A 57,671-nucleotide genomic window follows, 5' to 3' on the forward strand; every position below is an offset into this window, starting at 1 on the left:
GAAAATGACAGTGTTACCGTGATTGGCTGGGGAAACCAACAAAGTAACCCAGCGGAAGATTCTATTTACCCGAATGAACTATTTGAAGTATCCCTGCCCGTTGTTAACCAGGCAACCTGTAAAGCGAGTGGCGGGTCATACAGCTCAATCGATGAGTCCACACTTTGTGCGGGCTATGAAGACGGTGGTAAAGACTCTTGCCAAGGAGACAGTGGTGGTCCTTTAGTATTCGACAATAACGGCATTGTTACTCAAGTGGGTGTAGTCAGCTGGGGTGAAGGCTGTGCCCAGCCTAACAAGTATGGAGTTTATGCCAACGTCGCTCACTTAAAGAGCTGGATTGATAACCAAACCAACGGTCATAGCTATCGTCAAAACATTTACTCAGGCTATATGGGTGCCGGCAAAACAATCACTCAGGTTTTGTCGGTTGAAAATAGCGGAGCTCCAGACTTTACGGTAACAGGCGTTACTCTACCTGACTCTGGTGCTCTAAACGTCGTATCGAATGAATGTGAAAATATCGGCACACTGACGACCAACCAAAGCTGTAACATTACCGTTGAGTTCACATCGGCACTAGGAGCTAACGGTGAGACTTTGATTGTCAACACCGACAGCACAACTCATCCTGCACTAAAAACGACATTCCACTCTTATGGTTTAGCCGGTGCGAGTGACGAGCTAAAAGCAACCGTGTCAACTGGTGACTCTGCGTATAGCAACGCGAACCCTTGGGTCGTATTCGATGCTTCAAACAGCGTATTGAAGTCAGGCCAAACGCCTCTTGGCCAAAGCTCTATTATGATGTTAGACAACTTACCAGCAGGTAAATTGTCGGTAGAGTCTCGTATGGCGATATTTAATCAAGACAGTCGCTTTAAGGTTTATGTCAATAACGAACGTATTGCTAATCTGTCTAGTAATGATACTCGCTGGTATGCCGATAATATTAACCTAACAGAAAGCACGAACAGTGTTATGTTCGCATTTGAACGAAGCGAGGATAACTTCTCTAATCTTGATTCGGTATACCTTAGAAACATTAAACATGTCCCTACAGTAGCGCCTGACAACTCCGGTTCCACTGATTCGACAGGAACAGATGAAGCGACCACAACAACCGTAACGAGTAGTTCGTCAAGTTCTTCCGGTGGTAGTGTACCAGCGTGGTTAGTTATGTTCCTTTTACCTTTAGCTGTTATGAGAAGAAAGTAATTAGTATGAATAGAACTAAGCTGCTATGTCTAGCAATGCTAACGGCCACAAGTGTCGGCTGCATGAGCAACAGCATAGACATTGAAACGACCAATGTTGAAGGAACAGTAGAGCCACTGCTGTCTCATAAGAAATGGGATCATTTGCTTATGTTTGTTGCCAAATCCACTGGATGTAGCAAAAGCGACAGTTTTCAACTGCAGATAGACAGTGTAGCAGCAAATAAAGTCTCTGTGAGCATTGTACGTACGCAACCAGACTACTGCAGACGCGCCCCCGCGTTTGAAGAGTTTCAACTAACATTGCCTCAAGAACTGAATAGCGCTGAGATTGTGATAAACAACCCTCAAGCGACGCCACTTTAAGCAATAGTTAACTTCTCTGCTCTAATCAAAAGCCATACGACAGTATGGCTTTTCTTCACATTTTTGTGTCCCAAAAGCCATTCCACAACACACACTGTTCCAGCTCATATTCGTTTACTCTTTGAATTTTAAGAGAACTTGTACCGCACACTCATGATTTTTGAGCGTGAGCCCACACATTTTATAAATCTCATTTGTCCATTCAGTCAATTGGTTAGTAAACCGCTTTCAATTTGGTAGTCATCATGATAAAAGTACAGCGTGTTGTTTTGATGAAGCGTAGTGATTGTGAAGAAATTCTTAATAACTGGACTACTCGCATGTAGCTCTTTGGTTTGGTTGCCCCAAGTTAGTGCCAAGAGCGACTCCGTAATGACGTTAAACTACGGTGTTATCTCCTCCAAACCAAAGAAACGTATTAAAGATAGCTACCCTCTGTTTTCTCATGTCGCAAAACAATTAGCTCACCACGGCTTTGAAGACGCCGCGATAAAAGTTTACCCAACCATTGATGAGCTCGTTTATGCACTGCGTTCAGGAGAAGTTGATCTCATAAGTTCAACCATTTACCCAGCGTTGGTTGCCAAGCAACGAGCCCAAGCAGAGCCTATTCTTGTTCGCTGGAAGAAAGGTGAAGAAAGCTATAGCTCCATCTTTGTCGCTAACAAAACTCACCAATACAAAGACCTTTCTGAACTCCAGGGTAAAATCATTGGCTTTGAAGATCGCGGTTCAACGAGCGGTTATTTCCTTCCAATGATGAAACTCCTTGGCCAAGGGTTAAAAGTGCAACAAATAACGTCACTACAATCACAGCCAGATCCAGACAAAGTTGGCTATTTTTTCTTTGATGATATGCTTCGCGAAACCAACGAAGTCAATATGAGTATGTGGGCAGCAAAAGGTATGGTTGATGCTATTGCATTTAGCTCGTCAAATTGGTCAAACCCTAAAGACACCCCCGCCGCACTCAAACAACAATTACATACTTTTGCTGAAACTAGCGAGTACCCCCGCTCCATCATGAGTGTATCAGCAAAGCTCGACCCTGCAGTTGCTTCAGAACTGAAAGAGATTTTGCTCGAACTGGACCAATCTGAGCTTGGTAAAAGCGTTTTACAAAACTACCAAGAGACTAAACGTTTCTCACAGATTGATAGTGAAGCGGAAAAATTATTATATGAAGCAGAGCAACTACTTACTAAATTTGAAGCACATTAATAACCAATGAAAAATTTTGGATTCAAAGGCCACTTAATTCTCGCGACAGCTTGCGTCGTGACATTAGTCTGCGCGCTTAACTTTATTTTGTACAATGTGGCTTATGACCGTCAGTCCAATCAAATATTCGACAAAATATCCGAAAGCGTTGAGCAGTCCCTGCAAAAAAAAGTAGAAGAACAAGCCGTTTCTTTGGCAAAGATTCTTAGCCAGCAGACCTTTGATCAGCTCTATCATTACAATGTTTCTGAAGCCCTTTACATACTTCAAACAAACCTTAGCCAACCAAACGTTGAAGTTATCCAGCTTGTCGATAAAGAAGGCATGATTTTTCACGATGGTACCCCAGATATTTCGAACTTTGGGTTGCCTCATAAATATCCTCAATTGATTGCTGAAGTATTGGCAACTCAAAAGATCGTTAAACGACACGCCGGAGAGCGCTTATTGATAGCCTCGCCCATTTCAGAAGCAGACAATCATATTGGTGTCGTCTATTTAGAGTTGAATAAAAATAGCCTAATTAAAGAGCTTAATAAGAGCGCCAAAGAGCTAGATACCTTAGGACGACAAGATCGGGAACGAATGAGTGGCTGGCAATTGTTCTTCTCTGCCGTTGGACTTATATGCGGTGTATTAATGGCCTATAGCGTCTCAAGCTCCTTCGCTAATCCGATTACACGTATTATCCAGCAGTTAAAACAAACCCGAGAGGGCCGCTTCGAACCCATCGAAAAATCAGGTCCTTATAAAGAACTGGATCGTCTGGTTGACGCATTTAACGAGATGCAGCGCTCTGTAACCGCACATACCGATCATATTCAGCATCTTGCCTTTCATGACCAACTTACCGGGTTACCGAACCGCCTTCGATTCATCCAGCTGCTTAATGAAAGCATTAGCCGCCAACAAGATGAGCTCGTTGCCGTACTTTTCATTGACCTCGATGACTTCAAGTTCGTGAATGATAACTACGGGCATCATGTCGGGGACGAGGTTATTTTGCGTGTTTGCACTCGTCTTATTGAGTTTATAGATAAAAATTTATCTGAACCATTTCGTGAACGCTGCATGTTATCCCGAGTAGGCGGTGACGAATTCATGTTGATGGTGCCCTATACTCGAGAGACAAGAATTACCACCATTGCGAATATTGTCCTCGACACCGTCACTGAACCGATAGAGCATAAACATTACAAACTAGCCTGTAGCGCAAGTATTGGGATTGCGTGCTATCCAGATTTTGGCGACTCCGCGGAAAGCCTATGTCGTCACGCAGAACTAGCAATGTTCGAACAAAAACGTAAAGGAAAAAACGCTTACAGTATTTACACTCATGAGATGGATAAAGCCATTGAAGAGCGCTCATATATTGAACGTGAGTTACGAAAAGCGATCGACGATCTTTCGCAATTTGAGCTGTGGTACCAACCCAAATTTGATATCAGAAACAAACGAATTGTTGGCGCAGAAGCATTAGTGCGTTGGAACCACCCTACACAGGGGTTTATTGGACCAGACAAGTTTATCCCCGTAGCAGAGTCTACCGATCTAATCCTTACTCTTGGCGAGCATTTGATTCAACTAGCAGCAAAGCAAGTCGCTTGCTGGCGAAGTCAATATGGTGAGGACTTCTACATCGCACTCAATCTTTCGCCTCGCCAGCTACATAGACAAGATCTGGTAAAACTGTTTAAACAGGCATTAAATCAGTACAATTTGCCAGCTTCAGCATTTCATGTGGAAGTAACCGAGACACTTTTACTCTCAGACAGCGAACAGATTAAGCATGTCCTAGCAGGGTTGAGAAATCTTGGCCTTAAAATTTGGTTAGATGACTTCGGTACTGGGTATTCATCGCTTAGTTACCTTCAAGAATATCAATTTGATGGCGTAAAAATTGATCGGTCCTTTATCTTCTGCTTATCCCCTGAAAACAGTAATACCTCTCTGATTGAAGCGATCCTCTCGATCGCAAGCAGCATGAAAATGATGAGTGTGGCGGAAGGGATTGAAACAGAACATCAATTCGGGTTGTTACGGCAACTTGGCTGTGAGTATGGCCAAGGTTATCTAGTCAGCCGACCTTTGCCTGCGCGCGAATTTGGTCAACAACTACAAACTCCGCTTGAAGTGGCGGAGCAATAAGTTACTTTGAGGTTTACGGCCAACTTATGTATTATGCCCCGCACTCCAAGATCATAGGTCAATATCATGAACCGTAAGAAGAAGATCAATAGCATCTTAAAAGCAAAGCTGAAAAAGAAAAATGCAAAGCTTCATAAAAGCAATAAGCCTCGCTACGTATCAAAAGCTGAACGAGCGAAGCTAGAAGTAGAAGAGCAACAAAACGGTGCTATTGAAGTAACAGAAACGGAAGAATCAGGCTCTTCTGAGCAATAAGTTCTCTTCAATCGGAATATATTTATCGCACACGTCAATCAAGGCTTGTGCGGTAAGCCCTGGAACTGAATATACGTCAACTTTGACACCGAATCGTTGTTGGACGCGCTCCACTAACACTTCGAAATCACCATCACCCGACAACAATATCACTCTATCGACTTTGCTCGCGGCCTCATAGACGTCCAAAGCAATACCTACATCCCAATCTCCTTTAGTGCTGCCATCGGCGCGTTGAATATAGGGCTTTAGTTTTACTTCAAAGCCAACACCACGAAGAATATGGTGGAATTGACGCTGTTTGGGATCATTAGAGGCAATAGCGTAAGCATTCGCTTCAACAACGTCCTTCCCTTCTGTTGCTATGTACCAGAACTCGTTGTAATCAAAATTTGCTCGGTATTTGTCTCGAGTTGTGTAATAGATATTTTGAACATCAACAAAAATAGCGACTGTTTCCATGATCGACTCAGTTTATAAACAAAGTGTAATACTCTATCAGAACACCCCTATAAACACAGTATTATTGCCCCATAATAGCGTCACTGATAAAGATAACGTGGTGATTGCAGGGATGGCCGCTGAAAACGTATCAAATCTTAAATGAAAGAAAATCGCGCCGATTGAGGTGAGCGCAATCAGTGCTGCTCCAAATGCTGTTGCAATGGGTATTGAAAGAACCAAAGCCACCGCCAGCGAAACCACCGCAGACAATTCAACGACACCAACTAAGAACATAGCTTGGCGATTTAAGCCATAGCTTTTAAAAAATTCCAATTGAGTATCAAACACAGCTTTATGCCAACCGACCAATTTAATTGAGCTCGCAAGTGCAAAAAACACAATCAGCAGTAATGTAATTATGAACATAAATCACCTCATTTCTTATCTATCATTTCTTTAAGGTGATTATATTCATTCCAACAATGTCTGATAAATGCTAGATTTTGACTAGTTACTATTCCCAATAGGAATGCTAAATTGGACAAATTGGATTGCATTCGCTTATTCAGTCACGCTGCTAGGCTAGGAAGTTTCACACTTGTGGCTAATGAAATGAACATCACCCAAAGCGCCGTAAGTAAGAAGATATCTTGGTTAGAAAATGATTTAGGCTTTCGTTTGTTTGACCGTAATCCTCGCCAAATCGTGCTCACGCATCAAGGAAAGGAATACCTAGCCAATACCGCCAAACTTCTCGAAGAACTTGAGCTTGTTGAATCGCGCATAAAAGGAGAACTGACCACGATTTCTGGACGCATCGCTATTTCAGCTCCCTCAGCGTTTGCGACTCAACGGCTGGCAGCACCTATCCATCAGTTTATGACTCTGCACCCCAAAGTGACTTTTAATGTGTCTGTTAACGATAAGATGATCAATCTGCTGGAAGACAACACTGACATTGCAATCAGAGCCAGCGTTTTAAAAGATTCTGGATTGCGAGCCAAAAAGCTGCTTGATCACCAAGTGTGTTACTTTGCAGCAAACACTTATTTAGATTCGCATCCTGCCCCAAACAACGCCCAGGATTTAGTTCAACATCAATGCGTGACTTACTCTCTGATATCTCCTTCTAACATTTGGAAAATTGACGGAGAGAAAGTGAAAGTCCAGGAAACGTTTACCAGTGATAACCCAGAGATGATTGTCGACATGGCTAAACGAGGCTGTGGCATAGCGGCCATGCCGAGATGGATGGTCGAAGAAGAATTTAACCAAGGAAATTTGGTCGAGATCCTCTCACACCTAGAGAAACCAAGCTTGACCATGTACGCTGTGTACAAAAATGATGAACACCTTCCCTTTAGGATTCGAGCCTTCATCGACTTTCTCGCCGATTACTTCCAATAAACAAAAGGCCTCGAATGTTCGAGGCCTTTTGATGTTTAGGTTAGTTAAACCAATTCAGCTTGTCGTGTAGCGAGGTGACACTGCCGACAACAATAAGCGCTGGGCTCACTGCCTCTTTCGCCATATTTGGCAGATCTTTTAGTGGGCCCGTAAATACACGTTGCTCTCGACGAGTACCATTTTCAATGATGGCACATGAAATCTCAGCGTCTAAACCTGTTTCGAGTAACTTCTCGGTAATGTATCCACTTTGCTTTAGCCCCATGTAAAACACGAGTGTGTTATTAGACTGAGCTAAAGAGTGCCATTCGATTTCACGGCCATCTTTCTGCACATGACCTGTAATAAACTGAACGCTTTGCGCGTGATCGCGATGCGTTAAAGGAATCCCCGCATAAGCCGTTGCACCCGCAGCAGCAGTTATGCCTGGGACAACTTCAAAGCTAATGCCATGTTGCGCTAACTCTTCAAGCTCTTCACCGCCTCGCCCAAATATAAACGAATCTCCACCTTTTAAACGTACGACTCGCTTACCTTCTTGTGCTTTGTCTACCAACAGTTGGTTAATCTGATCTTGTGGGACACAATGAAAGTCCAACTTCTTACCCACATAAATCATTTCAGCATTGCTATCTGCCAAAGCTAGGATTTCAGGTGATACTAAACGATCATAGACAACCACTTCCGCTTGCTGGATAACACGGTACCCTTTTACAGTAAGTAGATCTGGATCACCCGGTCCGGCACCAACCAAAGAAACAAAACCGCTATTAAGTTGAGATATGTGTGAAGTGGTCATCGCAATGCCTACCCATAGAAATTTGATTATAAAGAGTAGCACTCGAAGTTAACTGAACACTGAGTCGCTACTGTTTATAGTCAAACACTTACATTATTGGTTTAGAGAAAATCAAAGCCCCATGCGTATACATGGGGCTGTATTTCTTATTTCGCTAGCGAAGGTTCTGCAGTCACTTCTTCCTCATCTGAGATAGAAGGTGCAGTTTTCGCGTGAGTTAGGTAAAGCGGGATACAAGTCATAATCAAACCACCAACAATGTTACCTAGGATTGTTGGGATTAGGTTGAAGTTCAACCAAGTCGCAATGCCAAAGTCAGCGCCAAGAATCATGCCTAGCGGGAATAGGAACATGTTTACTACTGTGTGCTCGAACACAAGTGCAAAGAAGATGAAGATTGGGAACCACATCATTGCAACACGACCAGCGACAGTGCGGGCTGTCATGTTACCAATCACACCTAGACAAACCATTAGGTTACAGAAGATACCGCGCACAAAACAGGTGATCCATCCGTCCATACCCATGTTTTCAAAACCTAGGCTACGTGCAGTAGAAACCGCGATGAACTTCTTCGCAACTGCGTTAAGTTCTAGAGAAAAGTTACCTGTTAGTGAGATTGCTACTAGGTAAGCAACAATCAAAGAACCGATAAGGTTGCCCAGACCAACAAGCCCCCAACAACGGAAAATGCGGTTCCAAGTAATACCAGGACGACCTTCAAATTTAGCCAGCGGCGCTAGACCAAATACCCCTGTTACCAAGTCATAGCCCATCACAGATAGAATAACGAAGCCAACTGGGAAGACTAACGCACCAACAACACCGACACCTGTTTGTACGATGGTTGTAATTGCAACAACCACTGCAAGCGATAAGATGATACCAGCCATAGTGCCGCGAAGAAGCAGGTCACGAGCGCTCGTTTTCGTCTTTGCTTCGCCAACATTGATCATAGTTTGCACGAATTCAGCAGGTTTAAAATCTGTAGACATGAATGTGTCCTTATTCAAAATTGAAAGTAAAAAGTTAAAATCGAATAGTGAAAGACTCGCTGTTTCTCTGTTCCCCAACTGAGAAGCAGCGAACCTTTAAGCTATTAAATCTCCATAGCCTTCATATTTGTTGCCGCAGCGTTGTTGCCTGCGCCTCTTCACCCTAATCACATAAAACACCTATGCTCATAGGGATGAATCGGCTTGTCGCCTAGCTGCAGCAACAACTATTTTGGCTATAAAACTACATTTTAAACGGGTATTTAAGCCGCTACCTCCACTTTGCCCTTTGCAACACGTGCTTTGTAAGACTTCACGCTCATGCGCTCATCTTCCATACATGCTCCTGTTGCTAGGTTAAAGCGTTGCTTCTTAAGTGGGCTTGCTACCCATAATTGCTCATCGTGCTCCACAATCAGGCCACGTGACAGTACATTTGACTGAAAAAATGGGTCCATATTGTTGATTGCAAAGACTTCTTCAGTTGCTCGTGGGCGAAAGATAGCCACTTGCTCACCCTCAAATAGTGCGACTACGCCAGTGCCTGGGATGATGTCTTCGATGTTGCAAACTTTTGTAAATGCCATGATTTCTTCTCCCCTTAAACCACTTCTACGTGAAGGATGTCGCCTTTCGCTTCAGGATGTTTTTCAGTGAATGTTGCCGGGCGATGTTGCTCACGGCCATCTGTCACGAACATAACGTTGTCGTCACGCTCATCAGAGTTCACGAAGTGTGCAAAACGCTTAAGCTGAGTTTCATCGTTAATTGTGTCAGTCCACTCACAGCGATACTCTTCAACCAATTTCGCTACGTCTGTTTCAAGTTGGTCATTAATGCCTAACTTGTCTTCAATGATCACTTCACGTAGGTAATCAATACCGCCTTCTAGGTTTTCAAACCATACTGATGTGCGCTGTAGTGGCGCAGCCGTACGGATGTAGAACATCATGAAACGGTCGATGTATTTGATCAGTGTTTCTTGGTCTAGGTCGCCAGCCAGTAATGTTGCATGGCGAGGCTTCATACCACCGTTACCACACACGTACATGTTCCAACCCGCGTCTGTTGCGATGATGCCCAAGTCTTTACCTTGCGCTTCTGCACACTCACGAGTACAACCAGACACACCAAACTTCATCTTATGAGGAGTACGAATGCCTTTGTAACGGTTCTCGATCATCACGCCTAGGCCAACTGAATCTTGAACGCCGTAACGACACCAAGTAGAGCCGACACACGTCTTAGCCATGCGCAGTGCTTTCGCATAAGCCTGACCTGTCTCGTAACCCGCTTCGATTAGCTTCTTCCAGATTGCAGGAAGGTCATCTTTCTGTGCACCAAATAGGCCGATACGCTGTGCACCTGTGATCTTGGTGTACAGGTTGTATTCGGCGGCTACATCTGCAAGTGCTGCAAGTGCTTGTGGCGTTACTTCACCACCAGCCATACGTGGAATAACAGAGTACGTACCATCTTTTTGCATGTTACCTAGGAAGTTATCGTTGGTATCGTGCAGTTTAACCAGAGATGGCTTAAGGATGTGGTCACCCCAGCATGACGCAAGGATAGAACCAGCTAGTGGTTTACACACTTCACAGCCGTAACCTTTACCATGTTTCTCTAGCAATTCTTCAAATGATTTGATTTCGCCGATGCGTACTAGATGGAAAAGCTCTTGGCGAGAGTAAGCAAAGTGCTCACAAACGTCTGCTTTTACTTCAACGCCGGCTTTTTCAAGTTCAGCGTTTAGCACTGATGTAACAAGAGGAATACAACCGCCACAACCCGTACCAGCACCCGTTACTGCTTTGATATCACCAATCGTGTGGTGACCTTGTGCAACGGCTTCCGCGATTTTGCCTTTTGTAACATCAAAACAAGAACAGATAACCGCAGATTCTGGAAGTGCATCAGCGCCTAGGGTTGGTTTTTCTGCACCTGCGTGAGCTGGCAGAATCAATGCGTCTGGATGTTCTGGTAGGTCAATTTCATTTAGCATTAACTGTAGAAGATCGCCATAATCAGACGTATCACCGACCATTACTGCGCCAAGAAGCTTCTTGTTGTCTTCAGATACGATGAGACGCTTGTAAACTTCTTGCTCTTCGTTCTGGTAAACGTAGCTCTTACAACCAGGAGTACGGCCGTTAGCGTCACCGATAGAACCAACTTTTACACCAAGTAGTTTAAGCTTCGCTGACATATCAGCACCTTCGAACTTGCTGTCGTTACCCACAATGTGGTCAACCGCTACCGTTGCCATCTTGTAACCAGGAGCAACTAACCCGTAGAAGGTTTCATTCCAAGACGCACATTCACCGATTGCGTAGATGTTCTCATCAGAAGTCTGACAAAAATCATTGATTGCGATGCCGCCACGTGGTGCTACATCCAACTGCATGTCGCGAGCAAGCTTGTCTTGTGGACGAATACCTGCAGAGAACACAATGAAGTCTGTCTCTAGTTCAGTACCGTCTGCAAAACGCATAACGTTACGTGATTCTTTACCCTCAGGAGCGATTTCGAGTGTGTTTTTGCTCGTGTGAACCTTAACACCCATACTCTCAATCTTTTGGCGAAGTTGATTACCGCCCGCTTGGTCTAGCTGTTCTGCCATAAGCTTTGGTGCAAACTCAATAACATGAGTTTCTACGCCAAGTGCTTTCAATGCACCCGCCGCTTCAAGGCCAAGTAGACCGCCACCGATAACCACACCGATTTTGCTCTTCTTCGCACACGCTTCGATCGCTTTAAGATCTTCGATAGTACGGTAAACAAAACAGTCTTTACTTTCACGGCCCTTGATAGGTGGAACAAACGGGAATGAGCCAGTTGCCATAATCAGCTTGTCGTATTGAATTTCACGGCCAGTGCTTGAATGAACGATACGTTTCTCGCGGTTTACGTTAATGGCACGTTCACCAATTAACATATTCACACCATGCTTTTCGTAGAAACCTTCTTTAACTAGAGATAACTCGTCCGCTGTGTGGTGAGAAAAGTAAGAAGAAAGGTGGACACGGTCATAAGCGACACGTGGTTCTTCACAGAAAACAGTGATCTCATATTGAGATGCATCTGCCTTCTCGACTAAGTCTTCAATGTAACGGTGTCCTACCATACCGTTACCGATAACGACCAGCTTCAACTTGCTCATAATACTTCCTAAGGGTTAGGTTCTTATCTGAGCGCATTGTTAATTATGAAAGAAAATTAATACATGATGTAAATCAATTACAGAAATAAACTACCCTAAAGGGGTAGGAACACAAAATAACCACTTATATTTTGTAATTACTTTTCATTTTAGAGCAGTCAATTCCATTTCGTGAAATATCTCGAATTCTATAACGATATCTTTGACAATGCGCGCTTTGCTAATTTCACATTTGCAATTAGCATCCCATTAATAACAATAAATTATCAAACTAATAATTATCGATAATTTTTATTTGGATTCTGCCGCCCCTATACTTCTCTCCATCGAAACAAAACACACAACGAATTAATCAGTTTTTGGAGCGTATTATGAAAATGAATCACGTCGGTATCATGGTTGGCAACATGGACAAAGCGGTCGAGTTCTACACGAAAGCACTCGGTCTTCGTATTGTCATGAACAACACTAAAGTTATTGAAGAACGTGAAACTGCTATCGGCCGTATGTGTATCGCTGTATTTGGCGAAGGTTTTAAAGGCTTCAATATTGCGCACCTTGTGACTTCAGACGGTATTGGTGTAGAGCTGTTCGAAATGAAAGAGCGTCAAGAACGCCACGAAGTAGACTTCTCTCGCCTAGGCATCTTCCACTTCTGTCTGCAAGTATCGAAAGAGCAATTTGACACTGCGATTAAACGCGTTGAAGAGTTTGGCGGTAAGGTTCGCATGGATATTCACCGTTACCACCCAGAAGACGAACTAAAACAAGCACAAATGGTTTACCTAGAAGACCCGTTTGGTAACTTGTTCGAGTTCTACTCACACTCTTATGAAGAAACTTACGCGTCAGATTACGAATAAAGATTTTAACTAATACACACTTTCCACCAACTAAGAGGCTGCATGGTTAAAGTGACTCAAACTCCCTGCTTTAAGCATTCTTGGCAGGGAGCATCTCGTTGTAGATAGTGAGTAAAAGTGCATAGCTATTCACACTACTCACTTTCAAACCGCGTTGCTCACAAAAGCATCGATTATCATTCAAATTATGTGATCTCGATTCCGTGCTATTCTTGATTCCGCGCCTCAAATGCATACTATGGTCTGATATTCGTACTTTGGCATATAATGCAGGTAAAGGGGCATGGAGCTAGATATTTTTCATCCTTCTCGACATCTTCGTCGAGCTGTCCTTTTTTGGCTCAGTTTGCTGCTTTCATGCATGTCTGCAATTTTCAGTGTTATCAATTTGTTAGGAGGAGCGGCTCCAATAGAAACTTGGCCTCTCGCTACTTTTAGCCTTATTTCACTGTTTGTCTGCCATAACACTTATCGGCATTCTGCAGGGGCTTCCCTAACCATTAGTTATGTCTTTGCTCTCATTTCACTGGTTACTTATGCGACTTTCGTCTACCCACTTTCGTATGGGTTGTTCACCTGGGCGTGCCTGTTTCCCGTTCTGTTTTATCTTATTTTGGGTCGACGTAAAGGAACGTTAGCCACTGGAACAGGTTTCTTAACCGTTTTAATCACGGTTTCCTACAAAATCATTGAATGCAGCTTTGTTGATAGTGCACACCTAGCCATTAACTTCGCACTTACCTTCTCTTGTATCTGGCTAACCTCGCATATACTTGAGGTAAAACGTAAAACGTCAGAAGCCTCTTTGGGCCAGCTAGCCTCTCGTGACTCTTTAACGGGGGTTTATAATCGACATGCATTGGTGCATAACTTTAACCGATACCATAATGAAAGCACTAAAGTACCTTTGTCTTTGCTCATTTTAGACCTCGACTTCTTTAAGCAAGTCAATGATAGGTATGGTCATGATGTAGGTGATAAAGTTCTGGTCGAAACAGCGGCTCTACTCGATGCATTGTGCGATGAACATTTAGTCTACCGAATCGGTGGTGAAGAGTTTTGTATCGCTTTACACAACTCCGACCTGAAATATGCAACATACAAAGCAGAATTGATACGTCAAGCCATCGAACAGTATGGGTTTAGCGGTGCAGAAAATCCAATTCAACTCACCGCTAGTATTGGTGTTTATCAATGTCATCATTTCGACAGTTTGGAATCTGTTCTTAAAGCAGCAGATAAAGAATTATACAAGGCAAAACAAAACGGACGTAATCAAGTTATGGTGAGCGAGGAGCCCGTATTTTCCCCTGGCAATTAAGCCTTGCTCAGTGGCAGAGACACAAAAATAAACTTTCAGAATGATACTCCGTAATTTTTATGCTAGCTTCACCTATATGTGCTCTGCAATAAAGATATGAATGGACCCTTTAGCTTTTAATATCAATTCGACCTATGGTGTTGTCATCCACCGTAACTTTAAGCCTCTCTATGTGGACGATAAATACGCCCACATTTTTGGCTATGAATCAGGTCAGCAAATTATGGAGCTCGATTCCCTATTTGAAATAATCGACCCTAATTCACATCAATCGGCGCAACAAGTCTACGATGGCATTATGTCAGGAGCAATGCAGCCAGGCGTTCGTTCGTACGTTAACAAAGACTCTACTAAACGCACTTTTACTGTACTCACGGTTGAGCATGTCGTTGAATTTGAAGGAGAGCCGGCACTTCAAATCACTGTTATTGATATGTCCACACTAGATAAAGCAAACCAGCGCGTTAGAGACAATGAGCGCCAATACCGAGAATTGATTGCCAATTCCTATCAAGGGATCATTGTTCATCGAAACTTCAAACCATTAATGGTGAACAAAGCTTTCGTATCAATGACAAAAGCCGACTCAATACAAATTGTCCTTTCTCAGTCTGACTTTTTCCAATTGATACCTGAAACTCGACGTCTTCAGGCTCAAGAAAAATATCGCAAACTGATTTCAGGCGAGCTCAAAGGCTTTAGTTCCGAGGTTGAGAACGAATGTTACGATGGGGTGAGTCGCGTTTTTCAACTGTATGAAAACTGTATTCAATGGGATGGAGAACCAGCGGTCCAATCTGTCATGGTCGACATCACTGAAAAATACCATTTACAGCAAAAACTTGCTTTCCAAGCCAAACACGATGACCTAACCGGCGCTCTAAAACGCAATGCGATTTACCATTACCTTGATCAGTTAGCAAAGCCTTTAAAATCGCTGTCAGTACTCATGATTGATATTGACGACTTCAAAACGATAAACGACCAGCATGGTCATTTAGTCGGTGACCAAGTGATCTTACACGTGGCATCACTATGCCAGAATATATTTGGTGATACTGGTGCGATAGGCCGCTGGGGAGGAGAGGAATTTATTGTATTACTACCAAATACCCCACTTAAAGACAGCATTGACCTAGCAGAGAACCTTATCCTTTCGATGGCAAGTTATGACTTTCAAACTGAGGGGGCTACTTTTCATGTCACACTAAGTGCTGGTTTATCTCATCAAACCCAAATGGACTTTCGTAAACAAGTTAAAGAAGCTGATACATATCTCTACAAAGCAAAAGCGCAAGGGAAAAACCAGGTTATCTATGCTGACAAAGGCAATTTATTTGGCTCGCTCATTTAAGGTTGGTCTTCTTCGAAAACAACATTGTAGTTCTCGGTATATGTACAATGAGGCTGTCTACTACAAGTAAAGAATCGACGGCCTTTATGCTCACCTTGGCTAGCGATTTTTATCACCATTGGGCTACCACAGCGTTTACAAAAACGAACTTCTTTTTCTGGTTCAATCAGGTCGATATGGGCTGCCAATAAGCGTCTTAACCTTCCTACTTGATAACTGTGCTTAATGCTCGCACCAATCAGTGGGATAGAAGCTGATTTACAGACATGCATCAATAGCTTCTGTCGCTCAATTTTTCCTTTGTCGAGCTCTTTTCCATTATCAAGCTCGACCACAACTCTAGGCTGAAGAGTACGTGGATCACACACAACAAAATCAAAGTAGCTCTTCGAAATACGGTTATTCGCAATAAACCATTGTTTTTTGTTGGTCGCCATTGGGGTTATAGCGCTACTCATCGAAACTTTGGCAAGCACAACACCATGCTGTCCTACAGCGGTAATTAGGGCATTGTAGAAGGCTGATTCCTGCATGTTTAGCAGAGGGCCCTTCTTTTTATACGCACTATCCTTAAGTTCATCTTGTTTTAAATAGCGTTGTTGAACCACGACAAAGAATACCACTAGTATGGCTACAACAATAAAAACACTTTCCATTCGAAACTCGCTACTCTAAACAAGGACTCATTACTTTATTATTATATTTTATACGGTTACAGCAACGACCTGCTAGTTATTTTGCGATATCGACGCAGGCATATTTAAACGAATCAAAACCCGCTCTGCCGGATTAACAAGATCAAACGTTGAGCTCCAGTGCTTTTCGACCAACTCATCAATCAAGCCCGAGTTTCTCGCTGCAACTAATGCCTGTTCGATTATCGGTTGGTAGTGTTTGTATTTAGAAGACAAGTAAAAGTAGAAATCTCGGTCATATTGAATCATCAATTGCTGCTCAATTGCCAAATTTGGATTCATCTCGGCTTCTGCAACGATCTCATTGAGACCTCTCGGGAAGTAGTTGACGGCACCATCGGGTGACAGGCGTTGATACAATGAACGCCACTCACCGTCTGCTAAATACACTGGCAAATTGTTGGCTTCCCATACATCAACATCGAACCAATTAATGCCTAAACCCGCGACTAACCCTGAATGTCGAAGGTCATTTAAGTTACCAATTTTATCAAACTGAGGTTGTAGCGAAGGAGGAATGAGCAATATTCGCTTGCCAATTAGGCCGTTGGTTAATGCTACCGGCACTGAAACAAAGCGTCTGTTCCTATCTTCCGTGGGCAACAACCAAGTTAAGGTTAGCGCTCCCGACTCTACCATTTTGACGACACGTTTTTGGGGTATGTGCTCACTTGGTGAGGAAATCGCTACGCTGTAACCTTGCGCTGATAATGCTTCATAGAGCAACTCATGAAAAAACACATGCCCACCATCAACTTGAGACGGTAAACTTAAAGTGATCTTTTCGCTTGCTAGTGTTTGACCCGTAAATAGTATTGCTACTAATACCCAAAGCCTCATATACCCCCCTTCTAAAAATACTTTTCTAATATCGTTTCATAGACCGACTTTTGACTATCACGTTGTTGTTTTACCGAGTCTAACCCTACTTGAAGCTGATTAATTAATTCATCGTCTACCGCTTGATTAAATGCATAGTAAAGCTCGCCCTCTCTGAGAACATAAACGACCTCAAGTTCATCACTCTCAAGCTGCTCTTTTTTCAACCACCAACGCGCAACGTTTTCCTCATAAGCCCAAACGTCTATGCGATCCTTAGCGAACTGTTTCGCCAATGTTTGAGGGACAGAGCTTTCAATCATAGAGTCTCTAGGAACGCCAAGCGTCAAAAGTAACTGCTCTCCAACATCATCTCGGATAACTCCAATACGATACTTAGCAATTTGCATCGGGTGAGTAATCTCAATATCACGACTTCGCTTGGCTAAAATAACAATGCGTGTTGTACTAATCGGACCCGCCCATTTAAATAATTCTTCGCGTGACTCTGTACGAGTGGTAGAAAACAACACGGTATCGGGCCGAATTAGAGTCGAACGATAGGCCCTTGGCCAAGGCTGTAAAGATATGTTTGAGACTGAAAGTTCACTACCCGAAACTTTTGACGCCTCAATGAGTAAATCGACGGCCAAACCAGTGACAGTGTCACCCTCTTTGTAATTATAAGGTGGGTAATCTTCAGTTAAGTACTGAAGTTGATTGAGTTGAGTGGCCTGCGAAGTTCCAAATAAAAGCCAACTCAGGCTCAATATCAGTATAATATTTCGCATAGGCTACCTCTAAAATGATGGGCCTTCTTTTACTTTAGAGGTGGTTCTGCGCTACGTCTAGAATTGAGGGGAGCAATTAGTGATTCATAGTTTAACCATGGATCGTTTATAACAACGTTCCGGTCTTCCTACTGAACCATAATTTAGGTCTGCTTCAAGCTCACCAGTACTGATCAAATATTCAAGATATCTACGTGCCGTTGTCCTACTCGCCCCTATTTTTTCACCGGCTTCATCAGCAGTTAAGCTTATCGGATCCACAAAAAGAGCTTTTATTTTGTCGAGTGTTACGCCATCAATACCTTTAGGCAGCCGATTTACTGTTGGCTCAGATAAAGCGGGCGATTGAAGCATCTTATCGACAATTGTCTGATCTAAATCGCTCGCATGATTAAGCTGATGTTTTTGCTCTAGATATTTGCTTAATGCAGATTCTAAACGAGGAAACATCACAGGCTTAAGCAAATAATCAACAACCCCACCGCGCATCGCTTGCTGGAGGGTTTCAACATCACGAGCAGCTGTAATTAGGATGACATCACAGCTCAGATTTTCTCGTCGTAACTCGTTAAGAACATCTAAACCAGAGCCGTCGGGTAAGTGAACATCAAGAAGGATAAGGTCAGGTTTCAATATTTCTAATTGAATATTGGCTTCCATTTTACTGGTAGAAATGCCAATAACTTCATAGTTTCCCATCTGCTCTAGATATTTTTGATGTAACTGCGCGATAGCAATATCATCTTCAATGATCATGACTTTTGTTTTCATGGTCATACTAAATCTTCCTTGGGTAAATAGACGGTCATCCTAGCTCCATTCTCCTTATTGTTTACCATTTCTAATTCACCTTGATAGCGTATGGCTAGTTCATTGACTAAGTATAAGCCTACGCCTCTTGTATGTTGGTCTTTCGTTGACACGCCGCGCTTAACTAACGCTTCAATACTCATTTCTTGTGGTAAACCACATCCTTGATCTATCACTTCTAAGATTACTTCATTTCCATAGTCACTAATTGATACCTCGATACGGCGACGAGATTGCGCAAAACTTGCATCAATAGACATCGCTTCTCGCGTAGCGTCGAAAGCATTGTCAACCAAGTTACCAAGTATCGTAACCACATCTTCGGCATTAATACGAGCCGGAAGAGGACTCAGCCTGGAGCCCTCTTCGACCACAAGCTCCAATCCCAATTCACGCGCACGCTCAGTTTTACCGAGCAACATTCCAGCAACCAAGGGCTCTTTGACTGTTTCACGCAAAAATTCTATAAGCGCTTGATAATGAGCGGTTTCTTGACCAATTAAGTTCTGTACTGCATCGAGCTCACCCATCTGAACCATGCCACTAATGGTATTTAATTTATTTCTGTGTTCATGAGTCTGTGAACGAAGTAAGTCAGCGTACTCTTTGGTTTTCGCTAACTGCTCAGTTAATTCTGTTAAATCGTCTTTTAGGCGAAAGCTCGATACAGCACCGACAACTTTACCATCCACAATAATTGGACTTCGGTTGGCAATTAGCCGCTTTTTATTGAGGTACAAGTTGATGTCGTTGTCGGTCCTAGCGGTCTGGAGTACCGTTTGCAAATCACTATCAGGTAACACTTCACTCAATGGTCTATTAATAGATTCGGCTTTGTCTATCTCTAGGATTTGGCAAGCACTACGATTGATCGACCGCAAACGTCCTTCACCATCGATACTCAGTATTCCTTCTTTCAAAGTTTCTAACGTTACATCAAGCTCAACATACAACCGACCAATTTCTTCTGGCTCAAAGCCCAATATCGCTTTTTGGAATCGACGAGAAGCATAGCTAGAAAGTACAGCATTGGCAGCGACCACGGCCAATGCCATTAAAATAAGATAGATCAGGAAAGGCTCAATTCTGTCTTGTAAGCGATCAAGTAGATATCCGACAGACACTACGCCGATAATCTTCCCTTGATCGTCAAATACGGCGGCTTTACCGCGCACTGAATAACCAAGCGATCCCTTAGCGGTAGAGATATAGGCTTCACCATCCACCAACGCTCGTTTATTGTCTCCCCCTTTCATCGGCAAGCCGATACGCTCATCAACCGGATGAACAAGCCTCACCCCGTCTTTATCACCAATAACAATAAAGGCAGCACCAATGAGCTCTGTGAGGTGACGGTAGCGAAGCTGAAGGTCTGGAGTGACACCAGTTTCAATCGTTTCAATGACATAGGGAGATTTAGATAAAAAAGAGGCCACGCCAAGCGCTTTCATTCCCATTTCTTCCTCTTGGGAATGCTTAACGTAGATAAAACCCGCGGCCACCAGCAACAATAGCTCTATCAACCCGGATAAAGTCATGATAATCAGCATCCTTTTTCGGAAACTGATACTACTCCATTTCATAGCCTCTCCTTTTCACTTAAATAGGCTATCACCGTTATTCGATCCCTCCGAGCTTCAGCACCTGAATTTGTGAATGAAGTGTGTATATAATTGGTAATTATTATCTTTTTTATAACTAATAACGCTTGGTCCGCTTACAAACCAAACAGCTGGTTAAAAGGGCAACATTTCTTGATTTCAATCAATCTTTTTTTAGGTTATTTTTTGCGCTAAATACGCAATCCTCTTGTATAATTATTAAGCGCTCCAAAAGCGCGCAACGTCTTGGTCTTGCAGCGAGAAATAACATAATAAAAAATGCTGCGATTTTTGAGGGAAAAGAAATGAAAAGGGATGTATTTGGGATTTGCCTTTCGCGTAATATGCTGTCTAGTAACCTGTCAGGCACTTTTACCCATGTTAGGGCTTATGCACGAACGAACCGTGGTGAAGATGCGAAGGTAATGCATGCTTTTCCGCAACTTTCTGGAAAAGAAATACTGGCGAATATGGAGTCTTCGCGCTCGCTGTTGTGGCGCGCTGAGTTTGCTTGCTTAGAGCAAAAGTGATTGAGTTAGTAATTCACCGTAAAAAGAGGGTAGCTCAACTACCCTCTTTTTTATTGCTCATCGGGCTAGAATCTGCCCTTGCTTGTTTCTTTAAATTGGTCAGATATTCCACCCAACTTTGAGTGTTCGTTGTAGATTTTAATTTGTCTGCACGAAGCGCATAACTCAACGCAGCATCATTTTTCTCTAACTTGTGGGCAATCTGTGCTCGCAACAACAATACTTCGGAATCTTGAACGGGGACTTTATTGATGGTCTGTAAAGCTTTAGAGAACTGACGTTGCTGCATATATATTCTAACAACCGTCATGTAATATTGAGAATCTTGCTCAGCCACTTGTAACCACAGCGCTACCGATTTATCCCACTCTCTTGCACGCTCCCATAGAGTCGCTAACAGTACAAGTTGCTCAACAGATAGCTCTGAGTGATCTAACTGTTCAATTTCAACGGCAGCTTGTGCAGGAACGCCATGCTTCGCAAGCAACTGAGAGTACAACCGAGACTCTTCGTCACTCAAAGAATACTGATGCTTAGCTACCGAAAGCGTCGTCAAAGCTGAGCGTGTTTTTCCTTGTTTAAGTTGTACACTCACAAGCTGCTTCCACCAGAGAGAATTTTCTGGCTCAAGAACTAACAATGCTTGCAGTGATTTTTCTGCGCGTGGCCATTGATGTAACTTAAGTTGTGCAGATACTCGAATAGTCAAAACTTCAACTCGCTCACTGGTCGTTTTGGGCTGTGTGTTAGAGGCGGCAATTAAAGCATGCTTCCAATCCATTAGTTGATAGTGAGTTTTGGCCACTTTGAGCCATAGGCGATTCAATTCTTCGCCTTCCGAAGCCGTTTTAATCAAAGAGTAATAGAGGTCATTAGCAAGTTGATACGTCGATTGATTGAAATAGAGATCCGCTAGCATAAGCTGCGTTTCACGTAACAGCTTTGGTTGCAACCCCTTACTCGAAATCGCCAAACGGAGTGAACGAATAGCTTGTTCAGCTTGACCTTCTTGCCAGTAGTAAACACCTAAGCTACGCGCTACCATCGATTGATCGTAGCTTCGATTGCTTTCAACCTCCATCAACAGGTTAATCGCCTGAGTCAGATCGCCGTCAGCGTGCAACTGTTGCGCTTGGTGAAGCTTCTGGGCGGTATATCGCGTAAGTTCAGCCGCGTAGGTTAAATTGGAAAAAACGGTTGCTATCAATAACAGATGTTTCATCATTTGGGGTACTTAAACTCTAACTTAACCGTTTGACCCATATGGGACACCGCCACCCCTTGCTCAATACGAGCTTGGTAGCGCCATTGTTTAAGAGCCTTAAGTGCTTCTCGCTCAAACAATCGCTTGGGCTTGGCTTCTATCACTTCTAGATCACGGGGAATCCCTTGCTCATCAATATTAAACCGAACAATCACGTAACCTTGAGCACGGCGTTGTTTGGCTTTCGCTGGGTAATTGGGGTCAACTCGATACACAGGCGTCGCTTGGTACGAAAATGGCACTTCACCCAACGAGACAGTGCTGACTGAAAGAGGTCCAATACTTACATTCACTTCACTAACCGCCATTAAAAATGCCTCGGAGGAGGATTCTAAACTCGCATCAACAGTCGACGATTTAGGAAGAGCGGCAGATGGCGCTTTCGGAGTATCAGGAGGTTCTGGTAAAAACCTCGAACGACGGACATGCGTTTGCTCTTGCTCCATCACGACAAAGTCTACCGCACGTAGGACATGAGTCGAACGACCTTCGTTGATTGCAGGGGTAACTAAACTTGCCATTAACAGCAAAACCAGCCCTGCCATGACTACCGCCAGTGGGATCGCCACCAAAACCCTACGCATTAACGTTTCTCTGTCGCTAACGCGATCTTTTCAACACCCGCACTTTTCGCTGCATCCATCACTTTAACAACAACACCATTGTAAGCTCGTTCATCCGCTTGGATGACTAAAGCGCTATCAGGCTTGTCCAGTAGCAGCAATTCGATACTCGCTTGGACACGTTCTACATCAACAATGCGCTTATCAATAAAGATCTCGTTGTTGTCAGTTATTGCAATAAATATTCCCGCATCTTTTTGGCTAACACTTTGCGTGGCTTGTGGTCTGTTCACTTCAATACCAGATTCTCTGACAAACGAACTGGTTACGATAAAGAAAATCAGCATGATAAAGACAATATCAAGCATGGGCGTCAAATCTACTTGAGCTTCATCGTGCTTATGGCTACGTCTACCTAACCTCATACTTCACTCCTCAAACCCTGCTCCAACTGAAAACAGTACTTGTTGCATAGTTTTACCAACCTAGAATGTATAAACATACCGATCAACGCGGCCACCATTCCTGCCATTGTTGGTATTGTCGCCAGAGCAATGCCTGATGCCATCAATTTAGGATCGCCATTCCCTTGTTCCGCCATAACATCAAACACTGAGATCATTCCGGTAACCGTTCCAAGTAATCCGAGCATTGGGCACAATGAAACGAGTACTTTTATAACCGATACGTTTCTGAACAGCGCAATCTTCGCTTCAGACAGCCACCCATCTCGAATAGCATGAGCATGCCAAGATGTTCTCTCTCCTCGCTCTTGCCAACTAGAAAACCACTTTGCTTTCTGTTCAGGGAACTCCCAAACCAGAAACAATACTCTTTCAATCACTAATATCCAAAACAGACAGATAAGAACAAACAAGCACCAAAGTATGATGCCTCCTTGGTGCATGAAGTCAGCTATGCTCGTCATATAGGGCAAACCAGAAATTGCTTCCCCCAATGACGTTAGCCAATTATTCATGACGCTACCGCTCTTTGATCAAAGCCCATCGCCTGCTCTGCTTGTTCCGCCACTAAGGCAATACCTTGCTTCTCCAGTAGGTTTCTTAAATTCTCTGACTGTGTTGATAGTACGTTGTGTGCCAATAGCAAAGGCATAGCTGCAACCAGTCCCATCACTGTTGTAACTAATGCCATCGAGATACCACCAGCCATCATTTTAGCGTCGCCACTTCCAAACAAAGTGATCACTTGGAAAGTTTCAATCATACCTGTTACCGTGCCTAGAAGGCCTAGCATAGGTGCTAACGCCGCAAGCAGCTTGAGCATTGATAGACCTTTTTCAAGCTTTGCTTGCTCATCAAGGATCACTTCCAGCAAGCGCAGTTCGAGTGCTTCAACCGTTCTATTAGGCTGAGAAGAATAGACTGACAGCACCCTACCCAAAGGGTTGTCACTTGGTCGATCCGGTTGCCGTAATTGGGCAGAGATTTGACGTTGAGTTTTCCATAAAACACCCCCTCTCACCAGAGCGATAATCAAACCAATACTGAGTATGGCGAGAATGATGCCCCCTACAACACCGCCCGCTTTTATCCTATCCATTAGAGCGGGAGTAAGCGTTAACTGAGTAAGAAGCTGACCACGTGTGGGATCAATGACGACTGTCTTTACCGGGTTCGCTTGCTCACTACTTAGCATAGAAAGCGTCGCGCCGCCCGAAGGCTGAATGCCAAAGGAACGAGCTTGTTGCAACTGCCCATCCCAGTCGAGATAACCACCGTTATCAACCAAAGCAATGGAGCCGATTTTTAGCGCCTGCTTAACACCGACCATGCCATCGCCTGCAACCACATCTACCGCGACAGCCTGCAGCAAAGCGCTTTGCTCTATCTGCTGTTCAAAACCAAGCCAAAGTTGCGTTATCTGTTCCAAGTTTGGCTGCGAATCAGATTCAAGCAATTGGTCTAGGTCAGCAATCACATCGGCCTGACCTGCACCACTCAATGTACTTTTTAGTTCATTACTTAGCTCTTTTGCTTGTTGGCGAGCCACCCCAAAGACTTCACCAAGACTTCCACTTTCTAGAGTTAACTCTTGTTCAAGAGCCGAAAGGCGTTTCTCATTGCGGCTAAACGATTCACTCAACGCTTTGTTCGTCTCGGTAAGGCGACGCTTTTCAGCCTCTAGCTGTCGTTTGAGCGAGGTAAGCTCCTTCTCTTGCTGTGCAAACCTAGCTTCTCGCGCTTTTTGTTGTTCAAGTTGAGCGACTTGTTCAGTTTTGACTTTTTCGACAAGGCCCCCATCGGCCCAACAGTTGAATGAGAGGACCATCATCACGCTGGCAAAATATGCACGTAATCTCATTGCTGTCCCTCCAATTGCTTTAATTGGATAGGTAAACGGAGTAGCTCTGGGGCAACGGTTTTATTCGCGACATCGAATGCTAAACGTAGATCGGTATAATCCTTAGGCTCAACCCCAATCCAGCGCTCTCCAATCAAATCCCATTGCCAATACTCTTTACCATCAATACTCCTGGCAACTAAACTCACGCGACCTAAATGGAGTGCATCAACCTCACGTTCTTGACCATTAATCACCACTCGCTCTTTGTAGCTACCTAGCTTGGTGCCGTAGTCCACTTCAATCAGGTAAGCGTCAAGAATTAAGCGAAACTTTTCTGCATCACTAACATCAGCACGGCTCATTAAACGCTCTAATTCAGACACTCGCTTATCTCGTTGAGAACGTTTTATCGGCAATCCTTGTTCCGTAAGACGCTTTAAGCCATCAATCATGTGATACATCAATGGCACAATACCTTGTCTCGTTTGCTCAATATCGGTTAACTGCTGCTTAAAGCTCTCTTCTTCTTTTGTTTGGCTCGCAATAAGAGACTGCAGATGGCCTTGATACAGCTCTAAGTCTCGAATTTCTGCGTTCAACTGTTCTATATCTTGTCGTAATTGCTGCGCACGATCGTCACTGGCATCAATTTTCTTTTGACTTAAAATAGCGCGATGGATCGCCTCATTTTCTAACGAAATTGCTTGGTCGACACTTGATGCGACTGTACTCGTGGATAAGCATATCGTGAATGCAAAAGTAGCAATGTGGCTGGGTTTCATCTGCTCGCTTCAGTTTTGATGGCCAAAGCCATGGAATGGTGTCCACACATAGTAAAGAGATTGCGCCAAAGTTCAACTTTGCTAGATATCCTAAAGGAACAAAGCTAAAGTTAATGAGGCTAAAATAACTTACTGAAAACTATGAAAAGATACCTTTTGTCCATTGCTTGTGCTTTTCTAACTGCTTGTACAGCGATTCCCGAGAAAATTGAACCCATCAAGAACTTTGATACCAACCGCTACCTTGGTACTTGGTACGAAATCGCTCGACTGGATCATAGTTTTGAACGGGGTCTAAGTAATGTATCTGCCACCTACTCATTTAACGACGATGGCTCCATTCAAGTCATCAATCGCGGTTGGAATGAAGAGGAGCAAAGTTGGAGCGAAGCACTTGGGAAAGCCAAGTTTGTGCAAGACCCGAGTATTGGGCACTTAAAAGTCTCATTCTTTGGGCCATTTTATAGTAGCTACGTCATTTTCTATTTAGAGCCTGATTATTCAACTGCGCTTGTTTCCGGTTACAACAATGATTACTTTTGGATTCTTTCTCGTCATACAAAAGTACCTGATTACAAACTTAAGAAATACCTGAGAATCGCCCAACAAGCGGGATTTGATACCCAATCATTGCTTTTTCCGTTTACTCCGCCCCAAGTGAAAGATCGTTCTGAGTAAACTATTGAGCTGAATTTTGGTAACTCGCCAGTGTGTCGAAGGGGCTCGAGGTGTCGTTTCAATCAAATATTGATAACTCACCAAATCAAACTCTACCTCTCCTCCATGGGCGACAAGTAAACGTGATGGAGCCATATCAAAAACCCTCTTCACTGATGTTCGGTATTTATTAGGGTGAAAGATTGGGAATGGTGAAATGAGTCTCTGCTTCACTTCAACCATAAGGTCTGCGACGTAAAGCACATCTTGCTTAGCTTGATAAAGAGAGAGATCTCTATCGGTATGCCCTGGCGTTTCTAGTACCTGCCAATCTTCAAACCCTGGGATTAGGTCACCATCATTGACTTTTACATCGGGAAACAAATAACGCGAGTACCAAAGGTTTTTTCTTGGTTTACGCTTTCTCTTAGCTACCCACGCAGCAAGAGCAACATCGGTAAGGTGCATCAGGAAGCCGTCTAGTCCGGAATACCATTGAGCATCACAGTTGGCGGAAACAAGTTTACATCCAGTACGTTGTCGTAAGCGATTCGCCCCACCAGCATGATCGGGATGCATGTGGGTAATGACGACAACCTTAAGATCGGTTAGCGGCCTTTGGAGTCGATGAGTAATAAAACGCTCGACGTATTCGACATCTGCTCGACTTGCCCCATCAAGCAGCATCAATTTATCAGGATATTCGGCTATATACATAGTCTGTATATAGCCGTCGATAGCGTGAATTTTCATAAGTTAGATTTAACAAATTTATTACATTACCAATCTAACCTTCCACCGCCAAAAGAAAAAGAGTAAAAGCTCTAAGTTGTGAGTTAAGAGCGTTGATCGCTTTTATACTTGGGGATGCATATCAACCATATGATGCAACATTATTTAACCAAGCCTGTTTTTTCAGCGACTTGACTGACAACATCATCAACATTACCTGCAATTTGCATCAAGGTTGTCATCTCTTCTGATGTGAATGGGTGACTTAACACCGCTTCCGCACCACTCTTTCCAATCACGGTTGGCACACTCAGCACAACGTTATTCAGCCCATACTCACCATCCAACAGGGTTGCGACGGGTAGAACAGAACGCTCGTTGATCTTAATTGCCTGAATGATTCTAAACACACTCGCAGCAATGCCATGAGTCGTATTTTGCTTACGTTTGAAAATCTCATAACCAGCCTGTTTGACCGATTCAAGTAATTCGTCGGCACAGATACGTTCCATATGATGAGTGTCGCAATAGTAATCGGCAGGTTGCCCTGCAATCGATATTAGACTCTTTGGGGTAAAACAGTTGCTGCCATGCTCCCCTAATACATAGCCAAATACGTTTTTAGGGTCCAAATTCACTCGACTAGCGACGATACTCATCAAACGAGCGGTATCGATGACGCATCCACTACTGATCACCTTAGAGCGAGGGAATTTTGTGTTGGTAGCAATAAAATGAGCAACAATATCACAAGGGTTCGACACTACGATCAAGATTGCATTTGGCGCGACACGCTCCACTTCTTTGGCAATCTCAACACCAATGCGACTATTGATTTCAGCAAGATCGATGCGCGTCTGTCCTTGTTGAATTTGCGCGCCTGCAGTAATGACTACAATATCTGCGCTAATTAGACTCAAGTAATCATCAGTGGCAACGAGATGGGTATTTTTTGAAAACGTAAGCGCTGAGGTATGACGGAAATCAAACACCTCTCCTTCTGCGCGTTCTAGATTTTTATCCAGTAGTACTAGCTCACTAACGCTACCCAATGTAAGTAGATAGTTACACACGCCTACACCGACTGCGCCAGCGCCAATAACACCAATCTTCATGCGTTCATCCCTGTATTTATTTAACGACTTAATTACTAATATTCATGTCAATTATAGCAATTTAATTTTGCCTTCTAAATAAATATCGAACGATCTTGCTAATGTTGAATTAACTACTAGCGTCGAATTCTAATTAGCTTTCCGTCAGTACGGTAGAAGATAAGTGCGAAAAGAATCAAGCCACAACCAATAACCTTATTAGTTGAAAGCTGCTCACCATACCAAAGGATACTGAGTATCACTGTCCAAATGGGCTCCAATAGCATGATGAGTGCCGCATTGCCTGGATTACATCCTTTCTGCCCTAATGTTTGCATCACATAGCGAAGACTCGTCGCCAGAATGGCACTCGCAGCAAACCAACCCCATATCGAAGAATCAATACTTGTTGGAACGCTTTCTAACAATGCTGACGTAATCAACGCGATTAAGCCAGTTACAAACAATTGGATACACGTGAGCAGTAAAATTGGTAGCTTTTGCGCAAGCTTGCTATTGATGTTGAAGTGAAGAGCCAACATGCACGCATTAGCCAAAAACCATATTTGACCAGGCGCACTGTTCCAACCGCCTTTCAACGAAAGAAAAGCAAGGCCAGAAACAGCGATTGGCATTGCAAACCAAAACGCGCGTTTAGGGCGTTCCTTGAATAATACCCAAGCCACGATGGGAACAATAATCATCGATAAACTGACTATAAACGCCCCCTCTCCTAGCGTATCACTAATTGAAATAGCGTATACCCAAGCGAGCAATGCGAAGGCGAGCACTACACCACCACCTAATGCTTGACTAAGCTGAGTGAGCGTTAATTGTCTAAATGACTTATAGCACAGCGGCAATAAACAAATCGCAGCGACTAAAAATCGCAGACCGATAAACCCAAAAGGTGGTAAGCCTTGAATGGTTTCTTTAGAAAAGATCCAACCTAATCCAGCCAACATTGTCGTGGCGATCAGGATCCATGCAGCTTTACGTTCAGCGTTCAATATTAAATCTCTATAAGTATGTTTTTATAATATTGTTGTTTGCCGATAGTGGCAGATTTTTCTAGTGACAACCACCATTTAGAGCTAATCTAATCACCTATTATCTCGTATGATGTGAGACCCATGATTATAGTCGGACACCGCGGCATCGCGGGACACCAGCCAGAAAATACACGAGCCAGCATTGAAGCCGCTATCGAGTTGGGGCTAGAGTGGATTGAAGTCGATATTCAACCTAGCAAAGACGATGTTCTCGTTGTTTGCCATGACCATACCGTAGACCGTTGTAGTAATGGCATTGGGCGAGTCGATCAACTCTCGCTTGCAGAGCTAAAGCAACTAAATTTTGCGCATAATTACCCCACATGTAGTCATCAACCCATAATGACACTTCAAGAGTTGTTAGTGCTCGCAACTGAACATTCCGTCAGCCTCAACTTAGAGGTCAAAATTGACCGGCACGACCCTGAGCGTGTGACCCAGTTGGTCGCTAAGGAGTTAGAACGGAGTCAAATGCCCAAAGAAAAGATTCTGTTTTCGAGTTTTAACCACCAAGTGATTCGTCATCTTCGTAAACAGTTTCCTGTCCATGCGATCGCAGTTCTATCAGAGCGGCTAAGAAAAAAAGATCGCCAGTTGCTAGAAGAAGCTCAAGCTGTTGGCTGTAATTTAAACTATCTATGGACAAGTAAAAGACAAGTCGCCTCTTTGCAAAAACTTGGCTTTAAGGTTTGGTGCTATACAGTGAACAACCCAAATCGTTTGAAGCATCTGAATAACCTTGATGGCATCTTTAGCGATTATCCCGATCGCTTCTTATAGTCTCCACCCAGTGTTTATACAGTACTTTTCACAAACCACTGTATAAACACCTGTGCTGCTGCTCACAATTTCTAATACTAAGCCAACATTAACACCAAGAAACAAACCCCATAATATCAAAAACTTACACCAAAACTCTGGTAATTCATCTCTATTTTTTGCTTAAAAAGACAACAAAAAGACTTGATCACTAATTACAAACAAACTACTGTATAAGCATACAGCATGTATGGAAGGACAGTATTATGATTCAGTTTCAAACTCAAAATCGCTCAGTTTCTAAATTCAACGTTCTGGCTCAACCAACGCAACCGATGAACATTGATGATGCAACCCTTTACCGCTTAGCTGGTCTATCGAATCAGAAGCAGTGGATTTTGTTTACCGCTGAATGCCCTCGTCCTGACTTTGAGCAGTTCGCTTCATACAACGTTAGCTGTAAGAAGATCATTCAAATGAAAGCGTCTCAGACTCAATCTGAGGTCGAAATTGTTACTAAAGCAATAAAATCTGGCAATGCTAGTGCTGTTGTAGCTTCGACAAGTATCTCAGAACTCGATCAAGCGCTGCTTAGCGACCTAGCAACACAGTTTCAGTGTGCAGTCTTCTTTGTTGAGGGCAGATCATTCCAGTACCATTAATAAGCTCAACAATAACACTGTCTTTGGCCCCTCTCACTCGAGGGGCTTTTTATTTTTAATCCAGATATATCCCACCACACGAAACTTTTAAAGCAAACGTTTGCTTTTTATCTGGAAGCCTAGATTAGTTCTGGTATTATGCTCTGCAAATCGAAAGCAAATTACGTCTTTCACCCATTTTTGACAAAGATAGGAATGTCTAAATGAGTCTCGCAGATCAAGTTCTCGCCGTTAATGACGATCTTCCCATTCGCACGAATAAACCAGTCCACAGCGGAAAGGTTCGCTCGGTATACTGGTTAACTGAAGAAGACAGCAAGCGCCTTATTCAAGAAAAAGGCTATGATGTTGCTCCTGATGCCCCACTTGCAATCATGGTTATCAGTGACCGTATTTCGGCGTTTGACTGTATCTGGCATGCTGAAGGAGGTTTGCAAGGTGTACCAGGAAAAGGGGCCGCCTTGAATGCGATCTCTAATCACTGGTTTAGCCTATTTAAAGAAAATGGTTTGGCAGAAAGCCATATTCTGGACATTCCACATCCTCTGGTTTGGATCGTCCAGAAAGCAAAGCCAATTATGATCGAAGCGATTTGCCGCAAGTACATCACAGGTTCAATGTGGCGAGCTTACGAGAAAGGTGAACGCGAATTCTGCGGTATCGAATTACCAGAAGGCTTGGAAAGAGATAAAGCTCTCCCTGAACTTCTAATGACACCATCGACTAAAGGGATTCTCAAAGGTATTCCAGGAGTTCCAGAGGCAGACGACGTTAACATCACACGTAAAAACATTGAAGACAACTTCTCTGCATTTAATTTCTCGAAACAAGAAGACATCGCACTATATGAGAAGCTGCTTAACGATGGCTTTAGCGTGATTAGTGATGCGCTAGCGAAAGTAGAACAAATATTTGTTGATACCAAATTTGAATTTGGTTACGTAAGTGATGCGTCCGGCCACGAGAAGCTGATTTATATGGATGAAGTAGGCACCCCTGACTCTTCTCGTATTTGGGATATGAAAGAATATCAAGCGGGGAATATCGTCGAGAATTCTAAAGAAGGGTTCCGTCAATTCTTGCTAAACCACTTCCCTGATCCAGATATTTTGCTTAATAAAGAGCGTATGCCTGAGCGTGAAGCTTTAGCTCGTGATAACGCGCTACCACTTCAAGCATTAATGGACATCTCGACTACTTATACGGGTATTGCTGAGAAAATTACGGGCCAGCCAATTCATCTTAGCGATAATCCGAAGCAAGAGATTATCGACATTCTAGGCTCACAATATGGGTTGATTGACTAAGTACCCTTAAACGCCCTCTACTAGAGGGCGTTTTCATGTTTGTAAAACAGAACACCCTCGTTTGCTACCCTCTCAACTCACTTTCCCTCTTCTCCCTTTGTCAAAGATGCTATAGGTATACCGAGGTTCTTTGATTGCCCTCCATTACTTTCTATATTGGTTAACTTGGTAAGTTGAATTCTCGCGCGTTAATAACTGTCGTCAGCACTAATCATAGATATAATATCATCACCCAAGATTCGACAGTGTTTCACCATGGATTTTATAGCTCTATCCCGTATCAGCTTAAAGCATTTAACGGTTCTTCATGTGATGCTCTCAACCAATAGCGTAACTAGAACGGCAGATTACTTATGCGTGACCCCTTCTAGCGTTAGTAAAACCCTTTCTCAACTCAGAGAGCAGCTTAAAGATGAACTGTTTTATAGAGAAGGCAGCTTGCTATTGCCAACTTCGTACGCGTTAAGCATTGCTCCACAGATACACGGTATTTTGCAAAGTATGAACGGTATTCTTCACCAAGGAGAGTTCAACCCAAGAACGTATAGAGGCTCGATAGCTCTATCCATGCGCGAGAGCACTTTTGAACTATTTGCCGATAAAATTGATCAAATTTCGCAGCAATTGGAATCGGCGAAACCAATTCAACTTTACGCCAAAGAACAGATGAATTTTGATGCCTTAAGTCGCGGACAAGTCGACTTTATGCTGCTGCCTCACGATATCAGTCAACCACCCACTCGCAGTCGAGAGTTGATGTGGCAACAAATATTAGCCGATGAAATGGTCTGTTTGATGTCGCCTAATCATCCACTTGCTGCAGAAAATATGATTTCTATCGACGATTATTTGCGTTACCAACATATTGGCATCCAGGATAACGACTTGTCTGAGCCCTACTTTGAGCAAAACCTGACTCAGCAATATCGCTCTCGTAAGATCTCAATTACTGTTTCAGATTTTGGCTCAGGGGCCGTTTTGTGCCATCAATCCGAACGTCTTCTAACCTGCTCCAAAGCTTGGGCAGACAGAGCTTTCCAAGCGCAAGGACTCGTGCCAAAGGCACTGCCATTCGATTACGGTCAAGTCGGATATAGCCTAGTTTGGAATGAAGCTAGCTTAAATCACCCGGCTCTTCGATGGCTTCATCAACAATTACTAGAGGTTAATTAGGCATAGACGCTTGGTCGAGTAATGGTATTGGGAATTAACCCTTTCAAAGAATGGTAGAAAAGCTCCATTTGATCTTCTGTGCATTTGGGCCAATCCAGAGCTTGACCGATAACACCATGATGCTGAAAGGCATTGAGTCTAATAATAACGTTTTGGGGCAAGCGATTGATGAGCCTAGCCACATGCTCAACTTCCACATCTAGATCACTCTTACCCGGAATATGAAGTAGCCGCAACTCGTGGAGCTTATTACTTTCAGCAAGTAGATGAATGGAATTTATTACCTTATGGTTGTCTCTTCCAACCAGCCATTGATGAGTCTCACTCTGCCAGGATTTTAGGTCTATCATGGCGCCATCCAGGTAAGGAATCACGTTACGCCACCCCTGCTGAGATAAATATCCATTGCTATCAATAAAACAAGTGAGATGCGCTAGATCTGAATCGGCTTTGATACGTTGAAATAGCTGAATAATAAATGGTAGTTGTAAGGTTGCTTCGCCACCCGACACGGTTACACCACTAATAAAATAGTGTTGTTGCCTAACTCGTTCTAAGATTTGAGCAACGGTATAACGCATCACCTTAGGGCTCGAGCGATGACTGCATACATCGATGCATTGGTCGCAATGAGTGCAACTAGCCTCATCCCAGACAACGTTGCCACTTTCATTCACTGTTAAGGCCTGAGTTGGACATCCCGCCACACACTCTCCACAGTGATTACAATGATTGATCGTATGGGGGTTGTGGCAGGAAACGCAGTTGAAATTACACCCTTGAAGAAAGATGACCAGGCGATTGCCCGGCCCATCTACACAGGAAAAATTGAGTATTCGACTCACGAACGCACTTTTTTCCATTACGCTGCCTTACTTATAAACTGGCTTAGATTCCATGCTCACAACTCTTGGCGTCCTATTTAAGATACCGGTATTATTCGCAGCTTCCGCACCTAGAAAGGTTGTATTCTTACGCGATCCTTCAGCCTTAAACTTCTCGATATCAGATAGCTTTATCATGTAACCCGTAACCCGAACGAGATCATTCGATGCAACATTTGCGGTAAACTCGCGATACCCAAGAGCGAGTGCACCTTTACACAAATTGAACATTGCTTCAGGGTTAGACTTAACCGTCTCATCTATGGTCAGAATATCGCTGATGCCTGATGTGTAGTATTTATGCTGCTGAGCAGTTGCTTGAACATATGCCACTGGATCTGGCTCTGTACCGTAAGGGATGCGTATTCCCGGAGTGACGCCATCATCAAGACTAATCCCCCCCTGAGCATGCAGTAGCGCTTTGCCTTCTAATCCGTATTTTACAGGGCTCGTATCAACTAAATGCGCTAACTTCTCTGAAATCGCCAAAGCTAACCTGTTTGCTTTATCGCTATGCCCGTACATATCGTTACAGCCTTCTTTTTCAAGCAAAATATTCACAGCTTCTGCCATTCCAAAAATACCGTACATTGGGGCAAAACGGCTTTCTTCAATCAATCCTTCAGTCGTTAAAAAGCCTTTAAAGAAGTTAGACTTTTCATGAAGGTGACCACTTCTGGCGTCCATCAATGCAATCATTAAATGGCTGTAAGAAGGAAGAATATAATCAATAAAATCCGTGCTGTCTTTTGCAAGTAGAGCAACTTCTTTAAGATTCATTCTGACGAGTGTGTTTGATCCACCAGCTAATGGTAGTGAGTTGTAACAGCTCACAATACCAAACTGTTTATCACCATAAGCAGCAGCGTGCATCGGATAGTTAGCAATGTGTGGCTTACTGCACTCACATATATTACTGGTTGCTTGTCTGAGTAAATCATCTGGCGTGACCGCCGGGTCATACATAAAGGTAAGATTTGGAGCGATTTGTTTTAGTTCAGCATCCACTTTTAGAATGGTACGACAAATGACGTTATCCTTGGGGCCAATATTAACGTGCATAAAGGCATCAGGCAGTGTGCGATCAAGCATAATCCAAAATCGTTTGAGCTTTACGTAAATCTGCTGCTCTGTAAGATCACCAACATAAGGAAGAAGCACATCATCGAGCTGGCCAAGGTAGACAGGGATATTTGTAACTGAAGGAACATGATGATAAATAATTGTCAGTAGATTCAACGCATCATCAAAATCTTGGGCAGGATCGACCTCGAGATACTCAGAGCCTTGATTAAGGAACTTTGCATAATCAGGTAACACGTAGCGAGGCTTAAACGGCGCATGCCCTTCAAACATATCGCAAAGTATTCCTTGCTTCATAGCCGAAGAAACCACATCAGACACCTCCATATATGGAAGGTTAGCTTCAGCTTCTAATGCAAGAAACTGGTTCTTCTGCTTCGGGTTTAAGTTCGTGTCAGTAACGATTTCTTGGACACGTTGTTGGAATGCGTTCAGTGTAGTTTGCATAGCATAGAATCCTTATTGTTTATATGGATTCTATCGACACTCAAGCCATTTCCACAATTGAAATTAAAGCAACCCAACATTTCCAAACTGGAAATTAACTAATAAATAAAAGCCCAGCTTTTAGGCTGGGCTGTAACTAAAAGAATCTCAAGCGCTTATAGTTTGAAGCGATTGATCTCTTGCTCCAATTCGTGCGATAACTCCGAAAGCTGTGCTGCTTGGGATGCCGCATCGTGGGCTTCATCGGCAAGATCGTTTGATACATCACGGATACCTACCGTGTTACGAGTAATTTCCGACGTAACAGATGCTTGTTCTTCTGCGGCAGATGCGATTTGAGTCGCCATATCACTAATCCGTTCTACCGCAGTCTGGATTTGAGTTAGGCTTACCGCTGCTGAGTCCGCATCACCCACACTGGTGTTAGCTAGCTGACGGCTATCGCCCATGATGCCAACAGCTTTACCTGTTGTTCCTTGCAGCGTTTCTATCATCTGTTGGATTTCTTTCGTCGAAGCGTGAGTGCGTTGACTCAAAACACGAACTTCATCCGCCACCACGGCAAAACCGCGACCTTGCTCTCCTGCACGAGCGGCTTCAATTGCGGCGTTAAGTGCAAGTAAGTTAGTTTGTTCCGCGATATCTTGGATGGTAGATAGAATTGTGCTGATGCTGTTGCCATGCGCTTCAAGCTCTTGAATAACTTCAGTCGCGACCTGAACTTCTTGAGCAAGATTTTGAATAGAGCTCTGAGTTTGTACAACTTGCTGGCCACCATGCACACATGCTGAAACTGCTTCAGAAGAATTTTGAGCAGTATGATCTGCGTTACCGGCAATCTCTTGAGTAGCTGCTGCCATCTCGTTGATTGCTGTTGCTACCATATTGATTTCATCTTGCTGGTGACGAATACGAGCACTACGCTCTTCAGCATGTTGTGCAGTCTGCTTTGCTTGCTCAGACAATGACGCTGATACAAGGCTAAGCTTAGATACCATGGTATGCATGTTACCAACAAAAGTGTTGAAGTTTGATGCTAGCTGACCAACTTCATCGTCACTACGTGGCTCAAGGCGTTGAGTCAAATCGCCTTCTCCTGAAGCAATCTCTTCGAGAGCTTTAGATACTCGACCCAAGTCGCGGAACAAGAAGCTAACTAGCCAAGAGACAACCATCACAACAATCAGAGTGATAACAATAGCGGTAATAATCAGGTCACGCAGTAGTTCTGTGTGAGCAGCTTCTTCCGTCGCTCTGTCCATTTCAATGGCGAAGATCCACTGAGTACCTGGAACTTGCTTGAAGAAGTAGAGTTTCTCAGCGCCATTACGCTCGATGATTTCTATTGAACCAGTACTAGCAGCATCTTCGATTGCTCGAAGTGTAAATTTATTAGATAGCGTATTTACCGGTTTTAGCGTCAAGTTTTTATTTGGATGCGCAAGGAAAGTTCCATCTTGGGTATCTATCAACATCGCATATGCATTGTCGCCAGCGTCCAAGTTAATGACATCGTTGATTAGCTGATCGATGAGAACATCAGCGCCCACGATACCTACAAATTTACCGTTGCGACGGACTGGTTCTGCAATTGTTACAAGCAGAGCATTGGTAATCGCATCTTGATAAGCAGTTGTAATGATTTGTTTGCCAGCAGCATTAGCATCCTTATACCAAGGACGCGTGCGAGGATCATAATCGGCACGATTACGTTCAGGGTGCGAACGGTACATTCCCCCTTCTGGCGTGCCAAGGAAGATGTCGTCAAATCCACCAGCCTTACGAGACTGCTGCAAGTATGGCACGACGTCCGCTTCTTGGCTGTAGTCATTAAATGCTGTAGAGATTTGCTTTCGAATAGTAATCCAATCAGAAATACCTTCTGAAGCAGCTGTCGCTAAGCTTTCTGCACGGGCGTATACGCCATTACGAGTTTGTTGGAAAAGTTGGTCTGCAGATAGCCAAGTTAGCGCAGTTGCCATTAGCACCACAGCTAATAGGCTCGCGCCAATCAATTTTTGTTTTAGTGACAATTTCATGGTTGAGTTTTCGCCTGGAACAGTAGGAAAGTTGCGAATACTAACGATATTTCAGCCAAGATGCACGAACAATCATCAACCAAACAATATACTATAAGCCTTTGAATTGATTACATAAAATTGACGTCATTAATTTGGCTGAGCTTTACATAAAGTCAACATAATCTTCACCTATTATCCACCTCGATTTTATGTGGACTTACCGATACTTCGTTAGGGTATCCATGCTCACTGTAGTACTTGTCCAATAACTCTTTCCCATAAATAACTTCAGTCTGCATATGCATCACTAGCAGGAAAGCAGCCAATGCCAAACAGATAAGATTAAACTTTTTGGTGATTCTTGCGCGCTTGGTCGGTGAGTAGATAGCGATTTGAAGAGCGACCAAAACAAATGGATAGAATATAAGGACGGCAAGCAAGCCTCCAAGATAATTCGATATCGCCATTGGGGTATCAAAGCCCATAAACCTACTCCATATTTAGGATGGTTGGACCACTATAAGCTAAGGCCAACAGTAAGGCAGTTTTTAGTCTGTAGATTTGAGAGTCGTAATGCAACTATCTGAAAGCACGGGTTTATTTGTATTATTATTAAGGCAAAAAAAAGCCGGGCGTTAGCCCGGCTTAATACAATTGGTTCTCAAAAGTTACTCTTCTGAGTCATTCTCATCAGTTGATGCTTGAGTGGTCTCAGTCGCTTCTTCAGTCTTAGCTTCCGCATCAGCCGCTTCTTCACCTTCCGGTAGTTCCACTTCTTCTACTTCATCAATACGCTGAAGGCCAACAACATTCTCATCCTCTGCAGTACGGATAAGTGTAACGCCTTGTGTGTTACGACCCACTTGGCTAACTTCCGCAACTCGAGTACGAACCAGAGTACCAGCGTCGGTGATCATCATCATCTCGTCGCCTTCTTCCACTTGTACCGCACCTACAACAGGGCCATTTCGTTCAGAAACTTTGATCGATACAACACCTTGTGTTGCACGGCCTTTCGTTGGGTATTCTGCAAGCTCAGTACGTTTACCGTAACCATTTTGCGTCACTGTCAGAATGTCACCTTCGTTTGAAGGTACGATCAGTGACACGACTTGGTCGTCTTCTGCTAGCTTCATACCACGAACACCTGCCGCTGTACGACCCATAGCACGTACTTTATCTTCACTAAAGCGTACAACTTTACCCGCTTTCGAGAACAGCATAATGTCACTATCACCGTTCGTGATATCAACGCCAATTAGAGAATCGTCATCACGTAGGTTAACAGCAATCAGACCGTTTGAACGAACATTCGCAAACTGGTCTAGAGAGGTCTTCTTAACAGTACCATCACCTGTAGCCATGAAGATGAACTTCTCAGGAGAGAACTCATCAACTGGCAGGATTGCAGTAATGCGCTCGCCTTCTTCTAGTGGAAGAATGTTTACAATTGGCTTACCACGAGCGGTACGGCTCGCTAATGGTAATTGATACACTTTCAGACGGTAAGTCTTACCACGTGTAGAGAAACATAAGATGTTGTCGTGAGTATTGGCAACAAGCAAGCGCTCAATGTAATCCTCTTCTTTCATCTTAGTTGCACTCTTACCTTTACCACCACGACGCTGTGCTTCGTAATCGCTTAGGATTTGGTACTTAACGTAACCTTCATGAGAAAGAGTCACAACTACGTCTTCACGTGCAATCAGCTCTTCCATGTCGATGTCATGGCTTGCTGCGGTGATTTCAGTGCGACGAACATCGCCAAATGCATCACGAACAGATTCTAGCTCTTCACGGATAACTTCCATTAGACGCTCAGTGCTTGCAAGAATGTGCATTAGCTCTGCGATTTCTTCTAGAAGTGCTTTGTATTCGTCAAGGATCTTCTCGTGCTCAAGGCCAGTAAGTTTGTGTAGACGTAGGTCTAGGATTGCTTGCGCTTGAGTTTCTGTTAGGAAGTATTGACCATCACGAATGCCGTATTGCGCTTCAAGCCATTCTGGACGAGCTGCGTCTGTACCAGCACGTTCAAGCATCGCTGCAACATTACCTAAATCCCAACCGCGAGCAACCAGGCCAGCTTTCGCTTCTGCCGGTGTTGGAGCCTTGCGGATAAGATCAATGATTTCATCAATGTTTGCTAGTGCTAATGCAAGACCTTCAAGGATATGCGCACGTTCACGCGCCTTACGCAGTTCGAAAATAGTACGGCGAGTAACAACTTCACGACGGTGATCAACGAAGCACTTCAGCATATCTTTCAGATTGAATAGCTGTGGCTGACCGTTGTTCAACGCAACCATGTTGATACCGAATGTCGTTTGTAGCTGAGTGTTGGCGTATAGGTTGTTCAGAACCACTTCACCCACAGCATCACGCTTACATTCAATAACAATACGCATACCGTCTTTGTCAGACTCATCGCGTAGTGCACTGATGCCTTCTACCTTCTTATCTTTAACAAGCTCAGCAATCTTCTCGATCAAGCGAGCCTTGTTTACCTGATAAGGGATCTCAGTAACGATAATGGTCTCTTTACCATTCTTGTCCGCTTCAACTTCCGCTTTAGAGCGCATGTAAATTTTACCGCGGCCAGTCTTGTACGCGTCTACAATGCCCTTACGGCCACTGATTAGTGCAGCTGTTGGGAAGTCAGGACCAGGAATGTAGTCCATTAGCTCATCAATAGTGATCTCTTCATTATTGATGTATGCAAGACAGCCATCAATCACCTCAGTTAAGTTATGAGGTGGAATGTTGGTTGCCATACCTACCGCGATACCAGAAGCACCGTTAACCAGTAGGTTAGGAATTTTTGTAGGAAGAACAGCTGGGATTTGCTCAGTACCGTCATAGTTAGGTACGTAATCCACTGTTTCTTTGTCTAGGTCAGCAAGAAGCTCATGGGCAATTTTTGCCATGCGTACTTCGGTATAACGCATTGCCGCCGCTGAGTCACCATCGATCGAACCGAAGTTACCTTGACCGTCGACCAGCATGTAGCGTAACGAGAAAGGCTGAGCCATACGTACGATTGTATCGTACACAGCACTGTCACCGTGTGGGTGATATTTACCGATTACGTCGCCAACAACACGGGCAGATTTTTTATATGGTTTATTCCAATCATTACCTAGTACATTCATCGCGAACAAAACGCGGCGGTGTACAGGCTTTAGGCCATCACGCACATCTGGAAGAGCACGACCAACGATAACTGACATCGCATAGTCTAGGTATGAACCTCGAAGCTCATCTTCAATGTTTACGGGCGTGATCTCTTTCGCTAGATCGCTCATAGAGCCATTATCCCTCTATTTATAGATCGTATGTACAATACGCTTAAGGTGCAAAAATATAACACAGTTTTCAGTGGTTCGGCATCACTTTCCCTCTCCTTTTACTAGGTTGTGAGCTTGGTTGTGAATCAAATGCTGAGAATTTGCACACTCTGATTTTATCCCGCTGATTAATGGCTACATTTTCGCCACCTCAGCATAAAAGTGACTAACTCTATGGAGAGTTACCTTTAAAGCGCTATAATGCCCCCCTAATTCAAGGAAGCGGTGTAGCACAGAGTAGTTATGACACAAGCACAAAACGTCGACCCAAACGAGATCAAGAAATTTGAGGATATGGCTTCACGCTGGTGGGACTTGGAAGGAGAGTTTAAGCCTCTGCACCAAATTAACCCACTGCGACTAAACTATGTCCTAGATAATGCCAACGGCCTTTTTGGCAAAACGGTGCTAGATGTTGGCTGTGGTGGAGGCATCCTTGCTGAAAGCATGGCAAAAGAAGGAGCAGTCGTCACGGGCCTAGACATGGGCAAAGAGCCTCTTGAAGTCGCTCGTCTTCATGCTTTAGAAACGGGAACCAAATTAACCTACATTCAGAGCACTATTGAGGAGCACGCTGCAGAGAACGCAGGCTCTTATGATGTCGTGACTTGTATGGAAATGCTTGAACACGTTCCCGACCCACTGTCCGTCATTCGCTCTTGTGCGGTACTCGTTAAGCCAGGTGGTCATGTATTTTTCTCAACATTGAACCGTAATCTAAAGTCTTACCTATTTGCTATTGTCGGTGCTGAGAAGCTACTTAAGATAGTGCCCGAAGGTACTCATGATCATGAGAAGTTCATTCGTCCATCAGAGCTGATCAAGATGATTGATAAAACAGCTTTAACCGAGATGGGAATCACTGGCCTGCACTACAACCCGCTAACAGATACCTACAAGTTAGGTCGTAATGTGGATGTAAACTACATTGTGCACACTCAGAAGTTTTAACAGAAATGTGACAACCTATATCTAGTGGTTATTTGTAAGGCGGTAGCACAAGCTCACCGCCTTTTTTAGTGCTTTTTTAAGCGATTTTTGTAGGGTTGATTCCAAAACAACCAAGACAAAAAAAGGACGAAAGATTTAATAAAGATCAAGAGATTTTTTTTTGTTTGTGGTTACGAATAAACCGATCCTAAAACGGTAATTTTCTACAATCTTATCTGTCCTTATTTCCTCGGTTAGTAGTCACTTACTGTTTTTTTTAATTTTGTTAGTTATCCACAAGTCATCCAAGATCTCCAACTTGAAAACCCCATCAGATAGCACTATCTTGTAACCCGCACACCAATGCACCCCTATATGTTGTGTTTGTACTACAATATATAGATAGACTTTGATCACAAAGCCGGAACGAATTTTACAAGAATTACACAAAAACACGGCTTTTATCAGTTTTGTTAGGGAAATTAAGCAGAATGAACCAACAACTTACCGTTACTAAACGCAACGGTCGCAAAGAAAGTATTGATCTAGAGAAGATCCACCGAGTAATTACCTGGGCTGCAGAAGGCCTAGATAATGTTTCTGTATCTCAAGTAGAACTGCGCGCTCACATTCAGTTTTACGATGGCATCACGACGTCTGATATTCATGAGACCATCATTAAATCTGCCGCAGATCTTATCTCTGAAGAGACGCCTGATTACCAATACCTAGCTGCTCGCCTAGCGGTTTTCCACCTACGTAAAAAAGCGTATGGCCAATATGAGCCGCCTACGCTCTATGATCACGTAGCAAAACTGATCGATATGGGTAAATACGACCAGCATATCCTGGAAGATTACACGAAAGCAGAAATCGATGAGCTTGATGCATACATCGACCACCGCCGTGACTTAGACTTCTCTTACGCGGCTGTTAAACAGCTTGAAGGTAAGTACTTTGTTCAAAACCGTGTATCTGGTGAGATCTACGAGAGCGCACAGTTCCTATACATCCTTGTTGCTGCTTGTTTGTTCGCAAAATACCCAACAGAAACGCGCCTTAGCTACATCAAGCGTTTCTACGATGCAACATCGACATTTAAGATTTCTCTACCTACACCGATCATGTCTGGTGTACGTACTCCTACTCGTCAGTTCAGTTCATGTGTCCTAATCGAGTGTGGTGACAGCCTAGATTCTATCAACGCAACAGCTAGCTCAATTGTTCGTTACGTTTCTCAACGTGCTGGTATCGGTATTAACGCGGGTCGTATCCGCGCTCTAGGCTCTGAAATCCGCGGTGGTGAAGCATTCCATACAGGTTGTATCCCGTTCTACAAATACTTCCAGACAGCGGTTAAATGTTGTTCTCAAGGTGGTGTTCGCGGTGGTGCAGCAACCGTATTCTACCCACTATGGCACGGTGAATCTCAAGCACTAATGGTGCTTAAGAACAACCGTGGTGTTGAAGAAAACCGTGTTCGCCATATGGACTACGGTGTTCAGCTAAACAAGCTTATGTATCAACGTCTCGTTGAGGGCGGCAACATCACGTTGTTCTCTCCTTCTGACGTCCCTGGGCTATATGACGCTTTCTTCGAAAACCAAGATGAATTTGAACGCCTGTATGTGAAGTACGAAAACGATCCAGCAATCAAGAAAGAGACCGTTAAAGCTATCGAGCTGTTCTCTATCCTAATGCAAGAGCGTGCTTCTACCGGTCGTATCTACATTCAGAACGTTGACCACTGTAACACTCACAGCCCATTTGACTCTGAGGTTGCTCCAGTACGTCAATCGAACCTATGTCTAGAGATCGCATTGCCGACTAAACCTCTGACAAACGTAGAAGATGATTCTGGTGAGATCGCACTATGTACGCTATCAGCGTTTAACTTAGGTGCAATCAAGTCTCTTGATGATTTCGAAGAGCTTTCAGATCTTGTCGTACGTGCTTTGGATGCTCTTCTTGATTACCAAGATTACCCACTGCCAGCTGCGTACAAATCAACAATGAATCGTCGTACGTTAGGTGTTGGTGTTATCAACTACGCTTACTACTTAGCGAAGAATGGTGTGAAATATTCTGATGGCAGCGCGAATGGCCTGACTCACCGTACTTTTGAAGCTATTCAATACTACTTATTGAAAGCATCGGTTGCACTGGCGAAAGAGCAAGGCAAATGTCCATCATTCCATGAGACAAATTACGCAAAAGGCTTATTGCCAATCGACACGTACAAGAAAGACGTTGATTTAGTTTGTGATGAACCACTTCACTATGACTGGGATGGTCTACGTGAGGAAATCGTAACTCATGGTCTACGTAACTCAACGCTAACTGCTCTTATGCCTTCAGAGACCTCTTCTCAGATCTCTAACGCTACAAACGGTATTGAGCCACCACGCGGCTATGTATCAGTTAAAGCATCTAAAGATGGCATTTTGAAGCAAGTTGTTCCTGAGTTCACGGAATACAAAGACAACTATGAGCTACTTTGGAACATTGGTTCAAACGATGGCTACTTGCATCTAGTCGGTATTATGCAGAAGTTCGTAGACCAAGCGATTTCAGCGAATACTAACTACGACCCAACGCGTTTTGAAAGCGGCAAAGTACCGATGAAGAAGCTGCTACAAGATCTACTAACCGCATATAAATACGGTGTTAAGACGCTTTACTATCACAACACTCGTGATGGTGCGAGCGACGACCAAAAAGATGCAGTTCAACCAGCTGATGACGATTGTGCTGGTGGCGGTTGTAAGATCTAATTATTGACCCACAATTTGGGTATCACGGCTTAACACATTATTCGCCCCTCTCTAGGTAGAGGGGCATAAAAGGAATTGAGGCATCATGGCTTACAGTACTTTTAACAGAAACAAAAATGACCAGCTGAAAGAACCAATGTTCTTAGGTCAATCGGTTAACGTTGCGCGTTACGATCAGCAAAAATTTGAAATCTTTGAGAAGCTTATCGAGAAGCAGCTTTCGTTCTTCTGGCGCCCTGAAGAGGTAGACGTATCGAGTGACCGTATCGACTACAACAAGCTACCTGATCATGAAAAGCACATTTTCATCTCAAACTTGAAGTACCAAACGCTACTTGATTCTATCCAAGGTCGCAGCCCTAACGTGGCGCTACTTCCATTGGTGTCGCTACCAGAAGTAGAAACTTGGATTGAAACTTGGTCATTCTCTGAAACGATTCACTCTCGTTCATACACACACATCATCCGTAACATCGTCAACGATCCGGGTCTTGTGTTTGATGACATCGTAGAAAACGAGCACATCCTAAAGCGTGCTAAAGACATTTCTCGATACTATGATGACCTAATTCAGTTAACTAATGACTACCACCGTTACGGTGAAGGTACACATACAATCAATGGTGAAGAAGTCACGATCAAACTTCACGACCTGAAGAAAAAACTGTACGTGTGTCTAATGTCGGTTAACGCGCTAGAAGCTATTCGTTTCTACGTAAGTTTCGCGTGTTCATTTGCATTCGCAGAACGTGAACTTATGGAAGGTAACGCGAAGATCATCAAACTAATCGCACGTGATGAGGCTCTTCACCTAACAGGTACTCAGCACATGATTAACTTGCTGCGTAATGGTCAAGACGACTTCTCATTCATGCAAATCGCTGAAGAGTGCAAGCAAGAATGTTTCGATCTATTTAAAGAAGCGGCTGAACAGGAAAAAGAGTGGGCTGAATACCTATTCAAAGATGGCTCGATGATCGGCTTGAACAAAGATATCCTTTGTCAGTATGTTGAATACATCACCAACATCCGTATGCAGGCGGTAGGTTTAGGTGCTGCATACCCAGAAGCGACGTCAAACCCAATTCCATGGATTAACGCATGGCTATCCTCAGACAACGTACAAGTGGCTCCTCAGGAAGCTGAGATCTCATCTTATCTTGTGGGTCAGATAGATAGCGATGTACGTGTTGATGACTTTAAGGACTTTGAACTCTAATGCCTCGAATCAAAATCAACGGACTTACTGCTATTCAATCCAATCCAGCGAATACCATATTAGAAACGATGGAAAATGCTGGGTTTGAACCAGAATACAACTGCCGAGACGGTCATTGCGGAGCGTGTCGTTGTAAACTGGTTTCTGGTAAGGTCGAGTACGTTGGTTTTGCTATGGCATATGTACAGGGAGATGAGATATTACCTTGTATATCTAGAGCGACTACAGACGTAGAGTTGGATGAAGTCAATTATGTGCTCAAAGAAAAACGCGCATAAATATTCACTTAAAACTGAGGCCTGGTAGTTATTACTAGGCCTTTTTTGTATTAGGCTCGCATATGTACACCAGACAAAAACTCGTCTGCAGTTAGCATTGATACCGCTTTATCCGCAATTTCTCTACCATCATCATCGAACAAAGAAAGACGATATCCTAGCGAAGCCCCCTTTCCTTTTTCCTCTGGGGCAGTCAACCACATTGAGATGGCATCCAAATTATCTGAGCTAACCGCCTCACCCAAAACGACTTTTTGACTAGCAACTTTATACCACACCAATATTTTTGATTGATGGAACATGTCTGCCTCCTTGAATGATTTCTGCGACGAGCTTTTAGTTTAAGATCTAATCCTGTATTTGCACGTCGCAATTTAGAGACATTAATTCCTTCTATTAGAAATCATTAGCTTAGCAGTTAGACAATTTTGTTATAACGCCAACCTATGAAAGAACGCGAGTAATAAGAAGCATATTCATTCATTTATTACTGAATGATGCACGGATTTAACTTCCTGTTTTCACCAATGCTTAGCCAGACTGAAGTACATTTTGAGGCACATACATCTCTTTCTCGCGCTTTAGTGAGCTGTAGTTTGGAAACATCGGTTTCGATGATAAATAGCGACGCAGCATATCGCCGGCAACAGTGGTAATGAGCAATACTTGATCTGCTTTAGTGAAGGTTCGATTAAAAGTAAGAGTTTGCCCCCACTCCCCCTCTTTTGTTGCAATCGCAACAGAGAAGCTTTTGTCATTCACACGACCAGTCACGATAGCAATATCAGTGGCACATTTCTCTTTGGTAGCACCTGCCAACGCAAATGCCGCGGCTAAAGAGTCTTGCTCAGCTTGTCCGACATCGACTCGCTTACCGAGAACCCATCCATGACCACAATAATCGGCTGCATGCTCATTTGAATGCAACCAATGAGATAAACTGCCTTGAGTAGATTGCTCTGCGGTCGAGATAGACAACTTCTTCTCCAAAATCAAATGACCGACGTGGTCTTGCATAGACTCATCTACACTCACAACGTTAGGCTCAATCAACTTGAAAATGAGCTGCAATAATTTCACTCTTCTATCAATATCACCTTTTGGCCCAAACAGTTTTACTTCTATATAAGGTAAGTAAGAGCGATAGCCCAGCATATAACCATCTGGCAACTCAACTTTATCCAAAGCATCAGAAAGCGCTGATTCCGACGTCCCGAAAGTATGTAACTTACTACAGTCCATGCCCACAACTTGAGAGTGAACCTTTTTTAAATCAGGCAGGATTTGCGTTTCGCACATCAGTTTGAATTCACTCGGAACACCAGGAGTAAAGTAAAAATCGCAGTCATTAATAGATAACTTGAATCCACAAGCGGTACCTATCGGATTATCGATAAGTGTTGCGCCAGTTGGCAGCATAGCCTGCTTTCTATTACTCTCCGGCATAGAAACTCCGCGAGCAGCAAAAAACGCTTCTAACCTTTCGATCCATTCGGGGAACTCAACTAAGCCCACTTCCGCAGCTATTGCGGCAGATTCTGCACTTAAGTCATCCGTTGTGGGACCAAGCCCGCCATTCACGATCACAACATCGGTGTTAAAACTGAGCATCAATAACTCTTCGACTAGTGCGCTACTTTCATCACCCACTGTGGAGCGTTTAGTAAGGGAATAACCATTTTCAAAGAAAAGCTGCGAAAGCCAAGCGGCATTCGTATCAACTATATCCCCGTGTAAGACTTCCTCACCGGTACTCAGCATGGCAATTTTTAACATATAGGGTCCTTACTAGTAAGCTTCGCTCTTGCTTATTTAAAATTGTTGTTTTCGCTAGGTATAGAGTAAAAATCTGGCAAATCACCTGTATAAGACAAATTCTGGTTTCCATTCGCCGGACTTTATTGGATAATTGTGAGTCTGATCATTAAAAAAATCGCAGTGGAGTTTTCCGTGTTCAAAAAAAGCATTGCCGCTTTAATCTTGTCAACCTCTACCCTCGCTCACGCAAGCATGAGCAACTCTAATCAACATATTGAGTTTTCCTACACGGTTGATCAAGCTGAAAATTACACGTTGTATTCATATTCAGATCAGTCTTACTCGCAAGACCCTTTTTCCTTAAGCTTAACTGAAGGCGATCTTCAGCTCGAAGAGCCGCCGCTTCCAAAATACTTAACAGTGCAGAGTGAAAAAGATTGGGACTATCTCACAGGTCAAACTTACACAATTTTAGGTTTAAGTGTCGCTACTGTTGGCCTAATGACTCTGCTTCCAGAATCCATTACCAAATGGGATGCAGAAGACCGTAACTTAAGCGGTTTAGGTACAAAATGGAAAGATAACGTTACCGCAGGACCAGTCTGGGATCGCGATGAGCATTTCTTAAACTACATCATGCACCCATACTTCGGTGGTGTTTACTATACCGCAGCTCGTCATGCAGGCTTCAATGAGTTCGAGTCTTTTCTTTACTCTGCAACTATGTCTACATTCTTCTGGGAATACGGCGTCGAAGCGTTCGCTGAAGTGCCTTCATGGCAGGACCTATTTATCACACCTTTCTTTGGTGCTGTTGTCGGTGAGCTGATGTTTGAAGCGGAGCAAGACATCGTCGCTTCCGGTGGCGAAGTTTGGGGCTCTGAAACTATGGGCGGTGTTACTCTCTTTTTCCTGAACCCTGTGGGCCATATCCATGGTTGGGTAAGCGACGCATGGGGTGGAAGCGCAGAATTCCAATACAGTAGTACTCCATGGTTTGGAAATAATGATGCCGCACAATTTGCAATGGATGCTGGCGCAAGCTACGACAAAGCATTCTATGGCGTAGAAATGAAAATCAGTTTCTAAGCCAAACCAATAAAAAAGCGACGTATCACGTCGCTTTTTTTGTGCTCAACCTAAAATAACCGCAACCTGAACAAGCAATTAGCGTAAAAACTTGACGCATATCAAACCTATTACCCTCTCTCTATCTACACTCAAATTAGACCCTTCCTTCCAATCTCTTAGGAGGCCCACTGTGAATACAACATTCATCGCCAACTTCGTTGGTAAAGCTACACCCGCGACGATCAAGCAGTTAGCCGCTGTAACACATGAAAACGGTGGGAAATGGCTGATCAGTAAGGTTAACTTTATTGAAGACCAAGTCGCAGCTGTGATTAAAATTGAAGTGCCTGAAGAAAACGCTCTTGCCGTTCAAGAAGCCTTCAAAGCTCATCAAGATCTTGTTGTACAAGTCGTTGATTCTGATTCGCTCGCTCACAACGCTGACACCATTTATCAACTCCGGCTCGATTCTAACGACCGTGCCGGTATCGTAAATGAAATCACTCATGTGCTAGATGGCCAGGGCGTGAATATTCTTGATATGGATTGCCAACGAGTATTCATTGCTGGTGGAGGTGGTGTGAGCTCCAGCTTATTTACCGCAAACATGGCAATTCGCTTGCCTCAAGAAATCAGTATTGATGACATCGCTAACGAGCTGGAATCGTTGAGTGAGGATACTAGAGTAATGGTAGAAGCGTAAATGTAGATCAGTTCTTACGATGAGTACATCGTAAGAACTGACTTCAAAGCAAGCTATAGGTTAAACTTATAGCTTCCTTTAAGCATAAATGAATTGTCAGTGATTTCGTAATCATACTCTGTACGAGAGAACTGCAAACCCACCGCCAACTGATTAAAATCTAAGTCTGCACCAGCGCCAAATGATACGCCCTTAATGTAATCGTCACTAGCGCCGTCTAAGAACAACACTTTGTATCCAAGTAAACCATATAGGTCAACATTAAGAGCATCACCAGCATCAATCCTCACGCCAAGCGGCACATTACCAGCGATTGAATACTGTTCTGTTGCGCCCTGCTCTTTTTCAAAATCACTACTTCCGTATCCAGCAATAACGAGTTCACCACCTAAAATAAAGCGCTCATTATAGATATTTTTTGCACCAACATGGGCACCAAAGGCAGCGCCACTATTACCTTCAAGGCTATAAGAAGCTAAATTACCACCAACGTAGAAATCTTGAGTTAAATACTCTTTTTTCTCTTCTGCTTGTGCAGAAAACGCAACAGAAGCGGACAATGCCAATAAGAGTGCTTTATGCATTTTAGTTTCCTAGATAATAAATAATTCATCGCATTATAAAGAAAGGATTTCTATATACAACGAGCATATCCCCAACTGTGATTAGTTCGATTAATCCATTGATTTTCGATATTTTATAAGCAATATCTCTGATAGAATCCGTAGAAAATATATGTATTAATCTTTCAGGAAATTACACTCTCATGAATGAGACAACGTATAAAAAAAGCACCCTTTCTCTTGCATTGCTTGCGATTCTTATAGGTGGCTGTAAAGGTGGTAGTGGCGGCAGTTTGGGTGGCGATAACGGTGGAGACAGCGGCACTGCACCGACCCCTGGGCCAAACCCTAACCCTGATCCAACCCCAGTTTCTAGCAAAATAAATATCCCAGCCGCAATTACCTTTGCAGAACCAATTAATGGTAGTGAAACTCAATATATAGAAGTCACTCTCTCTGAAGCTCTCGAAAGTAATCTTACACTTTACATTACGACTTCAGATATTAATGCAAGAAGTTCAGATCCATTTAGAAATTACACTTCAAAAGTTTCTGAACCGTTTACTATTATCGCGGGACAGAAGACTGCTCTACTTCCGTTGATCATTAGCAATAACAATTATTACGAGAATGACGTTTCTCTAAGCTACTCTATTTCAGCAGCTTCAAGTGAAGCTTATTCAATTGAAAACGGACGAGCTACTGTTTCATTATCCGATACTGACGGTCAACCAACAGTAAGCTTCGAAAAAGCCAACCGCACTCTTCTCGAAGGAGAGCAAGATACGTTCATCGTTGAGCTTAGCCACTACTCACATACGGATGCCTCTATTGTATTAGAGCAAAGTGGTACCGTTCACTCGGGAGATTTTATAAGCGATCTCAACAGCGACAGTACTCTGACTATCAGTTCTGGAACGGTTTCTACAAGCTTTAACGTAACGGCACAGAATGATGGTTTGAGCGAAGGTGCAGAAGCTCTTGTTTACACATTAACTCAACCAACAGACACTTCCATTTCTCCTAACAACAGCACGCTGAGTATCTATATACCTGGTGATAAGCGCTTTAACGACACAGGCTATATCACCAAGTTTAATGGAACTGTATTTGATGAAACGGGTTCAACACCAGATTACCCTAACCAAGATGCGAATTATGGTTTAGATATTGCCACACCCGTCAACCACAACGATGGTCAATACGGTTTCAGTTATAGCAAATTCGATGGTGATGGAAACAGCCTGCCTATAGATGCCACTGATTACACTTGTATTCGCGATAACGCTACCGGGTTATACATTGAGAAAAAGCCAAGTTTATCTGACATTGCTGTAACTCTGCCTTCGCAAGCAACGCTAGATGATGAATTGGATAAACAAAGAGATGATCCAGATAACTATGTATATCCATATAGCACCGAGTCCGCTGCTTGGCAGCACACATCATATAAATATACGTGGTATGAACCTGACGACGAATCCAACGGTGGCTATCAAGGTGCCAAAGAAGATGATATGCGCAAAGAAGTCCCAGTAGACATATTTTGTGCTGTTTCTGAAAACTCAGGTTCAGACAGACGCTGTGATTCCAATGGATACCTTAGCCAAATGAATCAATTTGCCGTGTGCGGTATTACTGACTGGCGACTACCATCACCATCAGAAGCTCGTTCGTTTGTTAACTACAACGTCAACAATGACGAATTAGCCGACAACTATTTCCTTACGTTCATCGAAGGACAGACCATATTGACCAATGCGACACGCCCAGATAAGCAAGGCTCTGCTTGGTGTGTGAACACTGAAACTGGCCAAGCAAAGCTATGTCTGAAAAATAAACACTATCCAATTGTTGCCGTAAGTGGAGGAAATCAGTAATGAAAACCATTTATATTGCAATCGTCGCTGCGCTGTTTAGCTCTGTCTCTAGTGCACAAAACTGCAACATCAATCAACCAGATGCTCAGTATGAAGGACAATTAGTCGATCTTGAAAACGGCACTATTTTGGACGTTAAAACTAATTTACTTTGGTCAAAATGTACACTTGGTCAGACATATGATGAGGCGAGTAATAGTTGTTCAAATGACGGGGCAACTCACTTTGCTACCTGGCAAGAAGCGCTTCAAGCAACTGAAGTTTCAGCGAACACTACCATTGGCGTCGTAACCGGTTTTCGTTTGCCAAACATCAAAGAACTTGGCTCAATTGTCAATTACCAGTGTATCGAACCAGCCATTGATCATAACTTTTTCCCAGCAACAGAAAGCGAGCCTTACTGGACCAACACACCTGATGCCCCTCGTGATACAGATGCGGGCACTGTTCAGATAAACACAAACCTGAACGGGCTCGTTATTAACTTTGAAAACGGTGAAGAGTTTATCAACAGTGGTACGGATAGGATCCTTATTCGTTTAGTAAAAGACTACCAATAGTCAGAAATAAAAAAGAGCAGCTAAGAAGCTGCTCTTTTTATCTAAATCAAAACCAAACGGCTACTTTACAGCCCACTGAGAGAGTGAACGTTTAAAGTCTGAATAATCGAATTCGTTTAGCTTTTGAACGTCACCATTCGTTCGCTCACAATACACCGATGGCATTCTTAGTCCGTTAAACCAGTTTAGTTTCACCATGGTGTAGCCAGCACTATCAAGAATGTGTAATCGCTGACCAATTTCTAATGGCTTGTCGAAGCGTGCTTCGCAGAACTGGTCACCCGCAAGGCAAGAACAAGAGCCAATTACGTACTCGTGTTCCCCAGTTTCTGAAGCTTCAAGAATAGAAGCTGGCTCATCATAGATAAGCGTATCAAGTCGGTGCGCTTCTGTTGCTGAATCAACAATCGCTGTTTTCTTAACGTTCTCAACAATATCCACCACAGTCACTACAAGATCGGTTGTCTTAGTGATGATCGCTTCACCCGGCTCCAAATACATTTGAACGCCATGTCTCTCAGAAAATGCTTTTAGCGCCAACCCAAGTTTTTCAATGTCGTAACCCGGCCATGTAAAGAACACACCACCGCCCATACTCACCCAATCTAGCTTATCGAGATACTCACCAAACTGCTCTGAGATTGAATCTAGCAAGCTGATAAACGCATCCACATCTTTGTTTTCACAGTTCATGTGGAACATCACGCCATCAATATCTTCAAATACTTCTGGTTTGATATGGTCCGCTTGAACGCCTAAACGTGAAAACTGACGCGCTGGGTTTGCTAAGTCTTGCCCCGCGTAGCTCACGCCAGGGTTAAGGCGCAGACCAATTGATGCCTTACCTTCTATAATGTGTCGGTAAGCATCTAGCTGAGACTGCGAGTTGAAGATCATCTTGTCACAGATCTCTGCCACTTCACGAACATCATCTTCACTGTAGCCCACACTGTATGCGTGAGTTTCACCACCGAATGTTTCATAACCCAGCTTTACTTCAAAAGGGCCTGAACTTGTCGTACCGTCTAAATAAGGCTTAATGATGTCAAACACACCCCAAGTCGAGAAACACTTCAGCGCAAGCACCAGCTTAACGCCAGAGATCTCTTTTAACTGTTTTGCTTTCTCTAGGTTCTCAATCAACTTATCTTCGTTGATCATAAAGTATGGGGTTTTAAGTTCTTCTTTCTTAAATGTCATTTTCTATACGCACTCAAGCAGCATCTAAAGATGGAAAAGGAAAATTAAAAGGTTGGTGTGATTTAGTTTGATTTTGTCCTGTCCGAACGAAGTGAGTTACAAAATCAAACTAAATGATACCAGCACCTTAAGGTCGCAATCGCTAAAAAGGGAACAGTCCGTGTCCCCTTTAATAAGTAATCAGACCAAATGGTCAGTTCTTATTTATCTAATTCATGGATCAATGGTAGACCTTGACCTGCTTCAAGCTCTTGCACATGCCAATCTAGACCGATACCCGGCATCGTTTCTAGGAATGGGTCTGGGTTTAGCTGCTCCATGTTGAACACGCCTTTATCTGCCCACTCGCCACGGAAGAACTGAAGCGCAGCCGTGATCGCTGGTACACCAGTTGTGTAAGAGATCGCTTGGTGCTCAACATCTTCGTACGCTACTTCGTGGTCAGCGTTATTGTAGATGAAGACGCTACGCTCTTTACCATCTTTCTTACCTTGAACCCAAGTACCGATACACGTTAGGCCTGTGTAACCTGGTGCTAGTGACGTTGGATCTGGTAAAAGCGCTTTTAGTACGTGTAGTGGCTGAACCACAGTACCGTCATGTAGTGTCAGTGGATCTGGGCTAAGCAAACCGATGTCACGCATACAGTTGAAGTAGTTTAAGTACTTGTCACCAAAGCCCATCCAGAACTCGATACGTTTAGCAGGAATGAACTCTTTCATTGAGCGAACTTCGTCGTGCGCCATAGAGTAAACTTTGTGCGTACCACAGTTCGGGAAATCAAACTCAAGCATACGAGAGTGACAAGGAACCTGTTTCCACTCTTCATTTTCCCAGTAGAAAGAGTCGCCTTGGATCTCAAGCATGTTTGTCTCAGGATCAAAGTTAGTCGCGAACTTCTTGCCGTGGTCACCTGCGTTAACATCCATTACGTCGATGGTATCAATCTCATCGAACAAGTGTTTAACTGCGTAAGCTGCAAATACCGATACCACACCTGGATCGAAGCCAGCACCAAGAATACCTGTGATACCCGCTTCAGCAAACTTCTCGCGGTAGCCCCATTGCCAATCATAAGCTTGTGGTACTTGCTGACCTTCAGAACATAGGTCAACCGCTACTGATGTGTCTAGGTATGACACTTTCGCTTGGTAACATGCTTCCATAATCGTCATGTTGACCCACGGAGGACCTGCGTTGATCACTAGATCTGGCTGAACTTCTTTAATAAGCGCAACAAGTGCATCAACATCGTCAGCGTTCACTGCACGAGCTTCTAGTTTCTTAGATGCATCTTTCAGATTATTTTTCTTCTGAATAGATTCGATGATCTTTTCACATTTGCTCACTGTGCGAGATGCGATTGTAATATCACCTAGTACGTCGTTATTTTGTGCCGCTTTATGTGCTACAACCCAGCCAACGCCGCCTGCACCAATCTGTAGAATTGCCATTGTTTTCGTTACCTCTATTTCGCTAGCTCAGCCGCTAGAGTATGGATTTTTGTTAGTAAAGATTCGAAGTCCGCAATCTTTAAACATGGGTTCAAAATCGTAAATTTCAGTGCGGACTTTCCGCCCACGACTGTTTCTCCAAAAACAGCAACACCGCGAGTGAGCGCTTCTAGTCTTAGAGCTTTATTCAGTTCATCTAAATCCGTGACGTTATTCCCTAACTGATCAGGGAGTACTGCGCGGAACAGCACTGTAGAAAGTGATGGTTGCGCGAGAAGCTCAAAACCTTCATGGTCTTGCACTAGGGATGCGACCTGCTGTGTTTGATCAAGCAAATGATCGTACATTTCGCCTAATGTATTTGGTCCAACACTTTGCATCGTCATAAAGACTTTCAGAGCATCGAATCGTTTAGTCGTTGCGATTGATTTATCAACCAAGTTAGGCAGTTCATCATGTTCACGATTTAGGTAATCGGCATGATGCAGCAGATACTTAAAGTTGGCTTTGTCTTTTAGCAGTACTGCGCCACAGCTGATCGTTTGATAGAACAGCTTATGGAAATCAACACTGACAGAATCCGCACGCTCAATACCTTTTAAACGATCTTTATGACTACTTAGAATTAGCGCGCCACCGTAGGCACTGTCTACGTGGAACCAAAGTTCGTTGTTAGCCGCTAGATCAGCAATCGCCGCTAAATCGTCAATCGCGCCGTGGTCAGTCGTACCAGCAGTACCGACGACCGCAAATGGGATTAAACCTTCTGACTTTAGCGTGTTGATTTCAGCGTTAAGTGCATCAACTTTAATCGTACCGTTATCATTAACATCAACACAGCATACGGCATTTTCGCCCAATCCTAACAAAGATGCTGACTTTTGCACAGTGAAGTGGGATTTTTTAGAGCATAGGATCCGGAGTTTATTAGCGTATTCAGGTAAGCCCAGTTTTTGAATCGAATGATTGTCGTATTTATCCGCAATCCAATCGCGTGCTAACAGTAAGCCCATCAAGTTACTTTGAGTGCCACCACTGGTAAAAATACCATCAGCATCAGCACCAAGCTCGTACTTGTCACACATCCAATCAATCACCTTCTGCTCAACATAAGTGGCAGCAGAGGCTTGATCCCAAGAATCCATTGATTGGTTAAGCGCAGCAATCATCGCTTCAGCGACAACTGAAGGCATCAATGGCGGCGTATGCAAATGCGCAATACAGTCAGGGTGCTGAACAATGATGGAGTTCTTCGCGACAAGCTCTGCAGTATCGCCAATCACATCCACTAGCGAGGCGTTTTTGTTGTCTAGGTCAACAGCATTGATGGCTTGTTCGAGTAGCTTAGGCTCTAAGCCAGAATATGGTGCATCAACTTGCTCAAATACTGACTTCATCGCCGCAGTCGTGTGATTCATTACTTTCGCGAACTCATCACTGCCCGCCTCTCCAGCGTGAAGAAAGTGCTTTTTCCAAGATTCATTCGACTCTTCTTTGCTTACTCGCTGGCCACCTGCAGCAAGTATCGCTTCTTCAAGCACGCGCAAAGCAAAATCAATCTGTTCGAATGAGATAATCAGCGGCGGCAGGAATCGAATCACGGAGCCGTCACGACCACCTTTCTCTACCATCAAACCACGCTCTAACGCAGCGCGCTGAATTTTAAGCGTTAGCTCACCATCCGCGAGTGGCTCTCCGAACTTATTCAGTTCCGTGCCTGGTTTGCGGATCTCAACGCCTAGCATCAAGCCTTTGCCACGTACATCTGCAATGCAGTTAACGCGCTTTTGAATCGCTTCTAAGCCATGACGTAAATACTGACCTGCAACATTCGCATGACCCACCAAGTCGTCACGCTCAATGATCTCTAACGCTTTCGCACCTGAAATCATTGCTAGTTGGTTTCCGCGGAAGGTACCTGTGTGTTCGCCTGGCTTCCACGTGTCGTGCTCTCTATTGATAACCAATAGAGACATCGGCAAGCCACCACCAATCGCTTTCGATAGACACAAGATATCAGGAACGATACCCGCCTCTTCAAACGCAAAGTTGTAGCCTGATTTACCAACGCCACACTGGATTTCATCAAATATAAGAAGAATGCCGTGTTCATCGCAGATTCGACGTAGCTCTCGCAACCAGAACGCTGGCGCTGGTACGACACCGCCCTCACCTTGCACTGGCTCAACGATCATCGCGGCAGGTTTCATGATGCCAGCTTCGTCATCATTAAGGAGGCGCTCAATATAGCGAATGCCCGCTTTAGCGCCTTCATCGCCACCCAAGCCAAAAGGACAACGTAAATCGTAAGGGAATGGCATAAAGTGAACATCAGACATCAGTCCGGTACGGCG

The 57,671-nt window shown here is 43.6% G+C and carries 55 protein-coding genes (1 of these 55 only partly in view); 23 read left to right on the plus strand and 32 right to left on the minus strand.

The window, feature by feature from the left end:
* A partial coding sequence (locus tag AC4MRV_RS11825; protein ID WP_491187536.1) for a trypsin-like serine protease occupies nt 1–1,218 on the plus strand: 1,218 nt, incomplete at its 5' end.
* A gap of 5 nt (nt 1,219–1,223) precedes the next feature.
* Complete coding sequence (locus AC4MRV_RS11830; RefSeq protein ID WP_491187537.1) at nt 1,224–1,583, plus strand: hypothetical protein; 360 nt, start codon at nt 1,224–1,226, stop codon at nt 1,581–1,583.
* Nucleotides 1,584–1,789: 206 nt separating this feature from the next.
* Here AC4MRV_RS11830 and AC4MRV_RS11835 read toward each other — a convergent pair whose 3' ends face one another.
* The gene (locus tag AC4MRV_RS11835) at nt 1,790–1,942 is read right to left on the minus strand and encodes a hypothetical protein (protein ID WP_491187538.1); all 153 of its coding nucleotides are present in this window, start codon (nt 1,940–1,942) and stop codon (nt 1,790–1,792) included.
* A gap of 13 nt (nt 1,943–1,955) precedes the next feature.
* On the opposite strand from AC4MRV_RS11835, the gene AC4MRV_RS11840 reads away from it, so the two are divergent.
* The 3 genes from AC4MRV_RS11840 (at nt 1,956) to AC4MRV_RS11850 (ending at nt 5,207) form a co-directional block, all read left to right on the plus strand.
* A complete protein-coding gene (locus AC4MRV_RS11840) occupies nt 1,956–2,804 on the plus strand; it encodes a phosphate/phosphite/phosphonate ABC transporter substrate-binding protein (RefSeq protein WP_491187539.1) in 849 nt (282 codons plus the stop codon).
* 6 nt (nt 2,805–2,810) lie between these two features.
* The gene (locus AC4MRV_RS11845; protein ID WP_491187540.1) at nt 2,811–4,952 is read left to right on the plus strand and encodes an EAL domain-containing protein; all 2,142 of its coding nucleotides are present in this window, start codon (nt 2,811–2,813) and stop codon (nt 4,950–4,952) included.
* Nucleotides 4,953–5,018: 66 nt separating this feature from the next.
* Nucleotides 5,019–5,207: a DUF2986 domain-containing protein gene (locus AC4MRV_RS11850; protein WP_491187541.1), complete on the plus strand. Its 189-nt coding sequence runs from the start codon at nt 5,019–5,021 to the stop codon at nt 5,205–5,207.
* Here AC4MRV_RS11850 and AC4MRV_RS11855 read toward each other — a convergent pair.
* Both AC4MRV_RS11855 and AC4MRV_RS11860 read right to left on the minus strand, forming a co-directional pair.
* The gene (locus tag AC4MRV_RS11855) at nt 5,187–5,669 is read right to left on the minus strand and encodes a LabA-like NYN domain-containing protein (RefSeq protein WP_491187542.1); all 483 of its coding nucleotides are present in this window, start codon (nt 5,667–5,669) and stop codon (nt 5,187–5,189) included. The two genes, AC4MRV_RS11850 and AC4MRV_RS11855, sit on opposite strands and share 21 nt — an antisense overlap.
* 36 nt (nt 5,670–5,705) lie before the next feature.
* Complete coding sequence (locus AC4MRV_RS11860) at nt 5,706–6,077, minus strand: DoxX family protein (RefSeq protein ID WP_491187543.1); 372 nt, start codon at nt 6,075–6,077, stop codon at nt 5,706–5,708.
* Between the two features lie 111 nt (nt 6,078–6,188).
* Here AC4MRV_RS11860 and AC4MRV_RS11865 point away from each other — a divergent pair, with 111 nt between their 5' ends.
* The gene (locus tag AC4MRV_RS11865) at nt 6,189–7,058 is read left to right on the plus strand and encodes a LysR family transcriptional regulator (protein WP_491187544.1); all 870 of its coding nucleotides are present in this window, start codon (nt 6,189–6,191) and stop codon (nt 7,056–7,058) included.
* A gap of 40 nt (nt 7,059–7,098) precedes the next feature.
* Here the strand turns inward: AC4MRV_RS11865 and cobA are convergent, their stop codons facing one another.
* The 4 genes from cobA to nirB all read right to left on the minus strand — a co-directional run bounded on the left by cobA (nt 7,099) and on the right by nirB (nt 12,012).
* Complete coding sequence (cobA, locus tag AC4MRV_RS11870; RefSeq protein ID WP_491187545.1) at nt 7,099–7,857, minus strand: uroporphyrinogen-III C-methyltransferase; 759 nt, start codon at nt 7,855–7,857, stop codon at nt 7,099–7,101.
* A 146-nt stretch (nt 7,858–8,003) separates the two neighbouring features.
* Entirely contained in the window at nt 8,004–8,852 is an 849-nt protein-coding gene (locus tag AC4MRV_RS11875; protein ID WP_491187546.1) for a formate/nitrite transporter family protein, read from the minus strand.
* 263 nt (nt 8,853–9,115) lie between these two features.
* Complete coding sequence (gene nirD / locus AC4MRV_RS11880; protein WP_409386952.1) at nt 9,116–9,439, minus strand: nitrite reductase small subunit NirD; 324 nt, start codon at nt 9,437–9,439, stop codon at nt 9,116–9,118.
* A 14-nt stretch (nt 9,440–9,453) separates the two neighbouring features.
* Nucleotides 9,454–12,012: a nitrite reductase large subunit NirB gene (nirB, locus tag AC4MRV_RS11885; RefSeq protein WP_491187547.1), complete on the minus strand. Its 2,559-nt coding sequence runs from the start codon at nt 12,010–12,012 to the stop codon at nt 9,454–9,456.
* A 371-nt stretch (nt 12,013–12,383) separates the two neighbouring features.
* Here nirB and AC4MRV_RS11890 point away from each other — a divergent pair, with 371 nt between their 5' ends.
* The 3 genes from AC4MRV_RS11890 (at nt 12,384) to AC4MRV_RS11900 (ending at nt 15,550) form a co-directional block, all read left to right on the plus strand.
* On the plus strand, nt 12,384–12,875 hold the full coding sequence (locus tag AC4MRV_RS11890) for a VOC family protein (RefSeq protein WP_491187548.1): 492 nt from the start codon (nt 12,384–12,386) through the stop codon (nt 12,873–12,875).
* A 283-nt stretch (nt 12,876–13,158) separates the two neighbouring features.
* Nucleotides 13,159–14,196, plus strand: a complete 1,038-nt coding sequence (locus tag AC4MRV_RS11895; protein ID WP_491187549.1) for a GGDEF domain-containing protein — start codon at nt 13,159–13,161, stop codon at nt 14,194–14,196.
* 100 nt (nt 14,197–14,296) lie between these two features.
* The gene (locus AC4MRV_RS11900; RefSeq protein ID WP_491187550.1) at nt 14,297–15,550 is read left to right on the plus strand and encodes a sensor domain-containing diguanylate cyclase; all 1,254 of its coding nucleotides are present in this window, start codon (nt 14,297–14,299) and stop codon (nt 15,548–15,550) included.
* Here AC4MRV_RS11900 and AC4MRV_RS11905 read toward each other — a convergent pair.
* The 5 genes from AC4MRV_RS11905 to AC4MRV_RS11925 form a co-directional block, all read right to left on the minus strand.
* Nucleotides 15,547–16,206, minus strand: coding sequence for a DUF2726 domain-containing protein (locus tag AC4MRV_RS11905; protein ID WP_491187551.1), 660 nt, complete (start codon nt 16,204–16,206; stop codon nt 15,547–15,549). The two genes, AC4MRV_RS11900 and AC4MRV_RS11905, sit on opposite strands and share 4 nt — an antisense overlap.
* Before the next feature lie 72 nt (nt 16,207–16,278).
* On the minus strand, nt 16,279–17,085 hold the full coding sequence (locus AC4MRV_RS11910; RefSeq protein WP_491187552.1) for a hypothetical protein: 807 nt from the start codon (nt 17,083–17,085) through the stop codon (nt 16,279–16,281).
* Between the two features lie 11 nt (nt 17,086–17,096).
* Complete coding sequence (locus tag AC4MRV_RS11915; protein ID WP_491187553.1) at nt 17,097–17,855, minus strand: substrate-binding periplasmic protein; 759 nt, start codon at nt 17,853–17,855, stop codon at nt 17,097–17,099.
* A gap of 84 nt (nt 17,856–17,939) precedes the next feature.
* Nucleotides 17,940–18,632, minus strand: coding sequence for a response regulator (locus tag AC4MRV_RS11920; protein WP_491187554.1), 693 nt, complete (start codon nt 18,630–18,632; stop codon nt 17,940–17,942).
* Nucleotides 18,629–20,248, minus strand: a complete 1,620-nt coding sequence (locus AC4MRV_RS11925; RefSeq protein ID WP_491187555.1) for a sensor histidine kinase — start codon at nt 20,246–20,248, stop codon at nt 18,629–18,631. Before AC4MRV_RS11925 ends, AC4MRV_RS11920 begins: the two co-directional genes overlap by 4 nt.
* A gap of 323 nt (nt 20,249–20,571) precedes the next feature.
* Between AC4MRV_RS11925 and AC4MRV_RS11930 the strand changes: the two genes are divergently transcribed.
* Entirely contained in the window at nt 20,572–20,796 is a 225-nt protein-coding gene (locus tag AC4MRV_RS11930; protein ID WP_491187556.1) for a hypothetical protein, read from the plus strand.
* A 34-nt stretch (nt 20,797–20,830) separates the two neighbouring features.
* Here AC4MRV_RS11930 and AC4MRV_RS11935 read toward each other — a convergent pair whose 3' ends face one another.
* The 6 genes from AC4MRV_RS11935 to AC4MRV_RS11960 are packed head-to-tail and all read right to left on the minus strand — an operon-like array spanning nt 20,831 to nt 25,712.
* The gene (locus AC4MRV_RS11935; RefSeq protein ID WP_491187557.1) at nt 20,831–22,021 is read right to left on the minus strand and encodes a tetratricopeptide repeat protein; all 1,191 of its coding nucleotides are present in this window, start codon (nt 22,019–22,021) and stop codon (nt 20,831–20,833) included.
* On the minus strand, nt 22,018–22,644 hold the full coding sequence (locus AC4MRV_RS11940) for an energy transducer TonB (RefSeq protein WP_491187558.1): 627 nt from the start codon (nt 22,642–22,644) through the stop codon (nt 22,018–22,020). Before AC4MRV_RS11940 ends, AC4MRV_RS11935 begins: the two co-directional genes overlap by 4 nt.
* Nucleotides 22,644–23,048: an ExbD/TolR family protein gene (locus AC4MRV_RS11945; protein ID WP_491187559.1), complete on the minus strand. Its 405-nt coding sequence runs from the start codon at nt 23,046–23,048 to the stop codon at nt 22,644–22,646. Before AC4MRV_RS11945 ends, AC4MRV_RS11940 begins: the two co-directional genes overlap by 1 nt.
* The gene (locus AC4MRV_RS11950) at nt 23,045–23,602 is read right to left on the minus strand and encodes a MotA/TolQ/ExbB proton channel family protein (RefSeq protein ID WP_491187560.1); all 558 of its coding nucleotides are present in this window, start codon (nt 23,600–23,602) and stop codon (nt 23,045–23,047) included. Before AC4MRV_RS11950 ends, AC4MRV_RS11945 begins: the two co-directional genes overlap by 4 nt.
* Complete coding sequence (locus AC4MRV_RS11955; protein ID WP_491187561.1) at nt 23,599–24,948, minus strand: MotA/TolQ/ExbB proton channel family protein; 1,350 nt, start codon at nt 24,946–24,948, stop codon at nt 23,599–23,601. The genes AC4MRV_RS11950 and AC4MRV_RS11955 overlap by 4 nt, the downstream gene beginning before the upstream one ends.
* Complete coding sequence (locus tag AC4MRV_RS11960) at nt 24,945–25,712, minus strand: DUF3450 domain-containing protein (protein WP_491187562.1); 768 nt, start codon at nt 25,710–25,712, stop codon at nt 24,945–24,947. Before AC4MRV_RS11960 ends, AC4MRV_RS11955 begins: the two co-directional genes overlap by 4 nt.
* A 141-nt stretch (nt 25,713–25,853) precedes the next feature.
* On the opposite strand from AC4MRV_RS11960, the gene AC4MRV_RS11965 reads away from it, so the two are divergent.
* Complete coding sequence (locus AC4MRV_RS11965; protein ID WP_491187563.1) at nt 25,854–26,390, plus strand: lipocalin family protein; 537 nt, start codon at nt 25,854–25,856, stop codon at nt 26,388–26,390.
* Here AC4MRV_RS11965 and AC4MRV_RS11970 read toward each other — a convergent pair.
* The 3 genes from AC4MRV_RS11970 to AC4MRV_RS11980 all read right to left on the minus strand — a co-directional run bounded on the left by AC4MRV_RS11970 (nt 26,340) and on the right by AC4MRV_RS11980 (nt 29,205).
* On the minus strand, nt 26,340–27,122 hold the full coding sequence (locus AC4MRV_RS11970; RefSeq protein ID WP_491187564.1) for an MBL fold metallo-hydrolase: 783 nt from the start codon (nt 27,120–27,122) through the stop codon (nt 26,340–26,342). The genes AC4MRV_RS11965 and AC4MRV_RS11970 overlap by 51 nt on opposite strands.
* A gap of 140 nt (nt 27,123–27,262) precedes the next feature.
* A complete protein-coding gene (locus AC4MRV_RS11975; protein ID WP_491187565.1) occupies nt 27,263–28,216 on the minus strand; it encodes a lactate/malate family dehydrogenase in 954 nt (317 codons plus the stop codon).
* 116 nt (nt 28,217–28,332) lie between these two features.
* Nucleotides 28,333–29,205, minus strand: a complete 873-nt coding sequence (locus AC4MRV_RS11980; RefSeq protein WP_491187566.1) for a DMT family transporter — start codon at nt 29,203–29,205, stop codon at nt 28,333–28,335.
* 123 nt (nt 29,206–29,328) lie between these two features.
* Here AC4MRV_RS11980 and AC4MRV_RS11985 point away from each other — a divergent pair, with 123 nt between their 5' ends.
* From AC4MRV_RS11985 to AC4MRV_RS12000, 4 genes are all read left to right on the plus strand, one after another.
* Entirely contained in the window at nt 29,329–30,027 is a 699-nt protein-coding gene (locus AC4MRV_RS11985) for a glycerophosphodiester phosphodiesterase (protein WP_491187567.1), read from the plus strand.
* 245 nt (nt 30,028–30,272) lie between these two features.
* A complete protein-coding gene (locus tag AC4MRV_RS11990; RefSeq protein WP_491187568.1) occupies nt 30,273–30,668 on the plus strand; it encodes a SulA-like leucine-rich domain-containing protein in 396 nt (131 codons plus the stop codon).
* A 203-nt stretch (nt 30,669–30,871) separates the two neighbouring features.
* A complete protein-coding gene (locus AC4MRV_RS11995) occupies nt 30,872–31,975 on the plus strand; it encodes a phosphoribosylaminoimidazolesuccinocarboxamide synthase (RefSeq protein ID WP_491187569.1) in 1,104 nt (367 codons plus the stop codon).
* Between the two features lie 255 nt (nt 31,976–32,230).
* Nucleotides 32,231–33,148 carry a LysR family transcriptional regulator gene (locus tag AC4MRV_RS12000; RefSeq protein WP_491187570.1) on the plus strand — a complete coding sequence of 306 codons (918 nt, stop codon included), beginning with the start codon at nt 32,231–32,233 and terminating at the stop codon, nt 33,146–33,148.
* Here AC4MRV_RS12000 and AC4MRV_RS12005 read toward each other — a convergent pair.
* The 5 genes from AC4MRV_RS12005 to gyrA form a co-directional block, all read right to left on the minus strand.
* Complete coding sequence (locus AC4MRV_RS12005) at nt 33,145–34,011, minus strand: YjjW family glycine radical enzyme activase (RefSeq protein WP_491187571.1); 867 nt, start codon at nt 34,009–34,011, stop codon at nt 33,145–33,147. The genes AC4MRV_RS12000 and AC4MRV_RS12005 overlap by 4 nt on opposite strands.
* A 9-nt stretch (nt 34,012–34,020) precedes the next feature.
* The gene (locus tag AC4MRV_RS12010) at nt 34,021–35,562 is read right to left on the minus strand and encodes a YjjI family glycine radical enzyme (protein WP_491187572.1); all 1,542 of its coding nucleotides are present in this window, start codon (nt 35,560–35,562) and stop codon (nt 34,021–34,023) included.
* Between the two features lie 155 nt (nt 35,563–35,717).
* Nucleotides 35,718–37,601, minus strand: a complete 1,884-nt coding sequence (locus AC4MRV_RS12015; protein WP_491187573.1) for a methyl-accepting chemotaxis protein — start codon at nt 37,599–37,601, stop codon at nt 35,718–35,720.
* Nucleotides 37,602–37,768: 167 nt separating this feature from the next.
* Nucleotides 37,769–38,068, minus strand: coding sequence for a hypothetical protein (locus AC4MRV_RS12020; protein ID WP_491187574.1), 300 nt, complete (start codon nt 38,066–38,068; stop codon nt 37,769–37,771).
* Between the two features lie 183 nt (nt 38,069–38,251).
* On the minus strand, nt 38,252–40,885 hold the full coding sequence (gene gyrA / locus AC4MRV_RS12025) for a DNA topoisomerase (ATP-hydrolyzing) subunit A (protein ID WP_491187575.1): 2,634 nt from the start codon (nt 40,883–40,885) through the stop codon (nt 38,252–38,254).
* A 285-nt stretch (nt 40,886–41,170) separates the two neighbouring features.
* Between gyrA and ubiG the strand changes: the two genes are divergently transcribed.
* From ubiG to yfaE, 4 genes are all read left to right on the plus strand, one after another.
* The gene (gene ubiG, locus AC4MRV_RS12030; RefSeq protein WP_491187576.1) at nt 41,171–41,878 is read left to right on the plus strand and encodes a bifunctional 2-polyprenyl-6-hydroxyphenol methylase/3-demethylubiquinol 3-O-methyltransferase UbiG; all 708 of its coding nucleotides are present in this window, start codon (nt 41,171–41,173) and stop codon (nt 41,876–41,878) included.
* A gap of 470 nt (nt 41,879–42,348) precedes the next feature.
* Nucleotides 42,349–44,631 (plus strand): class 1a ribonucleoside-diphosphate reductase subunit alpha, encoded by a 2,283-nt coding sequence (gene nrdA, locus AC4MRV_RS12035; RefSeq protein ID WP_491187577.1) that lies wholly within the window; start codon nt 42,349–42,351, stop codon nt 44,629–44,631.
* A gap of 85 nt (nt 44,632–44,716) precedes the next feature.
* Complete coding sequence (nrdB, locus tag AC4MRV_RS12040; protein WP_491187578.1) at nt 44,717–45,850, plus strand: class Ia ribonucleoside-diphosphate reductase subunit beta; 1,134 nt, start codon at nt 44,717–44,719, stop codon at nt 45,848–45,850.
* The gene (gene yfaE / locus AC4MRV_RS12045) at nt 45,850–46,128 is read left to right on the plus strand and encodes a class I ribonucleotide reductase maintenance protein YfaE (RefSeq protein WP_491187579.1); all 279 of its coding nucleotides are present in this window, start codon (nt 45,850–45,852) and stop codon (nt 46,126–46,128) included. The genes nrdB and yfaE overlap by 1 nt, the downstream gene beginning before the upstream one ends.
* 50 nt (nt 46,129–46,178) lie before the next feature.
* Here yfaE and AC4MRV_RS12050 read toward each other — a convergent pair whose 3' ends face one another.
* Both AC4MRV_RS12050 and AC4MRV_RS12055 read right to left on the minus strand, forming a co-directional pair.
* The gene (locus tag AC4MRV_RS12050; protein ID WP_491187580.1) at nt 46,179–46,430 is read right to left on the minus strand and encodes a hypothetical protein; all 252 of its coding nucleotides are present in this window, start codon (nt 46,428–46,430) and stop codon (nt 46,179–46,181) included.
* Nucleotides 46,431–46,659: 229 nt separating this feature from the next.
* On the minus strand, nt 46,660–47,904 hold the full coding sequence (locus AC4MRV_RS12055) for a CinA family nicotinamide mononucleotide deamidase-related protein (protein ID WP_491187581.1): 1,245 nt from the start codon (nt 47,902–47,904) through the stop codon (nt 46,660–46,662).
* Nucleotides 47,905–48,078: 174 nt separating this feature from the next.
* Between AC4MRV_RS12055 and AC4MRV_RS12060 the strand changes: the two genes are divergently transcribed.
* The gene (locus AC4MRV_RS12060; protein ID WP_491187582.1) at nt 48,079–48,975 is read left to right on the plus strand and encodes a DUF3943 domain-containing protein; all 897 of its coding nucleotides are present in this window, start codon (nt 48,079–48,081) and stop codon (nt 48,973–48,975) included.
* 172 nt (nt 48,976–49,147) lie between these two features.
* Nucleotides 49,148–49,660, plus strand: a complete 513-nt coding sequence (locus tag AC4MRV_RS12065; RefSeq protein WP_491187583.1) for a glycine cleavage system transcriptional repressor — start codon at nt 49,148–49,150, stop codon at nt 49,658–49,660.
* A 53-nt stretch (nt 49,661–49,713) separates the two neighbouring features.
* On the opposite strand, the gene AC4MRV_RS12070 is transcribed toward AC4MRV_RS12065, so the two are convergent.
* Nucleotides 49,714–50,244 carry a hypothetical protein gene (locus tag AC4MRV_RS12070; RefSeq protein ID WP_491187584.1) on the minus strand — a complete coding sequence of 177 codons (531 nt, stop codon included), beginning with the start codon at nt 50,242–50,244 and terminating at the stop codon, nt 49,714–49,716.
* A 182-nt stretch (nt 50,245–50,426) separates the two neighbouring features.
* On the opposite strand from AC4MRV_RS12070, the gene AC4MRV_RS12075 reads away from it, so the two are divergent.
* The gene (locus AC4MRV_RS12075) at nt 50,427–52,103 is read left to right on the plus strand and encodes an Lcl domain-containing protein (protein WP_491187585.1); all 1,677 of its coding nucleotides are present in this window, start codon (nt 50,427–50,429) and stop codon (nt 52,101–52,103) included.
* On the plus strand, nt 52,103–52,663 hold the full coding sequence (locus AC4MRV_RS12080; RefSeq protein WP_491187586.1) for an Lcl C-terminal domain-containing protein: 561 nt from the start codon (nt 52,103–52,105) through the stop codon (nt 52,661–52,663). The genes AC4MRV_RS12075 and AC4MRV_RS12080 overlap by 1 nt, the downstream gene beginning before the upstream one ends.
* Nucleotides 52,664–52,723: 60 nt before the next feature.
* On the opposite strand, the gene nspC is transcribed toward AC4MRV_RS12080, so the two are convergent.
* The 3 genes from nspC to AC4MRV_RS12095 form a co-directional block, all read right to left on the minus strand.
* Nucleotides 52,724–53,863 carry a carboxynorspermidine decarboxylase gene (gene nspC, locus AC4MRV_RS12085; protein WP_491187587.1) on the minus strand — a complete coding sequence of 380 codons (1,140 nt, stop codon included), beginning with the start codon at nt 53,861–53,863 and terminating at the stop codon, nt 52,724–52,726.
* A 200-nt stretch (nt 53,864–54,063) separates the two neighbouring features.
* Entirely contained in the window at nt 54,064–55,317 is a 1,254-nt protein-coding gene (locus tag AC4MRV_RS12090; protein WP_491187588.1) for a carboxynorspermidine synthase, read from the minus strand.
* 14 nt (nt 55,318–55,331) lie between these two features.
* Nucleotides 55,332–57,671, minus strand: the 3' portion of a protein-coding gene (locus tag AC4MRV_RS12095) for a pyridoxal phosphate-dependent class III aminotransferase (RefSeq protein WP_491187589.1). The gene runs 576 nt beyond the window's last position; 2,340 of the gene's 2,916 nt are visible here — the last part of the coding sequence; its start codon lies off the right edge, out of view; the stop codon is at nt 55,332–55,334.

The organism is Vibrio sp. (assembly GCF_984391705.1).

Coding starts and splice junctions, on each gene's coding strand:
- AC4MRV_RS11830 (WP_491187537.1), top strand. CDS start 1,224: ATGAATAGAACTAAGCTGCTATGTCTAGCAATGCTAACGGCCACAAGT.
- AC4MRV_RS11840 (WP_491187539.1), top strand. CDS start 1,956: ATGACGTTAAACTACGGTGTTATCTCCTCCAAACCAAAGAAACGTATT.
- AC4MRV_RS11845 (WP_491187540.1), top strand. CDS start 2,811: ATGAAAAATTTTGGATTCAAAGGCCACTTAATTCTCGCGACAGCTTGC.
- AC4MRV_RS11850 (WP_491187541.1), top strand. CDS start 5,019: ATGAACCGTAAGAAGAAGATCAATAGCATCTTAAAAGCAAAGCTGAAA.
- AC4MRV_RS11855 (WP_491187542.1), bottom strand. CDS start 5,669: ATGGAAACAGTCGCTATTTTTGTTGATGTTCAAAATATCTATTACACA.
- AC4MRV_RS11860 (WP_491187543.1), bottom strand. CDS start 6,077: ATGTTCATAATTACATTACTGCTGATTGTGTTTTTTGCACTTGCGAGC.
- cobA (WP_491187545.1), bottom strand. CDS start 7,857: ATGACCACTTCACACATATCTCAACTTAATAGCGGTTTTGTTTCTTTG.
- AC4MRV_RS11875 (WP_491187546.1), bottom strand. CDS start 8,852: ATGTCTACAGATTTTAAACCTGCTGAATTCGTGCAAACTATGATCAAT.
- nirD (WP_409386952.1), bottom strand. CDS start 9,439: ATGGCATTTACAAAAGTTTGCAACATCGAAGACATCATCCCAGGCACT.
- nirB (WP_491187547.1), bottom strand. CDS start 12,012: ATGAGCAAGTTGAAGCTGGTCGTTATCGGTAACGGTATGGTAGGACAC.
- AC4MRV_RS11890 (WP_491187548.1), top strand. CDS start 12,384: ATGAAAATGAATCACGTCGGTATCATGGTTGGCAACATGGACAAAGCG.
- AC4MRV_RS11895 (WP_491187549.1), top strand. CDS start 13,159: ATGGAGCTAGATATTTTTCATCCTTCTCGACATCTTCGTCGAGCTGTC.
- AC4MRV_RS11900 (WP_491187550.1), top strand. CDS start 14,297: ATGGACCCTTTAGCTTTTAATATCAATTCGACCTATGGTGTTGTCATC.
- AC4MRV_RS11905 (WP_491187551.1), bottom strand. CDS start 16,206: ATGGAAAGTGTTTTTATTGTTGTAGCCATACTAGTGGTATTCTTTGTC.
- AC4MRV_RS11910 (WP_491187552.1), bottom strand. CDS start 17,085: ATGAGGCTTTGGGTATTAGTAGCAATACTATTTACGGGTCAAACACTA.
- AC4MRV_RS11915 (WP_491187553.1), bottom strand. CDS start 17,855: ATGCGAAATATTATACTGATATTGAGCCTGAGTTGGCTTTTATTTGGA.
- AC4MRV_RS11920 (WP_491187554.1), bottom strand. CDS start 18,632: ATGACCATGAAAACAAAAGTCATGATCATTGAAGATGATATTGCTATC.
- AC4MRV_RS11925 (WP_491187555.1), bottom strand. CDS start 20,248: ATGAAATGGAGTAGTATCAGTTTCCGAAAAAGGATGCTGATTATCATG.
- AC4MRV_RS11930 (WP_491187556.1), top strand. CDS start 20,572: ATGAAAAGGGATGTATTTGGGATTTGCCTTTCGCGTAATATGCTGTCT.
- AC4MRV_RS11935 (WP_491187557.1), bottom strand. CDS start 22,021: ATGATGAAACATCTGTTATTGATAGCAACCGTTTTTTCCAATTTAACC.
- AC4MRV_RS11940 (WP_491187558.1), bottom strand. CDS start 22,644: ATGCGTAGGGTTTTGGTGGCGATCCCACTGGCGGTAGTCATGGCAGGG.
- AC4MRV_RS11945 (WP_491187559.1), bottom strand. CDS start 23,048: ATGAGGTTAGGTAGACGTAGCCATAAGCACGATGAAGCTCAAGTAGAT.
- AC4MRV_RS11950 (WP_491187560.1), bottom strand. CDS start 23,602: ATGAATAATTGGCTAACGTCATTGGGGGAAGCAATTTCTGGTTTGCCC.
- AC4MRV_RS11955 (WP_491187561.1), bottom strand. CDS start 24,948: ATGAGATTACGTGCATATTTTGCCAGCGTGATGATGGTCCTCTCATTC.
- AC4MRV_RS11960 (WP_491187562.1), bottom strand. CDS start 25,712: ATGAAACCCAGCCACATTGCTACTTTTGCATTCACGATATGCTTATCC.
- AC4MRV_RS11965 (WP_491187563.1), top strand. CDS start 25,854: ATGAAAAGATACCTTTTGTCCATTGCTTGTGCTTTTCTAACTGCTTGT.
- AC4MRV_RS11970 (WP_491187564.1), bottom strand. CDS start 27,122: ATGAAAATTCACGCTATCGACGGCTATATACAGACTATGTATATAGCC.
- AC4MRV_RS11975 (WP_491187565.1), bottom strand. CDS start 28,216: ATGAAGATTGGTGTTATTGGCGCTGGCGCAGTCGGTGTAGGCGTGTGT.
- AC4MRV_RS11985 (WP_491187567.1), top strand. CDS start 29,329: ATGATTATAGTCGGACACCGCGGCATCGCGGGACACCAGCCAGAAAAT.
- AC4MRV_RS11990 (WP_491187568.1), top strand. CDS start 30,273: ATGATTCAGTTTCAAACTCAAAATCGCTCAGTTTCTAAATTCAACGTT.
- AC4MRV_RS11995 (WP_491187569.1), top strand. CDS start 30,872: ATGAGTCTCGCAGATCAAGTTCTCGCCGTTAATGACGATCTTCCCATT.
- AC4MRV_RS12000 (WP_491187570.1), top strand. CDS start 32,231: ATGGATTTTATAGCTCTATCCCGTATCAGCTTAAAGCATTTAACGGTT.
- AC4MRV_RS12005 (WP_491187571.1), bottom strand. CDS start 34,011: ATGGAAAAAAGTGCGTTCGTGAGTCGAATACTCAATTTTTCCTGTGTA.
- AC4MRV_RS12010 (WP_491187572.1), bottom strand. CDS start 35,562: ATGCAAACTACACTGAACGCATTCCAACAACGTGTCCAAGAAATCGTT.
- AC4MRV_RS12015 (WP_491187573.1), bottom strand. CDS start 37,601: ATGAAATTGTCACTAAAACAAAAATTGATTGGCGCGAGCCTATTAGCT.
- AC4MRV_RS12020 (WP_491187574.1), bottom strand. CDS start 38,068: ATGGGCTTTGATACCCCAATGGCGATATCGAATTATCTTGGAGGCTTG.
- gyrA (WP_491187575.1), bottom strand. CDS start 40,885: ATGAGCGATCTAGCGAAAGAGATCACGCCCGTAAACATTGAAGATGAG.
- ubiG (WP_491187576.1), top strand. CDS start 41,171: ATGACACAAGCACAAAACGTCGACCCAAACGAGATCAAGAAATTTGAG.
- nrdA (WP_491187577.1), top strand. CDS start 42,349: ATGAACCAACAACTTACCGTTACTAAACGCAACGGTCGCAAAGAAAGT.
- nrdB (WP_491187578.1), top strand. CDS start 44,717: ATGGCTTACAGTACTTTTAACAGAAACAAAAATGACCAGCTGAAAGAA.
- yfaE (WP_491187579.1), top strand. CDS start 45,850: ATGCCTCGAATCAAAATCAACGGACTTACTGCTATTCAATCCAATCCA.
- AC4MRV_RS12050 (WP_491187580.1), bottom strand. CDS start 46,430: ATGTTCCATCAATCAAAAATATTGGTGTGGTATAAAGTTGCTAGTCAA.
- AC4MRV_RS12055 (WP_491187581.1), bottom strand. CDS start 47,904: ATGTTAAAAATTGCCATGCTGAGTACCGGTGAGGAAGTCTTACACGGG.
- AC4MRV_RS12070 (WP_491187584.1), bottom strand. CDS start 50,244: ATGCATAAAGCACTCTTATTGGCATTGTCCGCTTCTGTTGCGTTTTCT.
- AC4MRV_RS12075 (WP_491187585.1), top strand. CDS start 50,427: ATGAATGAGACAACGTATAAAAAAAGCACCCTTTCTCTTGCATTGCTT.
- AC4MRV_RS12080 (WP_491187586.1), top strand. CDS start 52,103: ATGAAAACCATTTATATTGCAATCGTCGCTGCGCTGTTTAGCTCTGTC.
- nspC (WP_491187587.1), bottom strand. CDS start 53,863: ATGACATTTAAGAAAGAAGAACTTAAAACCCCATACTTTATGATCAAC.
- AC4MRV_RS12090 (WP_491187588.1), bottom strand. CDS start 55,317: ATGGCAATTCTACAGATTGGTGCAGGCGGCGTTGGCTGGGTTGTAGCA.